This is a genomic window from Bradyrhizobium sp. S69 (genome assembly GCF_009766005.1).
In the GTDB taxonomy this organism is placed as follows: domain Bacteria; phylum Pseudomonadota; class Alphaproteobacteria; order Rhizobiales; family Xanthobacteraceae; genus Bradyrhizobium.
This window is the reverse complement of sequence record NZ_LMUK01000021.1, coordinates 64,003-105,355: the sequence shown is the minus strand read 5'-3', so window position 1 is coordinate 105,355 and position 41,353 is coordinate 64,003. Positions and strand designations below refer to the sequence as shown.

The window sequence follows — 41,353 nt, the reverse complement described above, 5'->3', positions numbered from 1 at the left end:
ATAATCTGGCTCACGGACGGCTCCCTTGTCTGAGATCTCAACAACCTCATTCTGGCACAACTGATGCCGTAGGGGGCCGTCCACACCATCACGCCGCGTCCTCTCATTTGAGCAAAGTGGCGGAGGCGTTCTCTAAACATCAACGCCAGGGTTATGGGTCCCGGCGTTCGCCGGGACGACGCAGATTTTGTTCGTCCGCCCCGACAGCCCGTTCAAGCCTCACGCATCGAACATGATCACGCTGCGCACGGTCTTGCCGGCCTTCATGTTGGCAAAACCTTCGTTGATCTCGGACAGCTTCAATTTGGCCGAGATCCAGTCCTCCAGATGCAGCTTGCCGCGCATGTAGAACTCGATCAGGCGGGGCATGTCGACGCGGAAATGGTTCGATCCCATCGACGAGCCCTGGATCCTGCGCTCGCGCAGGAAGTCAAAGCCGTGCAGTTCGATCTTCTGACCGAACGGGATCATGCCGACAATGGTCGCGGTGCCGCCGGCCGCCAGCATCGCGAAGGCCTGCTCCGCGGTTTCCTTGCGGCCGAGCACCTCGAACGAATGATGCACGCCGCCATTGGTGAGATCGCGCACCTGCTTCACCACGTCGCCATTGCTGGGATCGACGATGTCGGTCGCGCCTAATTTGGTGGCGAGTTGCAGCTTGGCCGGGTTGGTATCGATCGCGATGATGCGGGCCGCGCCCGCAATCTCGGCGCCATTGATCGCGGCCATGCCGACGCCGCCGCAGCCGATCACCGCCACGGTTTCACCGGCCCTGACGCCGGCCGTGTTCACCACCGCGCCGTAGCCGGTGATGACGCCGCAACCGATCAAGGCCGCCAGTTCCAACGGCATGTCCTTGCGGATTTTGACGATCGCATTTTCGTGCACCAGCATCTGCTCGGCGAACGACGACAGGTTGAGAAACTGGTTGAGTTTTTCGGAGCGCGCCCACGACAACCGGTTGGATTGGCCGGGCAGCATCTTCACGGTGGTATCGGTGCACAGTACGGTGCGGCCGGTGGTGCAGTTGTCGCAGGTGCCGCAAAACACCGACAGGCACGTCACGACGTGATCGCCGGGCTTCACATAGTGCACGTCGGAGCCGACCTTTTCGACGACGCCGGCGGATTCGTGACCGAGCACCGCGGGCAGCGGATGCGGATAAAGCCCTTCCATGAAGTGCAAATCAGAATGGCAGAGCCCGGCGACGCGGGTGCGGATCAGGACTTCGCGCGGACCGGGATTCGGCACGCTGACATCCTCGATCACCAGCGGCTTGTTGACTTCATGCAGGACGGCGGCCTTCATCGGGGTCTCCCTAAATGTCTGCTTTTTTTTGCGTGGGCCGCAGCCTACGCCGTCGAAAGCAATTCGCCAACCTCGGCCATGCCGACGTCGCGATCGCCAAGCAGATGGGCCGTGATCGCGCGCTGGGTATTATTTTCCGTGAGCCGGAATGGATCGCCTGTCGCCACGCGATGATCGACCACCATGCGCGACAACAACAGCCGCTTGGCGTCGCCGCGCATTTGGTGAATACGTCCGCCCTCCCAGGCAAGCTGCACGGCACTGGCGACATGATACAGCAGGCTGGTGGCGCGCCGCGCCTCGGCCTCATTGTCGGCGCGGCTTGCGACCTCGCGGGCAAAGCCGATGGCGCGGTCGGACAGACCACGCAGCCGGTCGCGCCAGGCCTGCGGCACATTGGCGCTGTCGTCGAGGCGGGCATGCAGGTCCGCAGCGAGTGCTGCATCCGCGCCGTGCCGGCCGACCGCGCGTTGCAGCGTATCGATCGCCACGATATTGCCGGTGCCTTCCCAGATCGAGCCGAGATGGGCATCGCGCAACAGCCGCGCGGTGGCGAATTCCTCGATATAGCCGATGCCGCCGCGCATCTCCAAGGCATCGCCGCAAACCTTGCGCGCATCGCGGGTGGCGCGGAATTTCAATGTCGGCGTCAGGATGCGCAACAACGCCGCGGCATCCTGGCTGCCGGCCTCGGCACGGTCGAGCGCGTCGGCGGTCATGAAACTCATCGACAGCGCCTGTTCGGTGGCAAGCATGATCTTCATCAATTGGCGCCGCGCCAGCGGCAGATCGATGATGCGCTGGCCGAACACCACACGATTTTTCGCCACCGTCATCGCGTCGTGATGCGCCCGGCGCATCAGCGCGGTGGATTTGACGCCGTTGGAAAGCCGCGATGAATTGACCATCTCGGCCATCTGCACGAAGCCGCGATCGAGCTTGCCGACCGCGTACGCGATCGCGCCCTCCAGCTTGATCTCGCCCGAGGCCATCGAGCGGGTGCCCAATTTGTCTTTCAGACGAACGATCCGGTAATGGTTTTGCGAACCGTCCTCGAGCCGCCGCGGCATCAGGAACAGGCCGACGCCACGCGTGCCCGGCCCCGCGCCCTCCGGCCGCGCCAGCAGCATCACCACTTCGGCGTCGGCATTGGAACAAAACCACTTCTCGCCGGTGAGCCGCCAGTAATCGCCATCCTGCACCGCGGTCGACGTCAGCGTGCCGACGTCGGAGCCGCCCTCTTTCTCGGTCATGAACTGGCCACCCTGGGTCAGCCTGTTCATGTCGGTCTGGGTCAGGCCGTCGAGATAACGGGCCTTCAATTCCTCGCTACCGAAATTGTTGAGCAGCTTGGCGCACCCATCGGTGACGTTGATCGGACAACCCAGGCCGAACTCGGCCTGGTTGAACAAAAACGTAAAGGCGTGCTTTGCGACGACAGGATATTTATCCGGCCAGCCCAGGATGCCCTTGCGCACCGACATCGCGTGAATGCCGAATTCGCCGAACGCGGCCTTCTCCAACTCGCGATAGGCCGGGTGATATTCGATGGTCTGGGAATCGCCGCCAAAACGGTCGCGCTGATGCAGCACCGGCGGGTGACGGTCAGCCAATCGCGCGCATTCGTCGAGATGGCCGCCGGCAAGGCCACCGAGGCGATCGAGATGCGGCTCGATATGGCGAAACAGCGCATCCGGCAGATGCAGGCGAAGCAGATCCGTCAGCGCTGGATCGGCGCGATAGAAGTTCATCCCCGTGGTGTCAGGCGCGAGCAATCCCGACTTATTGACAGGTTCGGTGGCGCGGTTGTGCTTGAGTGGCTGCATGATTAGCTCTTGTTCGTTTCCTCGTTGCCTGACTATCGCATATCGGGTGCCGGGGTGTCGCCCTGCCCACGCAGGGCACGACTGCTATTTTCGTCACCCAATCGAGGAAGACGCGCATGGAAATACCCAAATACAAGACCGCCCTCATCGTCGGCGCCGGCGAGGGCCTTAGCGCCTCGCTGGCGCGGCTGTTGGCCCGCCAAGGCATCAAGGTCGCACTGGCCGCGCGCCAGATCGAGAAGCTCGGCGCGCTCTGCACCGAGACCGGTGCCCGCGCCTTTGCCTGCAACGCCACCAACGCCGACGAGGTCGAGCGGCTGTTCGGCCTGGTCGAGCGCGAGATCGGAGCGCCGGACGTGGTGGTCTATAACGCCAGCGGGCGGGCACGCGGCGCATTCGCCGATCTCGTCCCGGCGGAGGTCGCTGACGCCATTGCCGTATCGGCCTTCGGCGGCTTCCTGGTGGCGCATCAGGCGGTAAAGCGGATGTTGCCCAACAAACACGGCGCCATCCTGCTCACCGGCGCGTCGGCCAGCGTCAAGGGCTATCCGCAATCGGCCGCGTTCGCGATGGGCAAGTTCGCGCTGCGCGGCATGGCGCAGAGCATGGCGCGCGAGTTGTCGCCGCAGGGCATTCACGTCGCGCATTTCGTCATCGACGGCGGGATTCGCAGCGCGGTTCGGACCGAGCCCGCCGACAGACCGGACTCGATGCTCGATCCCGACGCGATTGCGTTGAGCTACTGGAACGTGCTGCAACAGCCGCGCAGCGCCTGGACCTGGGAACTGGAGGTACGGCCGTGGGTGGAGAAGTTTTAAGGGGCAAAGCCCTTACAGCCCATCCATCAGCCGTCATTGCGAGGAGCGAAGCGACGAAGCAATCCAGCCCTTCCTTGCGGCCCTGGATTGCTTCGCTGCGCTCGCAATGACGAAACAAATACATTTGGGGGAGACAAACAATGACCACCGAAACCAAGATCGACACCGGCACCGATGAACTGCTGTGCGTGATCCGCGACCGCGTCGCCGTCATCACGCTGAACCGGCCGGAAGTCCGCAACGCGATGTCGGACAATCTCACGCCGGCCTTGCGCGGCATGATCAAGGCCTGCGGTGAAAACCCTGACGTCGGCGTGCTGCTGTTGACCGGGGCCGGCAGCGCGTTCTGCGCGGGTGGCAACGTCAAGGGCATGGGCGCCCATCGCGACAAGAAGAAACTGGAAATGTCCTATGACGAGAAGGTCGCCGATTTGCAGGAGCGGCAGCGCCTTTTGACTGGCGCGCTGATTTCGGTGCGCAAGCCGACCATTGCAGCACTTCCGGGCGCCGCGGTCGGCGCGGGCCTGGCACTGGCGATGGCCTGCGATATCCGCATCGCGGCGCAATCGGCCTTCATTTCCACCGGCTATCTGCGGGTCGGCCTCAGCGGCGACTACGGCATCGCATGGCTGTTGACGCGGCTGGTCGGGACCTCGCGGGCGCGCGAATTGATGTTCACCGCCGACAAGGTCGACGCGGCGAGATGCGAGGCCATCGGCCTCGTCAACCGCGTGGTGCCGGACGACAAGCTTCAGGCAGAGGCCTTTGCGCTGGCAAAGTCGATGGCCGAAGGCCCGACGCTCGCGCTGCGCTACATGAAGGACAATCTCGACGAAGCGCTGCTGTTCGATTTTTCGACCGCGAGGGATCACGAGGCTGAACGCCTGGTTCGCCTCACCACGACCGCCGATCACCGTGAGGCGGTGCAGGCCTTTATCGACAAGCGCAGGCCGGTATTCACCGGGAGGTAGCGCGATGGCGGCACTGAGGCCAAACGCTCAGGGCCTCAGTGCGCCGCGACAGCGCTCAGAGCAGCGTTCGCCGCTGCGATCCGCCAGCTGGCGCAAGGGATGTCCCGCGCCGCAATGTTGATGCGCTTTTCAAAACGCACCAGCTTCCAGTCGTCGGGGTTTGTTACAAAGGCGTAGCCCGACTTGCGGGCCAGCCCCTGCATCGCGTCGTTGGAGCGCAAGGTATCGCCGAACAGCCGCTCGGCGCCGAACGCCGCAGCACGGCATTCCAGATTCCGCAGCAGTGCCGCACCGATGCCCTGGCCCTGCCAGCGGTCGTCGATCGACAGGCCGAACTCCAGGCTTTCGGGTTCGGCATGAAACGCGTAGCGGGCCTCACCGACCAATGTTTCAAATCCATCGACCTTGATCGTTGCGACGACGCTGAATTCATCGCGCTCGCCGACATGGATGAAATGATCGAGCACGTTGTGCGGCAATTCGCTCATCGCGCCGAGAAAACGGTTGTAGCGGGAGCGGCTTGAGAGCGAGCGGAAATAATTTTGCAGTTCCTCGGCGTCGCGCGGCTCGACGAAACGCACCGTGACTACCCTTCCGTCGCGCGCACGCAGAACGTCCGAATATTGCTTTAAATCATCGAGCCGCAGAGCAGTCATGACACGTCCCTTCAGCCTCGAAAGAATCGCAGCCTCGAAAGAATCGGAACCCTGAAAAGAATTGGCCGGCGTCCCTCCTGAGAGGCGACGCCGGCCAGGCTGCATTTCATGCCCGCCAAAACGGCTTTTCAGTCTCGTGAATGACGTCGCTGCGCGAAACCCCGACATCATGCAGGTCGCGGTCGGTCCACTGAGCCAATTCCCGGCGCTGGCGCAGCCGCTCGCCCCAGACGTGGATGGTTTCCTCGACCTGGCTCCAAAACCCAGAACCATGATGATTTATCATCGGTTGATGCGAATAAATGGACATTTTTATCTCCTGAATCTAAGCTGTTGCCGCGAATGTGTGCCCGATTGGGGCCTTCCACAAACGACACTTTGTTCCACTTCAGATGAGATAAATTCATGTGTGGACCGGCCCTGAGATGACCGCCAGGCTGCCCTCGCTCAATGGATTGCGGGCCTTTGAAGCGGCCGCCCGGCACCTCAGCTTTACCAACGCGGCGACCGAGCTCAATGTCACGCAAACCGCGATCAGCCACCAGATCCGGCGGCTCGAGCAGGAACTGGGGATCCGGTTGTTCGTCCGGCAGAACCGTTCGCTGGTGCTGACGCCGGAAGCCAGGGATTACCTGCCGGGTGTTCGTGCCGCGTTCAACGATTTGCGGCTCGCGACCGACCGCTTGCTGCGCAAGGACAACGACCATGTGCTGACGATCTCGACGCTGGCCTCGATGGCGGCGAAATGGCTGCTGCCACGGCTTTCCGCCTTTCAGGAAGCCCATCCCGGGATCGATGTCCGCATCACCACCTCAAGCGCCCTGGTCGATTTCAAGGGCGGCGACGTCGATGCCGCGATCCGCTATGGCCGCGGGCGCTGGCCCGGGCTGCGCGCCGACTGGCTAACCGCCGATGAACTGTTTCCGGTGTGCAGCCCGGCGCTGCTCGGCGGCAACCGGCCGCTAAAGTGCCCGGAAGATCTGGCCCACTACACACTGCTGCACTCGAGCGGCAGCTATGACGACGACTGGCGGTTGTGGCTCACCGCCGCCGGGCTGCCGATCAACATCTCCGAGCAACCCGGGCTGACCTTCGACTTGATCCTGATGACGGTGCAGGCCGCGATCGACGGCATCGGGGTTGCGATGGGCCGGACCTCCTACGTTGAAGCCGACATCGCCAAGGGTCGCCTCGTGGTTCCCTTCAAAATCACGCTGCCGACGGACGCAGGCTTCTATCTGGTCTCACCCGAGGCGCGCGCCGATCCGCCAAAGCTGGCGGCCTTCCGGCAATGGCTCGGCGCATCGGCGCAGAACAAGCCCTGAGCGACCTCGCACTGCGGTATCCGATTTGACCGGTGTTTTCCGGTTGGTCGCGCCGCGCCGGCATGGCAGATTGAAGAAAACACAGTCGGCTGGCGAGAGACCTTCCGTACCGGCCACGTCCAGGGAGGACCGAAATTGCCAAACGCCAAGGGCATCGCGCCCGTTTTGCCGGGCGAGACTTTGCAGAACAACACGTCTTTGCAAGACAACACGACGGCATTCTGGCCCAAGGTCTGGTGGTCGATCGTCGATTACAAGATCGGCATCATTCCGCTGCCGATCTTCCTGATCCTGTTCGCGGTGATTGCCGGATTCGCGCTCACCGGAAAGGTGCCGTCCGACATCCTGATGTCGATCGTGCTGCTCTCGATGGGCGGCTTTACCTGCGCCGAATTGGGCAAGCGCATTCCGATCATCCGCAACATCGGAGCGGCCGCGATATTCGCCACCTTCATCCCGTCTTATCTCGCATTCCATCAATTTCTGCCCGCCTCCATTCTGGATTCGGTCAGAGAATTCACCAAGGATTCGAATTTTCTGTATCTGTTCATTGCCTGCATCATCGTCGGCAGCATCCTGGGGATGGACCGGGCCGTCCTGATCAAGGGCTTCCTCAAGATATTCATCCCACTGGCCGCGGGCTCGGTCGCCGGCGCCATCGTCGGAACGCTGGTCGGCGTCCTGCTCGGTCTTGGCGCCTACCACACGTTCTTCTTTGTCGTGGTCCCAATCATGGCCGGAGGCATCGGCGAGGGGGCGATCCCACTCTCGATCGGCTATGCGCAAATCCTTCACCAGCCGCAAGGCGATCTGTTCGCGCAAGTCTTGCCCCCGGTGATGCTCGGCAGCCTGACCGCGATCCTGCTGGCGGGCACGCTCAATTATGTCGGCAAGAAGTATCCGCATCTCACCGGCGAAGGGCGCCTGCAACCGGGCGAGAACGAAGAGCTTGAAGGTGAGGAGGAAGCAGCCGAGGCGCGCGTCGACACGGCGACCATCGGCGCAGCCGTCGTTACCGCGGTCACGCTGTATCTGATCGGCGCGCTGGCGCAGCGGCTGCTCGACTTTCCCGCGCCGGTGGTGATGCTGATGATCGCGGTGGCCCTGAAGCTGACGCGGGCGGTTTCGCCATCGCTCCAGGTCGGGGCCTTTCACGTCTACAAATTCTTTTCGACCGCGGTGACCTATCCGCTGCTGTTTGCGATCGGCGTTGCAATGACGCCGTGGGACAAGCTGGTGGCGGCTTTCACGTTGACGTACGTCATCACCATCGTCTCGGTCGTGGTGACGATCATGACCACGGCTTTTTTCGTCGGCGGCTGGCTGAAGATGTACCCGATCGATACCGCGATCGTCACCGCCTGCCACAGTGGGCAGGGCGGCACCGGCGACGTCGCCATCCTCACCGCGGCCAACCGGATGCAACTGATGCCGTTCGCGCAAATCGCAACCCGCATCGGTGGCGCGCTCACCGTGACCGTGGTGCTGATCGTGTTGACCCAGATCGGCTGATGCGCAAGGCCCACGGCGAGCCTTGGCGCCGGGCTACCGTCCAACCGGTGGGATCCCGTAGTATCCGATTTATCTAGTGTTTTCCGGTTGGTCGCGCCGCGCGGACGTGGCAGATTGACCCTCCAAAAAGCAGCCGGCGGCGGGCGAGAAGCCTTTCCGCACCGGCCATTTCGAACACGGGGGAGAATTCGCTTTGCAACCATCGACATCCCAGCCGCCGGCGATCAAGTCGCGCCTTGGCGCCATTCTGCGCGCCACCAGCGGCAATTTCCTCGAGCAGTTCGATTTTTTCCTGTTCGGCTTTTATGCCAGCGCGATCGCCAAGGCGTTCTTCCCGGCCCAGAATGACACGGCAGCCCTGCTGAACACCTTCGGCGTATTCTGGCTCGGCGCGTTGATGCGCCCGGTCGGCGCGATCGTACTCGGCGCCTATATCGACCGGATCGGCCGCCGCAAGGGATTGATCGTCACACTCGCGATCATGGCCGCCGGCACCGTCGTCATCACGTTCTGCCCGACCTACGCCACCATCGGCATCGCCGCGCCGATCATCGTGCTGGCGGGCCGGTTGTTGCAGGGATTCTCCGCAGGCGTCGAACTCGGCGGCGTGTCGGTCTACCTGTCCGAAATCGCGACCCCCGGCAATCGGGGCTTCTATACCTCGTTGCAGTCGGCAAGCCAGCAGGTCGCGATCGTCGTCGCCGCCATTATCGGCTTCGCACTCAGCGAAATGATGCCGGCCGATACGGTCGCGGCATGGGGCTGGCGCATTCCGTTCTTTATCGGTTGCCTGATCATTCCCGTCATCTTCGTGCTGCGCCGAACGCTGGAGGAAACGCCGGCGTTCCTGGCGATGAAGACGCACCCGACCACATCGGAGGTATTCTCCTCGGCAGCGGTGAACTGGCGCATCATCGCGCTCGGTATGATGCTGACGGCGATGACCACCGTGACGTTCTATTTCGTCACCGTCTATACCCCGACCTTCGGCAAGAACGTGCTGAAGCTCTCCGGCCAGGACGCCCTTCTCGTGACCATGCTGGTTGGCATCGCCAACTTCATCTGGAATCCGGTCGGAGGCGCGCTATCCGACCGGGTCGGCCGCAAGCCGGTGCTGCTGGCGATCTCGGGCCTGTCTTTCTTGACCGCCTATCCCGCGCTGCTCTGGCTGACGGCTGCCCCGACCTTCGGCAAATTGCTGTCGGTTGAGATGATGTTCTCGCTCTATTTCGGCGTTTACAGCGGCGCCATGCTGGGCGCGCTGGTGGAAGTCGTGCCGGCGCATGTCCGCACCACCTGCTTCTCGCTGGCCTTCGCGCTGGCGGCGGCCCTGTTCGGCACCTTCACGCCGTTCGCATCTACGATCTTGATCGACCGGACCGGCGACAAGGCATCCCCCGGCTTCTGGCTGATGTGTGCCGCGGCCAGTGGTTTTATTGCAGCGCTTGCGATTTATCGCGGCAGCGCCGTCGAAGCCCGCGAGGCCGTCACCGCATAGGCCTCTGTGCGTCACGCGTGCAGCAATCGGCTGCGGCCGATTGCTTCTTCGATGCAAAGAAGACAATAAGAACACATGGTTGACCTCGCCCAGAAGTTCGATGTGCTGGTGATCGGCGGCGGCAATGCCGCGTTATGCGCCGCGATCAGCGCGCGGCGATCCGGGGCATCGGTGCTGGTGCTGGAAGGCGCGCCGAAATTCTATCGCGGCGGCAACACCCGCCATACCCGCAACATGCGCTGCGCCCACGACGCCGCAACCGAAATCCTCACCGGGCCCTACACCGAGCAGGAATTCTGGGACGATCTGTTGCGCGTGACCGGCGGCCAGACCGACGAGGAACTGGCCAGACACATGATCCGGGAGTCCAAGGACATCCTGGGCTGGGTGGTCGAACAGGGCGTGCGCTGGCAGCCTTCGCTCGGCGGCACGCTCAGTCTCGGGCGCACCAATTCGTTCTTCCTCGGCGGCGGCCGGGCGATGCTCAACGCGCTATATCTCACCGCCGAGCAGATCGGCATCGCGATCGCCTACGATGCCGAAGTGACCGACCTCAGAATCGAAGACGGCATGTTCCTGTCGGCAACGCTGAAGCAGCCGATCGGCGGCGCCACCGAAATCCGCGCCGCGACCCTGGTCGCCGCGGCCGGCGGGTTCGAAGCCAACATCGAATGGCTGAAGCAATATTGGGGCGAGGCCGCCGACAATTTCCTGATCCGCGGCACGCCCTATAATCGCGGCTCGATCCTGAAGACGTTGCTCGCCAAGGGCGTGCAGGAAGTCGGCGATCCCACCCAATGTCACGCGGTCGCGATCGACGCGCGCGCGCCGAAATTCGACGGCGGCATCATCACGCGCCATGATTCCGTGGTGTTCGGCATTGTCGTCAACAAGCACGCGCAACGCTTCTATGACGAGGGCGAGGACATCTGGCCCAAGCGCTATGCGATCTGGGGCCGCCTGGTCGCGGCCCAGCCCGACCAGATCGCCTACATCATTTTTGATTCGACTGTGCTGAACAGCTTCATGCCGACGCTGTTTCCGCCGATCAAGGCGGATTCCATTGCCGAGTTGGCCGGCAAGTTCGAGCTTGATGCAGCCGTTTTGGAAAAGACCGTCACGGAATTCAATGCCGCGGTGCGACCTGGCACCTTCGACCACACCATTCTCGACGACTGCCGCACCGAAGGGCTGACGCCGCCGAAGACCCATTGGGCGCGGAAGATCGAGACGCCGCCTTATTACGCCTATCCGGTGCGGCCCGGCATCACCTTCACCTATCTCGGCACCCGCGTGAACAAGCAGGCCCGCATGGTAATGAAGGACGGCAAGCCTTCGGCGAACATGTTCGCGGCCGGCGAGATCATGGCCGGCAATGTGCTCGGCAAGGGCTATGCCGCCGGCATCGGAATGACCATCGGCAGCGTATTCGGACGAATCGCGGGACGGGAAGCGGCGCAAAATGCACGGAACTAGAATTCTCGAGGAAGCCGACCGGCTGATGACGGTCTGCAATTCCTGCCGCTATTGCGAAGGTCTCTGCGCGGTATTTCCGGCGATGGAAATGCGCCGCTCGTTTTCCGACGGCGATCTCAATTACCTCGCCAACCTCTGCCATAGCTGCGGCGCCTGCTACACCGACTGCCAGTTCTCGCCGCCGCATGAATACAACGTCAACGTTCCCCAAAATTTGGCGATCGCGCGCGCCGAATCCTATGCCGCTTATGCCTGGCCGCGCGCCTTCTCCGGACTGTTCGCGCGCAATGGACTGGCGATCAGCGTGATCGCGGCGTTGAGCGTGGCGGCCTTTATCTTCGGCTTTGCCGCGTTCAATGATCATCAGGTGCTCTACGGCATCCACACCGGGCCGGGCGCGTTCTATCGACTGATGCCGCACAATGCGATGGCGTTGCTGTTCGGCGCAGCCTTGCTCTACGCGATCATCGCACTCACCATGGGCGTCCGCGCCTTTTGGCGCGATATCGGCGAACCGGTCGGCGGACGCGTCGATGCTGGCTCGTTGTTCCAGGCGATGCGCGATGCCGGCGAGTTGCGCTATCTCGACGGCGGCGGCGTCGGTTGCTTCAACGAAGACGATCACCCGACCGACCGGCGTAAGATCTATCATCATCTGACCTTCTACGGTTTTGGGCTGTGCTTCGCCGCGACCGTGGTCGGAACGCTGTATCATTATCTGCTGGCACGAGAGGCGCCCTACGCCTGGTGGGATTTACCGGTGGTGCTTGGCACGCTCGGCGGCATCGGTCTCTTGATCGGGCCGGTCGGCTTGCTGACGGAGAAATGGAAGCGCGATCCGGTGCTGGTCGATCAGGCGCGCATGGGCATGGATGTCGCCTTCATCGCGATGCTGTTCCTGACCGCGCTCACCGGCATCGCCTTGTTGTTGCTCCGCGACAGCGCGGCGATGGGACCGCTATTGGCGTTGCATCTCGGCGTGGTGTTCGCGCTGTTCGTCACCATGCCCTATGGAAAATTCGTCCACGGCATCTACCGCTACGTCGCGTTGGTACGCTATGCGCGGGAACGGCAGATGATGGCGCATGGGGCGGCAGCCAAGTAGTTGACGTCATCCCCGGGATGAACGCAATTGCGTTCACCCGTGAGGTGCGAGCCTCGAAGAATGGCCGCAGGCACGATGCTGAACACCATCCTTCGAGACGCGGCGAAGACGCCGCTCCTCAGGATGACGTCGGGAGATAGCTTCACACGCTCTCGGGATGACGGCGCCGATAACTTCACAAATCCACCACCACGTAATCGCTTTCCACCGACACCGAGAGCGTCTCGGCGACATACGGGCCCTTCACGACGCTGGAGCCCGGTTCGACATGCGCGGGGTAGGCTTTGACGCGAAAGCGCTTGGGGTCGCAGTAGGACTGGCCGGTGCGGATGTCGAATTCCCAGCCGTGCCAGGGGCAGCGGATGATCTCGCCGAGCTTGGTGTATTCGATCTCGCCGGGATCGGAGGATTGTGCCAACCCGATCAGCGGCCCCTCGCACAACGCCGCACCCTGGTGCGGGCAGCGGTTCATCAGGCCGAAGAATTCGCCCTTGATGTTGAAGACCGCGATCGGCCGCTCATCGATGGTGAGGAATTTGCGTGTGCCCGGCGGTAGATCAGCCACCGGCGCGATGACATGACGGGCCATTTCAGTTCACGTCACCCCGTACAACTTGCGCGCATTGCCGAGATAGAACGCCTCGCGGTTGGCGTCGCTGACGCCCGGCGGCAGCACCCGCGACGGCTCGTCATAATCCCAGTGCGGGTAGTCGGTGGCGAACAATAATTTATCCCAGCCGACCCAATCGATCACGTCGAACAGATGATCGCGCCGCTCTGGATCCTCCATCGGCTGCGTGGTCCAGAAAATGTGATCGCGGATATATTCCGATGGCGGCCGCTTGACGTGCGGCACCTCGCTGCGCATCCGCTCCCAGCTCTTGTCGAGCCGCCACGACAGCGACGGCGCCCAGCCGAAGCCGGCTTCGATCATCACCATCTTGAGCGTCGGGTGGCGCTCGAACACGCCCTCCAGCACGAGGCTCGCCAATGCGGTCTGCTGGCACTGCGAATGGCCGACCATTTCCTCGATGTAGTAGCTCGGCCAGCCCGACGCCGTGATCGGATTGCCGCCGAAGCCGAAGGCATGGATGCCGATCGGAAGCCCCGCTTCCGCCGCGGCCTGATAGATCGGCCAATAGCGGCGCTGGCCCAACGGCTCGACGTTACGGCTCAGCAACAGCACCTGGACGAAATTCTTGTCGCCGGCGCGCTTGCGGATTTCGGCAGCCGCCGCCGGACCATCCTCGTTGGCTACCACCACCGAACCCTTGAGCCGGCTGTCCTTGCTGGTCCATTCCGCGATCTGCCAATCGTTGACCGCGGTCGCCAGTGCCGCGCTGAGATCCTGGTTGCGGATGCCTTGCCCGGTCTGCAGCGGGCACAATACGCCGAGCGCCACATTGTTCGGATCGAGGTGCTGCTGCTGCATGAACGACAGCGACGAGCCCTGTTGGCCGCCTTCCGGCGGATAGGCATCGCGGCGCGACGCATTGGGCTGCGCTTTCGGATAGGGCGGCCCTTCCATCATGCCCTGATAGGGATGCTTGCCATAGGTCTCGAGATGCTCGTGCCAGCGCTTTGCCATGTAAGGATAAAGATCCTTCAGGCTTTTGCGCGCCGGATGGATGTCGCAATCGGCGATCGCGGTCTTGACGGAGGTGCTCGGTGCAGAGCCGGGACGAAACTGGACGTTCATCGCGTGGTCTCCTTTTCTAGAGGCATGATCTTATCCGAAAACCGGATTCCACCCATCGGGTCGTGGCCCGAGGGCATGCTTTTCGGGATCATGCCGCTACCGATTGCTTCAGGCGCGGATAGGTCGCGTGCGGATTGTCGATCATGATCTTGCGCACGAGATCGGGTGAGATTCCTTCGGGCAGCGCCAAATCGCCGTCGAATTGCCAGTGCGGATAGTCGGTGGAAAATAATAGCAATTCGTCCGACTGCATATGGTCAAACAGCCGATTTAATGTTGCGGGGTCCGGCGGCGCGTCGACCGGCTGCAGCGAAAAGCGGATGTTGCTACGCACAATTTCCAGCGGCGCGCGATCCAGCCACGGCGTTTCCATCCGGGTGCCGCGCCAGAACTTGTGCAGCCGCCACAGATAAGACGGCAGCCAGGTGAAGCCGGATTCCAGCATCACCATTTTCAAGGCGGGATGCCGGGCGAACACGCCTTCGACGATCAGGCTTGTCATCTGGGTCTGGAACGCCTGCGCCTGGGCGACGTAATCCTCGATGTGATAGGAGCCCCAGCCAACTGAAGTCGGCGGGTTGTGATAGTTGCTGCCGGCGTGAATCCCGATCGGCAATCCCAGCCGCTCGGCCGCCGCATAGATCGGCCAGTAGGCGCGCTTGCCGAGCGGCATGTCGCCCATCACCAGCATCAGTACCTGAACGAAGCGCTTGTCCTGCGCGCAGCGTTCGATCTCCACCACCGACTTCTCGATGCTCTGCACCGGGATCACGATCGAGCCGCGCAGCCGTGCATCCTTGTCGAGCCATTCCTTGACCAGCCAGTCGTTCAAGGCGCGGCAGAACGCGTCCGCCATGTCCTCGCTGAACACCATCTGCACCCCGTATAAGGGATTGCAGATCGCGTAACTCACACCGAACGGATCCAGCGCCTGGGCCTGCATGTCCAGGAGGTTGGACCCCGGCTTGCCTTTGGATGGCCGCCAGTCCGGCCGCGAGGTGATGGGCGAATTCGCCGGATAGGATTGCGACACCAGATCGACCATGCCCCGGGTCGTGACCTGGTCGCGCCAGTAATCGCTAAGATAGGGCAACAGGCTGGTCAGATGAGGAACGGCCGGATGCAGATCGCAATCCACGCCTCCCGCGATTGGTGACGTCATGTTGTTTCCTCACAGGCGGCCCTGCCCACAGCAGTCACGGGCCGATCCCTCGATTGTTGGCGGTATTCAAGCAGGCCTGCCCGCCGGTCGCAACTTGCGTAATCGGTGTTCTCGTGTGTTAGGACAACATGGACCAGGGCACAGGAAACCTGAGGGAAGGAAAATCCATGAAGGAACTCGTCGCGATCGCCGAGAAAATAGCCGTGAAGTTGATCGAACGGCGCCAGACCATCGCGGTCGCGGAATCTTCCACCGGCGGCCTGATTTCGGCTTCCCTGCTCGCGGTGCCGGGCGCCTCGGCGTATTTCCTCGGCGGCGCGGTGGTCTATACCCGCGATGCGCGGCGGATCCTGATGGACATCCCGGACGATGCGATGAAAGGGATACGCTCGGCATCGGAGCCCTACGCCAAACTGCTGGCGAGCCAGATGCGCCAGCGCTTTGCCACCGATTGGGGATTGTCGGAGACCGGCGCGACCGGACCGACCGGCAACCGCTACGGCGACGCCGCCGGCCATAGCTGCATCGGCATCGCCGGCGCGGAGGCATCGGCGATGACGCTGGAGACAGGCAAGAGCGACCGGTTCGACAACATGCATGTGTTTGCGAGCACGGCGCTGAATTTCCTGTTGCAGAATTTGTCGCGATAGCGGCAGTCTCTCGTCGTCCCCGCGCAGGCGGGGACCCATAACCCCTGGCGTTGATGGAAGCGCGAGGCGCCTGCCACACTGCCGAAAACGAGACGACACGGCGTATGGGTCTCGGCGCGAGGCCGGGACGACGTAGACGGATAATCGGCATCCGATCAAACGCACACACCTCCACGTTCTCGCGACGCACTGCGCCCGAGGTTTGCAAATTCGTTTGCCCTCAAAAAGAGAAGAGGGCGCAGGGAAGACCGGGTGCGCGCTGCACCCGCGATCTCGTGTGCAAAGGTAGCAAACAAAAACGCACACGAGCATACAGGTTCAGCGGAAGCAGTCCGGCCTTCCCTGCGCAATGGTTTTACAGCTTATATCGTGCTCTCCCCGGCGAGACCTTGGCTTGTTTGTCACCGTCACTCCCAGGAAGCGCGAGCTTCCCAGGAATTTGACACCGGCCATTGGGGCGTCAGGACCACACGACTTTGCCGTCCGCATCAGCCACGCTCGTCAGTCGCAGCTTTCGCGTCCACCGCTCCCCGCCCCAACGTCAGTGACGATGGCCAACGCCCCCTCTCTCGGGACGGGATGGCAAGAAATAAGCATCTGATTTGGGTCACGAGTCAAGAACAATTTCGGAAAATCAGAAATGTCGAGCGCGGATGAACTAAATCGCGTTCATACCGGGGATGACGTCCGAGATGGCTTCACAGCTCCTCAGGATGACGGCGAAGCGGCGGCTGCGCCGGGAAGGCGGCCTCATCGCTCGCGGAACGCGCGCATCAGTTGGTCGCGCAGCGGCTTGATCAGATAGGCCAGCATGGTGCGATCGCCGGTCTGCACGAAGGCTTCGACCGGCATCCCCGGGATCAGCTTGACCTCGCCGAGACGCGCGACCTCGGCCGGCGGCATCGAGACGCGGATGGTGTAATAGGACTGCCCGGTGCGCTGGTCGGTGGTGACGTCAGGCGAAACGCGGATCACGACGCCATTCAGTTCCGGCGTGGTGCGCTGGTTGAAGGCCGATAGCCGCAGCAAGGTCTTTTCGCCGATCTGCAATTTGTCGATGTCCTGCGGATTGACCTTGGCCTCGACCTGGAGATCGTCGGCCTGCGGAACGATCATCATGATGGCGTCGCCGGCCGTGATCACCCCACCGACGGTGTGGACCGTCGATTGCTCGACCATACCGTCCTGCGGGGCGCGGATGTCGACCCGCCGCAATTGGTCTTCGGCGGTCACCTTGCGTTCGACATATTCACCGATCTTGTCGTTGGCCTCGCGCAGATCCTTGGAGACGTCGCTGACCATGTCCTTGTCGACCTGGATGATCTGCAACTCGGTTTCGGTGATCTTGCCCTTGGCCTGTGCCATCGTGGCGACGTATTGCGCCCGCTCGCCGGCCATCCGGGCGGCGTCGCGCTCGAGCGTCGTCAAGCGCGTCAACTGCACGAGGTGCTGATCATAGAGCGAGCGAACGCCGACCAGTTCCTTTTCCACCAACGCGATCTCCTGGTCCTTGGCCTGCTCCTGCGCCTGCGTGCCGGAGATTTCCTCGTTCAATTGCTTGATGCGTTCACGCAACTGCGCCTTTTGTCCGATCCTGCCGGTGGTGCGAACCTCGAACAATTTGGCCTCGCTCGCCATCACGTTCTTGACGTCGGGATCATTGGTGCGATCGAGCAGCGAAGCCGGAAATACGATTTTGTCGAGACCCTGCTGCTCGGCCTGAAGCCGCGCGGCCCGCGCCAGCGTGCCGTCGAGATTCTTGGTGACGATCGCCAGATTGGCCTTGGTCACGGTATCGTCGAGCCGCACCACGACATCGCCGGCCTTGACCAGATCGCCGTCATGCGCGCGCACTTCGCCGACGACGCCACCGGTCGGATGCTGGACCTTCTTGACGCTGGATTCGACCACGATCGATCCCGGCGCGATCAGCGCGCCCGAGATTTCAGCCGTCGACGCCCAGCCGCCAAGGCCGCCGGCCAGCAGGACCACCACCGTCAGTCCGACGATCAAATGCAACCGGATCGAGGCTTGCGCGCCTGCGGGTTTGTCGCCGCTCATGATTTGGCAACCCCACCTTCGGAAACGATCTTGATCGGGCTTGGCGGCGCGACCCGCTGCAACACCTGGCCCAGCACCGTCTCCTTGGGGCCGAACGCCTGCATGCGGCCGTCCTTCAACACCAGCAATTGGTCGACCGCCTCGATCCCGACCGGCCGGTGCGCCACGACCACCACGATAGCGCCGCGCTCACGCGCGCCGCGGACGGCCCGGGTCAGCGCCTCATCGCCCTCGGTATCGAGATTGGAATTCGGCTCGTCGAGCACGATGAGAAACGGATCGCCGTACAGCGCCCGCGCCAGTGCCACGCGCTGCGCCTGGCCGGCCGACAGCGCGGTGCCCTGCTCGCCGATCTGGGTATCGTAGCCGTCGCGCATCTTGATGATGAGCTGATGCACGCCGGCTTCCTTGGCCGCAGCAATGATGCCGCCCGAATTGGCATCGGGATCGAAACGGCTGATGTTCTGCGCCACGGTGCCGGCAAACAGCTCGACATCCTGCGGCAGATAGCCGATGTGGCGTCCGAGCACATCGCCCGCCCACTGGTCGAGCGCCGCACCGTCCAATCTTACTTTGCCGCGGAACGGCTGCCACACCCCCACCAGCGCACGCGCCAGCGACGACTTGCCCGAGCCGCTGGGCCCGATAATCCCCAGGCCATGTCCGGCCTCGAGCGCAAAGCTGACGTCCTGGACGATGAGCTTCTGATCGCCCGGCGGCACGATGCTGACCGCCTCGACGGCGAGCCGGCTCGACGGCGGCTGCAACAGCATCTGCTCGGCGCGTGGCGGCAATTGCTCCAGCAACCGGTTGAGGCGATGCCAGCTCTGGCGCGCGGCAACAAAACTTTTCCAGTGCGCGATCGCGAGGTCGACCGGAGCCAGCGCCCGTGCGCTCAGGATCGAGCTCGCGATGATGACGCCCGCGGTGGCTTGCTGGTTGATCACCAGATAGGCGCCGACTGCGAGCACCGCCGATTGCAAGGTCATGCGCAGCACCTTGGCAATCGCGCCGAGACCTCCGGTGATGTCGCTGGCGCGCTGATTGCCCGCCAAATAGTTCTGGTTGGCGTCGATCCAGCGGCTGGTGAGGCGCCCGGACATTCCCATCGCCACCACCACCTCGGCATTGCGCCGGCTGCTGGTGGCAAGATCGTTGCGCCGCGCGGCAAGCCCGGTCGCTTCGCGTGCGGGCTGGCGCGACATGTATTCGGTGACGACGGTGAGGCTGACCAGGATGATGGCGCCGATCAGCGCGGTGAGCCCGATCAGGACGTGAAAGACAAAACAGATGGCCAGATAGAACGGCAGCCAGGGCAGATCGAAGAACGCCCCGGGCCCGGCGCCGGACAGGAACGAGCGTACGTTATCGAGATCGCGCAGCGGCTGCAGGCCCTCGTTGCGATTGCCGACGATCAGCGGCAACCGCACCATGGTGTCGAACACCCGGCGGTTGAGGGCTTCGTCGAGCGCGGTCCCGATACGCCCCAGGATTCGTCCGCGAATCAGATCCAGGATGCCCTGAAAGAAGTACATGCCGGCAGCCAGGATCGCCAAGCCGATCAGCGTTGGGACGCTTCGGCTCGGCAGCACGCGGTCATACACTTCCAGCATGAACAACGAGCCCGTCAGATAGAGCACGTTGATCATGCAGCTGATGACGCCGAGACCGATGAACGCCTTGCGGCAGGTGCGCAGCGCATCGCCGAGTTCGGAACGCCGGACTAACGGAGCGGCTGGCATCGGTCTGGTCTCTTCATGTGCGGTCTAAAGTCCTGATTTTACTGTAATTTCTAGCGATGACCCATTTAAGTCACGTTAAGATCAAGTCAGGTTCAAATGAAACGCCGATAGCCCCGAACCGTGCGGCATGGGCCCGCTGTTTGGCGGAACCTAATGGGCGCCAAAGCGCTTGTATCATCACCTTAACAGACATCTTTGGGAGTTCGAATGATCCGCCATCTTATCGGAATTACCGCCGTGGTTGCCACATTGGCGCTGCCCGCCATGGCACAGGCCCAGGGCGTCCCCGGCGGCGTCGAGCATGGCTCCCGGGAGGGCGAACGCGCCGCCGGACCGCTCGGCGCGGTGGTCGGTGGCGTTGTCGGCGGGGTGGTCGGCGGCGTCAGCGGCGTGCTTGGCATCGACCAGCGTCCGCGTTTCCGCAGCTATGTCGTCGAGCAGCGCCGCCCGTCCTATCAATATAGCGGCGACGCCGGTGTTGGCGTGGTTCTGCCGGAATCCGGGGTCACCTATTATGACGTGCCGCAGGAATATGGCGTGCACGATTATCGCTACACGGTCGTCAACGGCCGCACGGTCCTGGTCGACCCGCGCACCCGTCGGATCGTCGAAGTCGTCGAATAATCGCACTCGAAGACGTCTTGAAAATCAAATGGGGCCATCTTCGCGGATGGCCCCATTCTCAATCGGACGAAAGCCGCAGCGTCAGAAGCGGCCTCGAAGCAGCCGCACGATCAGCAACAGCAAGACCGCGCCGATCGCCGAATAGATGATCTCGGATACGATACCCGACCCAAGATGAATGCCGAGCCTCGGAAACAGCAGGCTGACGATGAACGCGCCGGCGATACCGACGATGATGTCGCCAATGATCCCAAAGCCGGTGCCGCGTACGATCTTTCCGGCAAGCCAGCCTGCAACCAGGCCAACGAATAAAATGACGACGATGCCTTCGTTGGATAATACCATAACCATTCCCCCTGTTGGTACGCGCGATGCCGCGCGCTGGCGAGAACCTAACCATAATTGGGTGACGTGACGACCCCATGTGGGGGGGGGTTGGTGGGGAGTTTTGCAGCCCGGCCGGCATTCTTTCCCGCCGATGAGGCGGTTCACCATCACCGACGAAACTTTCGGTCGCGGCCGGCGTTATGCTGCCATGACTCAAATCGATATCTGGTACGTCGCCTTCGGGCCGGACAAAACAGTAAAAACGGACGTTCGCGTCATGGGCAGCGTCCGATCGACCCGTACCTTCAAAACCGAAGTCGACGCCAAGCTGTTCGCGATGCAGATCCTCGCAAAAGGATGGTCGGCCAGCGCCGGCACGCTCAACCCGCATCAGCCCAAAAAGATTGTTGGCCCCTCCGAGGTGGAGCAATGGGCTGAACGAACCGCGGCGATATGATTAGGTAATCGTCACGTCGTCCGCGCGACCGCCGTGACACACCGGAACCGTCATCCTGAGGTGCGCGCCGTCTTCGGCGCGCCTCGAAGGATGTTGTTCAGCGCAGTACGTGCGGCCATCCTTCGAGGCTCGCCCAAGAGGCTCGCACCTCACGGGTGAACGCAATTGCGTTCATCCCGGGGATGACGTCCGAGATAGATTCACAGGCTAGAACGCAGGGACGACGCGCTTCAGCGGCAGGCGCTTTACGTCGCTGCAGCGACACTCTCGACGCGCTCCGCCAGGATGCATCTGGCGCTGCGGTCAGGCCCGAGCTTCACCTCAGGCGGCAACTGCTCGGTGCAGCGGGCTTCCGCGAAACCGCAGCGCGGCGCGAACGCACAATTGACCGGCGCCTTGTCGAGCGACGGCGGCGTCCCCGGAATGGTTTCGAGCCGCTGGCCTTTTTTCGCGCCGTGGACGGTCGAAGCCAGCAAGCCGCGCGGATAGGGATGGATCGCCGAACGCACGATCTGGCTCAGCGTACCCTGCTCGACGATCTGACCGGCATACATCACCGCGACCCGGTCGCAGATTTCGATCGCCACACCGATATCGTGGGTGACGAAGATGACGGACATCCCGAATTCGCGTTGCAGTTCGCGCAGCAGCAGCAATATCTGGATTTGCACCGTGGCATCCAGCGCCGTGGTCGGCTCGTCCGCGAGCAGGATCTTCGGCTTGCAGGCCAGCGCCAGCGCGATCATGGCGCGCTGCCGCATGCCGCCGGACATCTCATGCGGATAGGCATCGAGCCGGCGTTTGGCGGAGGGAATACGCACCACTTCCAGCATTTCCAGCGCGCGGGCCGTGGCATCACGCTGGCTCTTGCCTTCGTGACGCATCACGCTTTCGGCGATCTGCTGGCCGATGGTGTAAACCGGATCGAGCGCCAGCGCCGGCTCCTGGAAGATCATCGAAACGGTCTGGCCGCGAAACGCCGAGAGCTCCTCGTCATCGAGCGCCAGCACGTCACGGCCGAGCACCTCGACCTTCCCGGAGATTTGCGTCCGCTTCTTCGGCAACAGCCGCATCAGCGCCCGCAAGGTCACGCTCTTGCCCGACCCGGACTCGCCGAGCAGGCCGAGCACTTCGCCCTCGCCGAGCGACAGGCTGAGATCGTTGACGGCATGAACCGTGCGATCGCCGGTGAAGCGAATGTTGAGGTTGCGGATGTCGACGAGCTGGGTCATGCGAGTTTGGGCACCCTGGCATGGAAATCGGTCGCGCGCTGGAATGCGGCGCCAATCCGCAACAACGTCGCTTCATCGAAGGAGCGGCCGATCAACTGCATCCCGACCGGCAGACCGCTGCGGGTGAACCCGGAAGGGATCGAGAGCGAGGGAACGCCGAGATAATTCACCGGCCGGGTGAAACGCGTCAGCCGCTGGATCAACGCTTCGGCGCCGGGGCCGCCGCCGACGTCGCTCTCGGCGATGGTAGGGGCCGGGATCGGCGACACCGGCGCGATCACCGCGTCGATACCGGCCACGGCGGCATTGTGCGCCGACAGAGCCGGGCCACGCCAGCGCATCGCTTCGAGATAGGTGACCGCGGGCACCGCAAGCCCGTTCTCCAGACGCATCCGCACCTGCGCGCCGTAATCCTCCAGCCGCTCGATCATCCAGCGCTTGTGAAACGCGGCGGCTTCGACCGCGAGCACGAGCTGGCTCGCCGACGAAAGCTGGCGCTGATCGGGCAATTCGACCTTGACGATTTCGGCGCCCTCGCGCTTGAGCGTGGCAACCGTCTCGTCCAGCACCCGGGCCACTTCAGCGTCGAGATCATCGACATAGAACGCGGTGGGAACGCCGATGCGCAATCCCTTGAGCGAGCCTTTGGTGGCCGCGATGTAGTCCGGCACCGGAAGCGTCACGGCGGTGGGATCCTGGGGATCAGCGCCCGCCATCAGCCCCATCAGCAGCGCGCAATCTTCGGCGGATTGCGCCAGCGGCCCCACGGTGTCGAGCGACTGCGACAACGGCATCGCGCCGGCGCGGCTGACCCGGCCCACGGTGGTCTTCAACCCGGTCACGCCGCAGAAATGCGCGGGCATCCGCACCGAACCGCCGGTGTCCGAGCCCAGTGCTGCGAACGTCAGCCTGGCCGCCACCGCCGAACCAGACCCCGACGACGAGCCGCCGGTGATATGATCGACATTCCACGGATTATGCACCGGACCATAATGCGCGTTGTGCCCGGTCGGCCCATAGGCGAACTCGGCCATGTGCAATGTGCCGAGCCTGATCGTGCCGGCATCCTTGATGCGCTGCAGGGCGGTCGAGGTCGTCGTCGCGACGAAATCGCGCCGGATTTTCGAACCACAAGTTACGACCTTGCCGGCTTCGTAATACATGTCCTTGTGCGCCAACGGCACGCCATGCAGCACGCCCCTCGCGTTGCCTTTCGCAAGTGCGGCGTCGGCCTCATCGGCCGCCTTCAGCGCCTGCTCGGCTTCGAGCGCCATGAACGCATTGAGACGCGGCTGCCATTGCGCGATCCGGTGCAGGCAGGATCGCGTCACCTCGTGCGACGATACGGTTTTATCGGCGATCGCCTTGGCGACCGCGGTCAGCGACATCAAAGCCGGTTCGGTGCTCATTTCGAAACCTTTGCGGTCTGCGCCAGAACAAAGCTCGCGGGCTCCAGATCGAACGGCAGCGTGCCGGCTATCGCTGCAAAGCCGTCAAAGGACGGGCCGATCGAATTGCCGATACGTTCGGCGGTCTCGGCGGTCACGGGCAGGCCCGCGACCTCTGCGATCACCTTGATCTCTTTTGCACTGGGTCTTGTCATATAGCGTTTGCTCCTTGTGCCGGCGCGCGGCTATGCCCCGAACCGGGAATCGCCATGTAGCACGCCGCCTGATGACCCATTGTATCGAGTGCCGTCAGTTTTGGTGTGGCATTTGCGCAGAGCGGCTCCGCAAATGGACAACGGGTGTGAAACCTGCAACCCGACGGCGGGTCGATCGGATTGGGCGGATCGCCGGAGATCGGCGGCGTTTCGGTGCGGTGGTCGGGATCGGATGACGGCATCGCCGCCAGCAACGCCCGCGTATACGGATGCGCCGGCGCGTCCCACACCCGATCGACCGGGCCGAGCTCGACGACTTCGCCGAGATACATCACCAGCACCCGGTCCGAGATGTAGCGCACGACGTTGAGGTCGTGGCTGATGAACAAATACGTCAGCCCGAACTCGCGCTTGAGATCGACCAGCAAATTAAGCACCTGTGCCTCGACCGACTTGTCCAGCGCCGAGACCGCTTCATCAAGGATCACCAGGCGCGGCGACAACGCCAGCGCGCGGGCGATGTTGACGCGCTGACGCTGGCCGCCCGAGACCTCGTGCGGATAACGATTGGCAAAGACTTCCGGCCGCAGGCCGACCTTGCCGAGCAGTTCGCGCGCCAGCGCACGCGCCGGGGCATCCGCCATGCCGTGGACCTTGGGGCCGAAGGCGATCGACTGCTCGATGGTCAGGCGCGGATTGAGCGAGGCATAGCTATCCTGGAACACCATCTGCATGCCGCGGCGCAGCTCACGCAGCGACAATGCGCGCCCGACCGTCATGCCGTCATAGATGATGTCGCCGGAATCGCGCTGCATCAGGTGCATCAAGAGCCGCGCGGTGGTCGACTTGCCGCAGCCGGATTCACCGACGATTCCGACGGTCTCGCCCTTGGCGATGGAGAACGAGACGTCGTCGACCGCGCGCACCGTCTTGCGCGCGCTGAACAGATCGCCGCGCACCGGAAAGTGCTTGGTCAGCCCGTTGACCTGCAACAGCGGCTGCGCGGCGCCGCCGACATCCTCGATCGGCGGCAGCATATCGGTGGGTGCGTCGGGTTGGTTCATCGCATCAGTTCCGGATATCCATGGCGCTGCGCATGCCGTCGCTGAGCAGGTTGAAGCAGATCGATACCGCAAAGATCATGCCGCCGGGCAGCGCTGCGACCCATGGATTGACGTAGATCGCGGTGCGCAGCGTATTGAGCATCAGGCCCCATTCCGGCTCCGGTGGCTTGGTGCCGAGGCCGAGGAACGACAGGCCCGCCGCCAGGATCATCGACACCGAGATCAGCCCGGTGGCGTAGACGAAGATCGACCCCAGCACATTGCCGAGCATGTGCACGCGCATGATGGTGAAGGGTCCGGCGCCGGAGGCGCGAGCGGCTTCGACGAAATCCATGTTGCGTACGCCGGTGGTGACGCTTTCGGCAACGCGGGTGATCTGCGGCACAAAGACGATGGTCAGCGACACGATGGAATTGACGATGCCGGCGCCGAGCGCGCCCGAAATCGCGATCGCCAGCAGCACCGACGGAAACGCGTAGAACACGTCCACCGTGCGCATGATCGCGGTGTTGACCTTGCCGCCGACGTAACCTGCGACAAGGCCGAGCGAGGTCCCGATCAGGAAGCCCAGGATCACGGGAAGAATTCCGATCACCAGCGACAGCCGTCCGCCATAGATCAGGCGTGCCAGCATGTCGCGGCCAAGTTCGTCGGTGCCGAGCGGATAGCCCGGCGTACCGATATGACGAAGCCTGCGGATCATCGAGCCCTGATAGGGGTCCGCCAGTCCGAGCCAGGGCGCCAGCACGGCGGCGATAAAAATCGCGACCAGGATGAAAGCGCAGGCCATGCTGACCTTGTCGCGCCTGATTCGGCGACCGACGGTCGCCCAATAGCCACGCGCCTTGTCGGCGGGGGCGGCTTGCAATGCGGCGTCTGTGATCGCGCTCATGGATTGATCCTCATCGGCCTTAGCTCCGCTTGATCCGTGGATCGATCGAGGCCTGCACGATGTCGACGATGAGATTGAGGAGGACGAAAAACAGCGCCAGCACCAGGATCGTGCCTTGCAGCAGCGGCAGATCGCGCTGGAAGATCGCCGAATTGAGCAACAACCCCGAGCCCGGCCAGGAGAACACGGTTTCGATCAGGATCGAGCCGCCCAGCATATAGCCCAATTGCAGGCCCATCACCGCCAGCGCGGTCGGCGCGGCATTCTTGATGACGTGACGGAAAACATGGGTCTCGTGCAGGCCCTTGGCGCGCAAGGCCTCGACGAAATCCTGGCTCAATATATCGCCGGTCAGCGCGCGGACGGTGCGGGTGATGATTCCCATCGGGATTACCGACGTGGTGATCGCGGGCAGGATCAGATAGCGGATGTGCTCCCAATCCCAGCCCCAGGCGCTGGAGCCGCCGGGGCCGGCGCCAACCGCCGGCAGCCAGTTGAGCTCCACCGAGAAGATGATCACGAGCACCATGCCGAGCCAGTAATGCGGCACCGAAACGCCGGCGATCGCGATCGAGGTCGCCACCTTGTCGATCCAGGTATCGCGGAAATAACCGGCGATCAGGCCGAAGAACAATCCAAGCGAAAACCCGATCATCGCCGCGGCAATTGCGAGCGTCACGGTATTGCCGACCGCGCGCATCACCTCGGATAGCACCGGACGTCCGGTGGCAATGGAATGACCGAGATCGCCATTGAGCGCCCTCCACAGCCACAGCCCGAACTGCACCGGCAGCGGACGATCGAAGCCGTAAGCGGCGCGCAACTGGTTTGCGAGTTCCTGCGAGGCGTCAGCGGGCAGGATCGCCACAAGCGGATCGCCGGGCGTGATGTGCACCAGCATAAAGCACACCAGCGCCACGCTGAGCACGATCGGGATCACATAGACAATGCGCCTGGCAACATAGACGAGCACGGATCACCTTCGGTTAGTTGCTCGCGGCGCACCCGCGAGCAATACTTGATCTCACAGATCCCTCGTTCGTCATGCCCGGCCTTGTGCCGGGCATCCACGTCTTTGCTGAACTTAAGCTGGAAAGACGTGGATGGCCGGGACAAGCCCGGCCATGACGGTGAGATGGAGCGCCTACGGCGTCATCGATACCGGCGAGAAATCGACGAACCAGCTCTTGGCCTGCACAAAGCCTTTGATCTTCGGGCTCAGCGCGCGCGGGCCGACGTCGTGGGCGACATAAAGGAACGCCGCATCGTCGACCGACGCCGCATGCAGTTCGGCCAGTAGCGCATCGCGCGCGACCGGATCGAAAGTCTGACGCGCCTTGGTCACCAGCTCGTCGAATTTCGGGTTATTGATGAAACCCCAATTATTCGACAGCGGCGGCGCCATCCCCGATTGCAGGAAGCGCACCATCGCGAAGAACGGATCCATCGCCGCATAGGTCACGTTGGTGGCGTTGGCGCCGTTGGCCGACTGATCCTTGGCGCCTTTGCGCCAGTTGGTGAGCAGCGTATTCCATTCGATGACGTCGAGCTGGACATCGAAATAACATTCCGCCAGCGCCTGCTGCAGATATTCGTTCATCGGCAAGGGCATCATCTGCCCGGAGCCCGAAGCCGAGGTCTGGATCTTGACCGACAGATGCTTGTTCGGGCCGAAGCCTGCTTCCTGCATCAGCTTCTGCGCCGCCGCCTTGTCATATTTGATCTCAAAGGTCGGCTTGCCGCGCCACGGATGGCCCGGCTCGAAGGTGCCGGTCGCCGGCACCATCAGGCCGGCGAGCAGGCCGTCCTTCAGCCCATCGCGATCGACGCAGAGATTGGCGGCCTTGCGAACACGGATGTCATTCCATGGCGAGCCTTCGATCCGCGAGAACTGCCACGGCCAGACGTGCGGCTCCTCATTGGCATAGATGATAAAGCCACGCTGCTTGATTTCGGCGACCGCATCCGGCGCCGGCGCCTCGGCCCAGTCGATCTGGCCGGAGAGCAACGCCGCGGTTCGGGCATTTGCCTCCGGCATCGGCAGCAGCAGCATCTTGTCGACCTTGGGAATGCGCGCCTTGTTCCAGTAATTCTCGTTCTTGACCAACTCCAGCCGTTCGCGTGGCGTGAAGGCCGACATTTTCCACGGACCCGTGCCCGATGCGTCGCGCGAGAAGGCGGTCCATGCGGCCTGCGATTTCGCCTTGGCATCCGCACCCTGGGCCGCGTCGAACAACTTCTGCCATTTCGCCGGGCTTGCCATGAACAGATTGGAGAGGTTGAACGGCAGGAAACTGTCCGGCTCGGTGGTGGTCAACTCCACCGTCATGTCGTCGATCTTGCGCGCCGAGGCCAATGTCGGCATCCGCGAGGCGGTCAGACCGACCTGGCTCGGATCGAATTGCGGCGCGTCCTGCTTCAGAACCTTTTCGACGTTCCAGACCACGGCGTCCGCATTGAACGGCGAGCCGTCGTGAAATGTGACACCGGGACGAAGCTTGAACGTCCATTTCTTCTTATCGGTAGCGTCGACCGCCCATTCCGTCGCAAGGCCGGGAATGAGGGCGCTCGCTTTGTCGGCGGATGACAGATCCCACATCGTCAGCGCGTCATACATGGTGAGGCCAGTGAAGCGGTTGCCCTCAAAACCCTGATCGGGCTGGCCCACCGTGCGCGGAATATCGGCCGCGGTCATCCCGATGCGCAGAATGGTTTCAGCGCCGGCGTTCCGTGGCAGCGCTGCCATGGCGGTAACCGCCAGCATGGCGAGCACGGCGGCCCGGCTTTTTCCAAATCTTGCAGCACGCATCGATCGAATTTCCTTATCGTTCTCGGTGACTAATTCTTATGCAAACATATGCAACGGGCGTGCCAATGGCGGTAATCATTCGCCCAATTGTGATTGATGGAGCAAATCCTTGCGCGTTGGCGTGACGAACGGACGCGGGTGCCTAATCTGGCATCAAGCTTGCAACAGTTTGAACGTGGCATACCGGATACGCCCAGTATCTGTTCAATGGAGCTTAGTGCATGCGCGTTCGAATTTCGATGCTTCTCGCCGTCCTGGCGGTGGCTCTGTCAGCCATTTCCGCGCATGCCGAGTCCGTCGTCCGCTACGGCATTTCGATGGCGGATATTCCGCTGACGACCGGTCAGCCGGATCGCGGCGCGGGCGCCTATCAGTTCACCGGGTACACCATTTACGATCCGCTGGTGTCCTGGGAAATGGACGTGTCGGACCGGCCAGGCAAACTGGTGCCGGGGCTCGCCACCGCATGGAAGGTCGACGACACCGACAAGACCAAATGGCGCTTCACGCTGCGCCGCAACGTCAAATTCCATGACGGCAGCGATTTTTCTGCCGATGCGGTGATCTGGAATCTCGACAAGGTCCTGAACGACAAGGCCCCGCAATTCGACAAGCGGCAGAGCGCGCAGGTGAAGACCCGCCTGCCCTCGGTCGCAAGCTACGCGAAGATCGACGACTTCACCGTCGAGATCACCACCAAGACCATCGATTCGTTCTTCCCTTATCAGATGCTGTGGTTCCTGGTTTCGAGCCCCGCGCAATATGAAAAGGTAGGCCGAGACTGGGACAAGTTCGCCAGCGATCCCTCCGGCACCGGGCCGTTCAAACTGACAAAACTGGTGCCGCATGAACTGGCCGAACTGTCGAAGAATGCGGATTACTGGGACAAGAAGCGGATTCCGAAGGTCGACAAGCTCGTCCTGATTCCGATGCCGGAAGCGTTGACGCGAACCAACGCGCTGTTGGCGGGACAGGTCGACCTGATCGAGACGCCGGCGCCCGATGCGGTGCCACAACTGAAATCCGCAGGCATGCGGATCGTCGACAACATCACGCCGCATGTGTGGAATTATCACCTGAGCGTTTTGCCGGGCTCGCCCTGGACCGATATCCGGCTGCGCAAGGCACTCAACCTCGCGATCGACCGCGACGGCGTGGTCGCGTTGATGAATGGGTTGGCAAAACCCGCCAAGGGCCAGGTCGATCCGTCGAGCCCCTGGTTCGGCAAGCCGACCTTCGACCTCACATACGATCCGGCGGAAGCCAAAAAACTGGTCGAGCAAGCCGGCTATTCCAAGGAAAAGCCGCTCAAGGCGACCTTTATCATCGCGCAAGGCGGCACCGGGCAGATGCTGTCGCTGCCGATGAACGAATTCCTGCAGCAAAGCTTCAAGGAAATCGGCATCGACATCGATTTCAAGGTCGTCGAACTCGAGACGCTGTACACCGCGTGGCGAAAAGGCGCCGCCGATCCAAGCAATGCCGGCATCACCGCCAACAACATCGCCTATGTGACGTCGGATCCGCTCTACGCCATCGTCCGGTTCTTCGCCTCCGATCAGATCGCGCCGGTCGGCGTCAACTGGGGCGGCTACAACAATCCGAAAGTGGATGCGCTGATCAACGAGGCCAAGCAGACCTTCGATCCCGCCAAACAGGACGATCTGATCGCCCAGGCCCATGCGCTGATCGTGGACGACGCCGCGCTGGTGTGGGTGGTACACGACACCAACCCGCACGCGCTCTCGCCGAGAATCAAGAAGTTCGTGCAGGCCCAGCACTGGTTCCAGGACCTGACCACGATCGGGGTGGAGTGAGGTGCGGGTAGAAAGGCGCTTGACCTAGAGCGCACTCTAGTTCGTACAAGACCGGCTGTCCCTCTTCCAAGGAGCAGCCATGAGCACCGCAGATAACAAGATACTCGTCCAGACCATCATGGAAGCGCGGTCGCGCCTCGACCCCGCGCCCTTCATCGCAGCCATGGCCGACGACTTCGTCTGGCGAATCATCGGGTCAACCGCATGGTCCGGCGAATATGTCGGCAAACGCGACGTGCGCGAGCGGCTGCTCAAGCCGCTGTACGAGCAGTTCGTCGCGCCAACGCACATCACGCCCACGCGTATCCTGGCCGACGGCGACCATGTCGTGGTCGAATGTCATGGCGACGCCACCACCGTCTCCGGCGAACGCTACGCCAACACCTATTGCATGGTCATGCGGTTGGCGGACGGACAATTGCGCGAGCTGACGGAATATATGGACACCGCCCTTGTCGAGCGCGTGCTGAAGCCACCGCGACTTCCTACATAACGACAGCTTTGCGAAGCACTTAGAGCGTTTTCGAGCGAAGTGGACACCGGTTCGCGTCAAGAAAGCGCGTCAAAACAAGAGTCTAGAGCCCGGTTCTGATTCCATCAGAACCGAAAAAGGCTCTAGAGCCGACCGGCGGCCTGAAGCGCCCGTACCGCGTTGGGCACACGCTGATGCGGCGTGACGACCGGCCTTGTGCCGTTAGCCATCCATTCGTCGTAAAACTCGACCTTGGCATCGACCAGGGTCAGGGCTTCGCTCCAGCGGGCAATGCTTTCCCGCACCCGGAGTTGGTGCTTTGCAAGCAGTGCGCGACGCCGAGGCAGCGCCGCGACTCCCTGCTTTGCGAGCGTGGTGTATTCGCGCATCTGCGTGATCGACATTCCGGTGCAACGAAGCCGTTCCATCAGATCGAGCCAGCCGATATGATGCTCGCCATAGACACGCCGACCGCCGGCGTCGCGGGCGACACCGGGTAACAATCCCTGCGCTTCATACCAGCGGATCGTATGGACGCTGCGCCCGGTCCGGTTCGCCACCTCTCCGATTCGCAAATCCTGTGGCATACTTCGCGCTCCCGCTTCGCCGCCATGCACGACGGACCAACGTCAGATAGGCGGCCCACTCGCGACGATCCAGACCGGTGCCGCCAACTATTTCGTCAGCAGCGCGAACGCCCCGTTCCAATCTTCCGGCGGTGGGTTCTTCTGATAATCGCGGATCCGCGCCTCGTAGAGCTGGTAGAGTAGTTCGAGCGAGTGGGCTTCTCCGGTGCCGCGGCCGCGCTCGATTACCGCGAGCGCGCCATCCCAGTCACGGCCGCGATAACAGGCCAGCATCTCGATGGTCAGGTTGCGCAAGCGTTGAAAGCGGCCGGACTGCGCGATGTCCTCGCGGCCCGCGACGGCATAGATGACCTCGGGCTCCTTCTTGCCTTTGACCATGATGAAATCGAGTTCGAGAATGGCGAACTTTTCCTTGACTGCGAGCGCGGTCGTTGAGCCGACGATGATCGGGAAGCCATATTCCTTGGATTGGCCTTCGAGCCGCGACGCCAGATTGACGCTATCGCCCAACACCGAATAATCGAACCGCAGGTCGGACCCCATATTGCCGACGACGCAAGTGCCGGTATTGAGGCCGACGCCGACGTTGAGCGGAATGTAAGCGTGACCGCCGTGCTGCGCCTCCGTCTCACGCTCCTTGTTGAGTTCTTCGATCCGCTCCAGCATGTCGACCGCGGCCTGGCATGCATTGAGCTGATGTTGCGCATCGTCGAGCGGCGCATTCCAGAACGCCATGATCGCGTCGCCCATGTATTTGTCGACCGTTCCCTTGTGCGCGAGGATCGCGTTGGTCAATGGCGTCAAGAACCGGTTCATCAGTGCGGTCAGGCCCTGCGGATCGTGTTTGTAGGACTCCGAGATCGCGGTGAAGCCGCGGACGTCGGAGAACATGATGGTCATCTCGCGCTCCTCGCCGCCAAGCACGAGCTTTTCCGGCGAAAGCGCGAGTTGTTCGACCAGCGCGGGCGATAGATATTGACCGAATGCCGAGCGGATCTGCCGCCGCTGCGCCTGCTCCCTGACAAAGCTGGAGAAGACCAGCGTCAGATAGATCGCCGTGGTCGACAGCAAAGGATAGGTGAAGTCGATCAGCAAACGCTGCTGCGCATAAAAATACCAGGAGGCCCCGATCAGCAACGAGGCAAACAAGCCACCGATAACGACAAGGACAACCGGCCCGAACATCGGCGCGAACGTGATCACCAGAAGTCCGAGCACCAGCGCCGCGGCGAATTCGAGGACGATACCGTAAGGCGGCTCCGACAGCAGCGCATTGGCCAGCGCGGCCTCGAGCACCTGGGCGTGAATTTCGACCCCCGGCATCGCCGCCGACACCGGCGTCGTCTTGATGTCGTTAAGTCCTACCGCTGATGTCCCGATCAGCACCAGTTTATGATCGATCATTTCGGGCGCGATGTTCCCGTCGAGCACGTCGGCGGCCGAGACATAAATCGAACGATCCTGTTTGGCGAAATGCACCCAGAGCTGGCCATTGCGATCGGTGGGGACTTCCAGGCCGTGGAGACCGACGCTCTTGATTCCGGCCTTTTCGGATTTGATGATGATCGTGGACGTGCCGGTCACCACCCGCAATATCTCAAAGCTGAGCGACGGCATCATCACGCCCTGGGCCCGCAGCATCATCGGCACCCGGCGGACAATGCCGTCGCGCTCATTCCTGATGGTAAACAGCCCGCGCCCCGCGGCCGCCGCTTCCAGCGTATCGACGTTGCGCAGCAGGCCCGCAAAATCGAACAGGAAACGCTGCGGATCCTCGCCAAGCGTGGCCACCCCGGTGACCGGAAGCGCCTTGTCGAATAGCGGATTGGCCCCGGCAAGGCCGGTTTCGCCCAACACCACGCGCGAGCGCTTGATCGCGTCGGCGAAGATCTGATCGTTGCTCGGCAATGTCCGCAGCCTGCTTTTGGTCTCCTCGTCGAGGTACCTCATGGTGTCGGCCACGGCGTTGGGATTGAGGCGGTCGGGCTCCGCGAACACGATGTCGAAGCCGATGGCAACGGCGCCGAGCCTGGTCAGGTTGACGATCATGTCGGCGATCCGCGTCCGCGGCCACGGCCATTGGCCGAACTTGGTCAGGCTCTTTTCGTCGATGTCGACGATGGTGACCGGCCTTGCGGTCTTCACGCGCGGCTCGAACCGCTGATAGGTATCGAAGGTTCGTACGCGCAATTCCTGGATCGGAGCGAAATCGGCGATGCGAAGCGCCGCGACCCCGACCAGGATCGCCAGGCAGATCAGCCTCGCATAGCCGAACTTTCGCCCGAACCAGCGTCGCAATACCCTCAATCGCTTCATGCTGTCCGGATATCAGGTTTTGGCAATTTGTTCACGCTCGCGACGGTGTTTTTCATGCCTGCGCCGGCCACCACAATGTCTGGTCCGGCGCCAAGCAAGTCGACCGGCTCCGGCTGGCGCGCGTGCTAAACGAAGTGGAAGTCTCGCTAAACGAAGTGGAAGTCATGGGCGTGCAGCTGCGCCTTGATGGCTGCGATCGTCGCCGGTTCCGGGCTATCGAACGCGGACGCCGCGTGGCCATGCCCGTCATCATGATGCTTGTTCAGGTCCGCTTCCGCGTTCACGAATGTCTGGCCGTCGAAGATGTGGGTGTCGCCGGCCGGATGAGCGCCGTTCGCGATGTTGCCATGCTCGGCAAAGTTGAACACGAAGCCATGGGTGGTCGCGGTCACGGTTTGGGTCTTCGCGGCCGAATGATCGGGGACCGGCGGATCGTAAACGATCGTGCCGCCGGCGTTGTCGGTGGTGAAGCTGAAATTCGCGGCTTGGTAGATGCCGTTGAAATGCAGCACGGCGCTGTTGGTGCCGTCGCTGACCGACAGCGTATCGTTGGTCGCGTTGTAGCTCTCGGTGAAGGAATGCGAATTGTAATCGATCCCCTTCAGATCGATATGATCCGAACCCGACAGCGTGCCATTGCCGGTGAAGCCGGAGACGACACCGGTGAAATTTGCGGGATGGTCGAGCGTCAGACTGCCGGTGGAACCCTGGAACGTGATGTTTTCCGTGGATGCCGCCGTTGAAATCTCCAGCGATGAGCCGGTTGCGATAGCGGCGGCAGCCGGCGCCGGCGGATCGGCAACATTGACGCCGCCATGGCCGTCGTCGGTCACTGTCCAGGTAGATCCAGAATAGTCTCCAACCAACGTGAGCCCCTGAATCCCGTGGGCCGTGTCGATAACACCTAAGCTCGTTGTATTGGTCGTGCTGTCGTAGCTGCCGCTGCCGGTGACCGCCGTCGTGGTCGATGCCGTGAATCCAGGTATCTCTATGACGTCGCCAGTCCCCGAAATCCCGGCGATTTCACCGCTAAAGGACGCATGCTGAACGAGGTCGAGCGTGCCGCTGCCAGTAGCAAACGCAATGGTATCGCCCGTGGCCGTGCTGACCGTGTAGGTCGCGCCGTCCGCGATCGAATCCGCGGGCGTAACGGCTATGCTGACTTCCTGGGTGGTCGACAGCGCTGTGCTGGTCGCATTGTGACCCTGGTCGTTGACGGTGATCATCAGCGTGTCGGAGCCGGTGTAGTTCGCAACCGGATCGTAAACCAGGCCATGGGCCAGCGCCGCATTGATCGCCGCTTGCGAGCCGAACAACTCGATCGAGCCCGTCCCGGCGCCGACGATCGAATCAAGACCGCTGCCGCTCTCCAGCACCAGCGAGCCATGGCCGAGCGCGAGCGTCACTTCGATTTGCGCCGAACCCGCCGCGGCCGCGGACACGGCAATGCTGCTAGTGCTGACCGTCCTGTCTTCGACGGTCGTCATCGCCGGGCCACCGATATCATATGTTACAAGAATCGCCTGATCCTGGCTGACGCTGCTGCCGTATACACCGGCGACGAACAGATGTTGGCCGTCGGACGCGATCGATGTGAAGGCGTTATATAGCCCGGGATCAGAAGTCAGAGTCGAGATCACAGCACCGTTCGACGCATTGATCTCCATCACCACGCCTTCGGTGACACCCCCAATGGACTCCGAGCCAGCGACAAACAGGCGGCCATTGATCTCCACGATTCCGTTCAACGTGCTGATGGCGCCGGCCGCACCGAACGTGTCACTCCAGGCCACCGAACCATCGTTATTGTACTCGGCAATCAGATAGTCCTGCCCACCGTCGACATAGGCAGTGCCGGCGGCGTAAAGCAGGCCGCCGATCGTGGTGACCCCGTTGAATATCCCCGCGCCACCGATGTTGTCCTCGTGAATGGAGACCTGGCTGAGGTCGTAACTGAAGGTCCACACCGTCGGACTGGCGTACGCTTCGCTGCCGTGCTGGGAACTGCCGACCGCCCAGATAGCGCCTTCCCAATCGACGGCGCCATTGGCCGAAGAGCTGCCCGGTACACCGCCCGGATCGGTGGCCGTCGCCAAAAGCGTGCCGCTGCTGTTGTATTCACCGATGATGTAGCCGCCGTAGCTATTTGGCTGGCCAAACCCGAAGGCATAGATCGACGTATTCTCACCGTGCGTGGTGACAATGGCGTTCTGAAAACTCTCGACGCCGCTGTAGGAATAAAAGGTGTGTGCGGTGTCGCCGAAGGGTTCATTGAAGGATGACGTGGCATTCGTGTCGAAGCGGACAAAGATCGATTTCGTCTCGACGCCGCCGATATCATCCGAGGTCAGGCCGTCACCAGGATTGCTTTCACCGACCGCGTAGATTTGGTTGCCATCCGCCGCCAGGCCGAAGAAGTCGCCGTAGTTCCAGTTAAAGGCGAAAGTAAATCCGGATATCCCGCTCGGCTCGGTGTTGAAGCCAACAACGGTTGCGGTGTCGCTCGTACCCTCCGTCTCCGGGCCGTTGTTGTAGCTCAGATAGAGATGCCCGTCGGCATAGGTGATGGCCGCGCCTTGATGTTCACCCTCGTCACCCCAAAGACTTGCAGCGGCCAGCGCGACGTTGGCCGTGGTGATCGTCGGCCCGTCATTGAAGTTTACCGTCGGCGCGATCGCCGAGCTGGCACTGATGCCGTCGCTGGCGAAGATCGAAAAACTCGGCGGCGTCGTGCTGCCGTCCTGGACGAATTCAACCTGGCCGGCTGCGATCTGCGCCGTGGTGAAACCACCGGTGGGAGCCGAGACCCAGTTGTTGCCGTTAAAGACCTCGAACTGGCCGCCGGTGACGTTGCCGACCGTATACAGGAAACTCGAGCTGTTGGGATCGGTGACGCTGAAGTCGGCGTTGGTCAGCACATCCGTGCCGCCTTGCGCGACGGTCAGCGTCATGCTGTGGAGCACCGGGGGGAGAGGTGTAACGGTGATGGCGGCGGTGGCGGTATTCGAGCCGAACGTTCCGTCGTTGACTTCGAAGGTCAACGTATCGGGGCCGTAATACCCGGTGGTCGGCGTGTAAACCAGGCCGCTGGTCAGCGCGGTGTCGATATCGGCGAGTGTGCCGGTCAGGATAAACGGCGACGCGCTGGTGCCGGCGCCGCTCTCGCTGACCCCCACCATACTGTCGAGCGCCAGCGTGCCGTGGATGACGTCGAGCGTCACGGTGAAGCTGTCGCTGCCGGCATCAGCAAACGATGCATGAAGCGTATTCAGCGTCAGCGATGCGTTCTCGTTAATGGTGGTATCGTCCGCATTGATAACGACTGAAGGCGGCGCGACTACCGCGCCGGCGAGCGCCGTGACGTGCTCGGCGCTGCCGTCGGTGAATCCCACGACGACATCGAGCGTCTGGCCGGCCGCAGTTGGCGTATAGATTGAGCCAGTCGCAATCTCCGTGCCGTTATCGAGCCACTGATAGGTGACACCGCTTGCGTTCAGGTCGGTCAGCGTTGCGTCAAGGGCAAAACCCTCGACCGCATTGCCGGCATGATCGAGACCGCTTACCGATGCCTGCGCCGGACTCAACACCACCTCGGTGTCACCGTTGCCATCATTGGTCAACGCGAAGCTGTTCTGGTCGTACGAACCCGAGAAGATGATGTTCGAGCTTTGCGTGCCTTCGGTGATCGTCAATGTGTGGGTGAGGCTGTTCCAGACGTCGGTCTCGCTGGAGGAGTAGGCAAGATCGGTCAGGTCGATCTTGTCACCCGTGACAAATCCGCTGACTGTGCCGCCATAATGCTGCGAATTGTCGAGTTCGAGCGTACCGGATCCGGAGAATGTCGCGTTCAGGGCAAGCGTCTGCGTCGCAGTGCCTACGAAATCGGCCAATCCGTTGCCGGTGATCGTAACCGTCGTAAACGCCGGGGAGCCGCTGATGCTGGCATCGGCGCCGACGACGAGGGTGCCTCCGTTGGCCTCGATCGTACCGCTGTTCGTGACGTTGCCGTCGATCTGCAACATGCCGCCGCTGGTCGCTTCAAGCAGGCCGGCATTTGTTACGCTACCATCGAGCGTGACCGCGGCCCCGGCGGTGCCGTGAACGACATCGAGGACGCCAAACTGGTCGATTGTCAGCGTGCCACTGGAGATCGTGACACCATCATCAAGCGTCAGCGTGGCGCCGCCGCCAATCGTCAAACGGCCATAATTCAGGCTCGCGCCACTAATCGCGCTGTCGGCCGTGACATCGATGTTGCCGCCGGTGCCGTCGGCCGTGCCGTCGTTGATGGTGCCACCGGTGATATGAACACCCGACAGCGTCAGCGTGGTGCTGTCATCGACCTGGATGACGCTGCCGCTGGTCGTGTCGGTAAAGCTGGTCCCGGTCACCGTGTCGTTGTCGAGCGTCAGCGTCACGCCACCGAGCGTCACGGCGCCATGATTCAGGTTGGCGCCACTGATCGCGCTGTCGGCCGTGACATCGATGTTGCCGCCGGTGCCGTCGGCCGTGCCATCGTTGATGGTGCCACTGGTGACATGAACACCCGACAGCGTCAGCGTGGTGCTGTCATCGACCTGGATAACGCTGCCGTCGGCCGTGTCGGTAAAGCTGGTGCCGGTCACCGTGTCGTTGTCGAGCGTCAGTTTCACGCCATTGAGCGTCACGGCGCCATGGTTCAGGTTGGCGCCACTGATCGCGCTGTCGGCCGTGACATCGATGTTGCCGCCAGCACCGTCGGCCGTGCCATCATTGACGGTGCCACCGGTGATATGAACACCGGACAGCGTCAGCGTCGTGCTGTCATCGACCTGGATGACGCTGCCGTCGGCCTTGTCGGTAAAACTGGTGCCCGTCACCGTGTCGTTGTCGAGCGTCAGCGTCACGCCGTTGAGCGTCACGGCGCCATGGTTCAGGTCCGCCTGGCTGATCGTGCTGTCGCCGGTAATGTCGATGCTGCCGGTGCCGTCGGCCGTGCCATCATTGACGGTGCCGCCGGTGACATGAACACCCGACAGCGTCAGCGTGGTGCTGTCATCGACCTGGATGACGCTGCCGCTGGTCGTGTCGGTAAAGCTGGTGCCGGTCACTGTGACATCGTCGAGCGTCAGCGTGACGCCTTGCGAAATCTTGACGCTGCCATGGTTCAGGTTGGCGTCGCTGATCGTGCTGTCGCCGGTAACGTCGATGGCGCCGCCAGCACCGTCGGCGGTGCCGTCGTTGATGGTGCCGCCGCTGATATGAACACCCGACAGCGTCAGTGTATCGTCGCTGTCGACCTGGATGATGCCGGCGCTGGTATTGGTCAGCGTGTCGTCGAGCAGCGTGGCAGGTCCTGCCACTTCCAGCGTGCCGTTGTTGGTGACGACACCCAGCGTCTCACTCAACGTACCCTGAATGCTGGCGCCGCCGCTCAGCTTGACCGTGCCGTCGAGTTCGATGCCGGCATTGTCGTTGATCGTCGTTCCCGACACCGTGACATTGTCCAGCGTCAGCACGGCATCGACCGTCACGATGCCGTTGTCGAGCGCCGCGTTGCCGTCGATCTTGCTGGCGCCGGTGACGTGGATGGTGCCGTTGTCGGTGATGGTACCGCCGATGATCTCGGTGCCGTCCAGCGTCAATGTCTGGCTGCTGTCGACGGTCAGTTGGTGATTGTTCAGCGCGTCGTTCTCGATACTGCTCGAACCGACGATTTCGATGCTGCCGGAATTGGCGATCTTGCCGCCGCTAATCGCGACGTTGGCCAGCCAAATCCCGTTGTTCGCATCGATCTTGATGGTGCCGTCGTCGGTGATCGTGCTTCCGGAGATGTAGACGCCGACTGGATCGACGGCCACGCCCGGGGGTTGCGTGATACCAACCGCACCTTCCGTGATCTCACCCGGCAGGACCACAAAGCTTCCCGTGAGGGAGGTGCCGTCGAGGGTCAGGGTCTGGCCGCTCTCCACGATCAGCGAACCACCAATCAGCGATGCGCCGGTAATGGTGCTGTCGCCGGTGACGTCGATCGTCCCGTTATCCGCCACCGCGCCACCGCTGATCGTGGCGCCATTCAGCGTGAGCGTGCCGGTGACGTCGATCGCATCGTTGAAGACAGTAGCAATTTCGAGGGTAAATATGCTGCCGCCCGGCCCCGGGTCATCGAAGAAGGCATTGTTCACGACTGGCTGCAAATTGTAGAACAGGGCAGGAATGGACAATGAGCCGTTATAGATGGTCTCGTTGACGAAGGCATTGCCCGTGCCGCTAACATTGACTTGATTGACGTTGTAGAGCGTGCCGTTCGTCACTACGGCATTGCCGGTCAGGTCGAGCATGCCTCGGTCGATAATGGCGCCACCATCGATGGTGGCATTGTTCAACTTCAGGGTTGCATTCGAATCGATCGCGACCTGGCCGGCATTGGCGATATCGACCCCGACGTTGAGCGTGCCGCCGCCTACCTCGATCAAGCCCTTGCTGGTGTTCGTGATCGTGCTGTGGCCGCTGAAGTCGCCACCTTGCCACAGCGCAATGCCGCCGGAGTTCAACAACACGCTGGTATTCAGCACCTCCATCAGGCCGCCGACGCTGACGGTGCCCGAATTATGCAAAATCGAATCGGCGCTCATGTCGAACGCGCCGCCGACGGCAAGCGAGCCCAGATTGATCAATTCCGGGGGCGAGGTCCCGTAATCGTTCATCGTGACGCTCTTGGCCGCGGCCGCGGTGTTGGCGTCGATCGTCACCGGATAAGACGGCGTCAGGCCGATCAGCTGATCGGTGATGATGATGGCGTCATCGGTGGCGGTCGGAACGGTGCCGGTTTCCCAGTCCAGCGCGTTGCTCCACAGCCCGCCCGGCGGCGAACCGGTGGTCGTGGTCGCGATCCAGACCACCGCGGGGGTATCGGTGCCGGTAATCGTCACCGTGATATCCTGGGTCGCGGTCGCGCCCTGCGAATCCGTCACGGTCACCGCATAAGTGAGCGTGATGGTTTCACCCTTCGGGATGAAATCGCCGAGATAAACCGGAAGGTCCGCAAGCTGCCACTTGATCGTACCTAGTCCGCTACCGGTGCTGTCGGTCGCAATCGACGCGGTCAATGCATGCTCGAAGATCTTCAACGGCGTCGGCGGCAGATCGAGCCCGTCCAGCAACAGTTTGACCGAAACCGTATGCGTATCGGTGAGATCGGGATCGTCGAACGCGATCGTTCCCGAGGTCGGCACATGGGCCGTCAGGTCGCCGCCAGGCACGCTGGTGCCGCCGGAGAACGCAATCGTTTGCGGCACGCTGGAGGTGATGACCGGAACGTCGTTGGTGCCGGTAATCGTGATGGTGAACGTCGCGGTGCCGGTC

Annotated in this window: 32 protein-coding genes; 12 read left to right on the top strand and 20 right to left on the bottom strand. The window is 62.4% G+C overall.

Annotated elements, in window-relative coordinates:
• Positions 1-219: 219 nt before the first annotated feature.
• Both GSQ88_RS07260 and GSQ88_RS07255 read right to left on the bottom strand, forming a co-directional pair.
• On the bottom strand, positions 220-1,308 hold the full coding sequence (locus GSQ88_RS07260) for a Zn-dependent alcohol dehydrogenase (protein ID WP_159006699.1): 1,089 nt from the start codon (positions 1,306-1,308) through the stop codon (positions 220-222).
• A 44-nt stretch (positions 1,309-1,352) separates the two neighbouring features.
• Positions 1,353-3,134, bottom strand: a complete 1,782-nt coding sequence (locus tag GSQ88_RS07255) for an acyl-CoA dehydrogenase family protein (RefSeq protein WP_159006698.1) — start codon at positions 3,132-3,134, stop codon at positions 1,353-1,355.
• A gap of 116 nt (positions 3,135-3,250) precedes the next feature.
• Here GSQ88_RS07255 and GSQ88_RS07250 point away from each other — a divergent pair, with 116 nt between their 5' ends.
• Together GSQ88_RS07250 and GSQ88_RS07245 are read left to right on the top strand one after the other, a co-directional pair.
• Positions 3,251-3,952: an SDR family NAD(P)-dependent oxidoreductase gene (locus GSQ88_RS07250; RefSeq protein ID WP_159006697.1), complete on the top strand. Its 702-nt coding sequence runs from the start codon at positions 3,251-3,253 to the stop codon at positions 3,950-3,952.
• 140 nt (positions 3,953-4,092) lie between these two features.
• Complete coding sequence (locus tag GSQ88_RS07245) at positions 4,093-4,923, top strand: enoyl-CoA hydratase (protein ID WP_159006696.1); 831 nt, start codon at positions 4,093-4,095, stop codon at positions 4,921-4,923.
• A 35-nt stretch (positions 4,924-4,958) separates the two neighbouring features.
• Here GSQ88_RS07245 and GSQ88_RS07240 read toward each other — a convergent pair whose 3' ends face one another.
• Positions 4,959-5,579, bottom strand: coding sequence for a GNAT family N-acetyltransferase (locus GSQ88_RS07240; RefSeq protein ID WP_159006695.1), 621 nt, complete (start codon positions 5,577-5,579; stop codon positions 4,959-4,961).
• A 106-nt stretch (positions 5,580-5,685) separates the two neighbouring features.
• Positions 5,686-5,889: a DUF1127 domain-containing protein gene (locus GSQ88_RS07235; RefSeq protein WP_174247947.1), complete on the bottom strand. Its 204-nt coding sequence runs from the start codon at positions 5,887-5,889 to the stop codon at positions 5,686-5,688.
• A gap of 115 nt (positions 5,890-6,004) precedes the next feature.
• On the opposite strand from GSQ88_RS07235, the gene GSQ88_RS07230 reads away from it, so the two are divergent.
• From GSQ88_RS07230 to tcuB, 5 genes are all read left to right on the top strand, one after another.
• Positions 6,005-6,904, top strand: coding sequence for a transcriptional regulator GcvA (locus GSQ88_RS07230; RefSeq protein ID WP_159006694.1), 900 nt, complete (start codon positions 6,005-6,007; stop codon positions 6,902-6,904).
• Between the two features lie 135 nt (positions 6,905-7,039).
• Positions 7,040-8,416 (top strand): 2-hydroxycarboxylate transporter family protein, encoded by a 1,377-nt coding sequence (locus GSQ88_RS07225; protein ID WP_502706704.1) that lies wholly within the window; start codon positions 7,040-7,042, stop codon positions 8,414-8,416.
• 193 nt (positions 8,417-8,609) lie between these two features.
• Positions 8,610-9,914 carry an MFS transporter gene (locus GSQ88_RS07220; protein ID WP_159006693.1) on the top strand — a complete coding sequence of 435 codons (1,305 nt, stop codon included), beginning with the start codon at positions 8,610-8,612 and terminating at the stop codon, positions 9,912-9,914.
• Positions 9,915-9,989: 75 nt separating this feature from the next.
• Positions 9,990-11,390 (top strand): FAD-dependent tricarballylate dehydrogenase TcuA, encoded by a 1,401-nt coding sequence (tcuA, locus tag GSQ88_RS07215; RefSeq protein ID WP_159006692.1) that lies wholly within the window; start codon positions 9,990-9,992, stop codon positions 11,388-11,390.
• Entirely contained in the window at positions 11,377-12,495 is a 1,119-nt protein-coding gene (gene tcuB / locus GSQ88_RS07210) for a tricarballylate utilization 4Fe-4S protein TcuB (protein ID WP_159006691.1), read from the top strand. The genes tcuA and tcuB overlap by 14 nt, the downstream gene beginning before the upstream one ends.
• Before the next feature lie 175 nt (positions 12,496-12,670).
• Here the strand turns inward: tcuB and GSQ88_RS07205 are convergent, their stop codons facing one another.
• The 3 genes from GSQ88_RS07205 to GSQ88_RS07195 form a co-directional block, all read right to left on the bottom strand.
• Positions 12,671-13,084: a Rieske (2Fe-2S) protein gene (locus tag GSQ88_RS07205; RefSeq protein WP_159006690.1), complete on the bottom strand. Its 414-nt coding sequence runs from the start codon at positions 13,082-13,084 to the stop codon at positions 12,671-12,673.
• A gap of 6 nt (positions 13,085-13,090) precedes the next feature.
• Positions 13,091-14,194 (bottom strand): amidohydrolase family protein, encoded by a 1,104-nt coding sequence (locus GSQ88_RS07200; RefSeq protein ID WP_159006689.1) that lies wholly within the window; start codon positions 14,192-14,194, stop codon positions 13,091-13,093.
• 88 nt (positions 14,195-14,282) lie between these two features.
• On the bottom strand, positions 14,283-15,356 hold the full coding sequence (locus GSQ88_RS07195) for an amidohydrolase family protein (protein ID WP_159006688.1): 1,074 nt from the start codon (positions 15,354-15,356) through the stop codon (positions 14,283-14,285).
• A 167-nt stretch (positions 15,357-15,523) separates the two neighbouring features.
• Between GSQ88_RS07195 and GSQ88_RS07190 the strand changes: the two genes are divergently transcribed.
• The gene (locus GSQ88_RS07190; protein ID WP_159006687.1) at positions 15,524-16,006 is read left to right on the top strand and encodes a CinA family protein; all 483 of its coding nucleotides are present in this window, start codon (positions 15,524-15,526) and stop codon (positions 16,004-16,006) included.
• A 750-nt stretch (positions 16,007-16,756) separates the two neighbouring features.
• On the opposite strand, the gene GSQ88_RS07185 is transcribed toward GSQ88_RS07190, so the two are convergent.
• Together GSQ88_RS07185 and GSQ88_RS07180 are read right to left on the bottom strand one after the other, a co-directional pair.
• Entirely contained in the window at positions 16,757-18,067 is a 1,311-nt protein-coding gene (locus GSQ88_RS07185) for an HlyD family type I secretion periplasmic adaptor subunit (protein ID WP_159006686.1), read from the bottom strand.
• Positions 18,064-19,809: a type I secretion system permease/ATPase gene (locus GSQ88_RS07180; protein ID WP_159006685.1), complete on the bottom strand. Its 1,746-nt coding sequence runs from the start codon at positions 19,807-19,809 to the stop codon at positions 18,064-18,066. The genes GSQ88_RS07185 and GSQ88_RS07180 overlap by 4 nt, the downstream gene beginning before the upstream one ends.
• Positions 19,810-20,016: 207 nt before the next feature.
• Between GSQ88_RS07180 and GSQ88_RS07175 the strand changes: the two genes are divergently transcribed.
• A complete protein-coding gene (locus GSQ88_RS07175; protein ID WP_159006684.1) occupies positions 20,017-20,433 on the top strand; it encodes a DUF1236 domain-containing protein in 417 nt (138 codons plus the stop codon).
• Between the two features lie 81 nt (positions 20,434-20,514).
• Here GSQ88_RS07175 and GSQ88_RS07170 read toward each other — a convergent pair whose 3' ends face one another.
• The gene (locus GSQ88_RS07170; RefSeq protein WP_159006683.1) at positions 20,515-20,778 is read right to left on the bottom strand and encodes a GlsB/YeaQ/YmgE family stress response membrane protein; all 264 of its coding nucleotides are present in this window, start codon (positions 20,776-20,778) and stop codon (positions 20,515-20,517) included.
• Positions 20,779-20,911: 133 nt separating this feature from the next.
• Between GSQ88_RS07170 and GSQ88_RS07165 the strand changes: the two genes are divergently transcribed.
• Positions 20,912-21,217 carry a hypothetical protein gene (locus GSQ88_RS07165; RefSeq protein WP_159006682.1) on the top strand — a complete coding sequence of 102 codons (306 nt, stop codon included), beginning with the start codon at positions 20,912-20,914 and terminating at the stop codon, positions 21,215-21,217.
• A gap of 245 nt (positions 21,218-21,462) precedes the next feature.
• Here the strand turns inward: GSQ88_RS07165 and GSQ88_RS07160 are convergent, their stop codons facing one another.
• From GSQ88_RS07160 to GSQ88_RS07130, 7 genes are all read right to left on the bottom strand, one after another.
• Positions 21,463-22,449 (bottom strand): ABC transporter ATP-binding protein, encoded by a 987-nt coding sequence (locus GSQ88_RS07160; protein WP_159006681.1) that lies wholly within the window; start codon positions 22,447-22,449, stop codon positions 21,463-21,465.
• A complete protein-coding gene (locus tag GSQ88_RS07155; RefSeq protein WP_159006680.1) occupies positions 22,446-23,858 on the bottom strand; it encodes an amidase in 1,413 nt (470 codons plus the stop codon). Before GSQ88_RS07155 ends, GSQ88_RS07160 begins: the two co-directional genes overlap by 4 nt.
• On the bottom strand, positions 23,855-24,052 hold the full coding sequence (locus GSQ88_RS07150) for a hypothetical protein (protein ID WP_159006679.1): 198 nt from the start codon (positions 24,050-24,052) through the stop codon (positions 23,855-23,857). The genes GSQ88_RS07155 and GSQ88_RS07150 overlap by 4 nt, the downstream gene beginning before the upstream one ends.
• A complete protein-coding gene (locus GSQ88_RS07145) occupies positions 24,049-25,116 on the bottom strand; it encodes an ABC transporter ATP-binding protein (RefSeq protein WP_174247946.1) in 1,068 nt (355 codons plus the stop codon). Before GSQ88_RS07145 ends, GSQ88_RS07150 begins: the two co-directional genes overlap by 4 nt.
• Positions 25,117-25,120: 4 nt before the next feature.
• Positions 25,121-26,008, bottom strand: a complete 888-nt coding sequence (locus GSQ88_RS07140; RefSeq protein WP_159006678.1) for an ABC transporter permease — start codon at positions 26,006-26,008, stop codon at positions 25,121-25,123.
• A 19-nt stretch (positions 26,009-26,027) separates the two neighbouring features.
• Positions 26,028-26,981: an ABC transporter permease gene (locus GSQ88_RS07135; RefSeq protein ID WP_159006677.1), complete on the bottom strand. Its 954-nt coding sequence runs from the start codon at positions 26,979-26,981 to the stop codon at positions 26,028-26,030.
• Between the two features lie 171 nt (positions 26,982-27,152).
• Positions 27,153-28,817 carry an ABC transporter substrate-binding protein gene (locus GSQ88_RS07130; protein ID WP_159006676.1) on the bottom strand — a complete coding sequence of 555 codons (1,665 nt, stop codon included), beginning with the start codon at positions 28,815-28,817 and terminating at the stop codon, positions 27,153-27,155.
• A 221-nt stretch (positions 28,818-29,038) separates the two neighbouring features.
• Between GSQ88_RS07130 and GSQ88_RS07125 the strand changes: the two genes are divergently transcribed.
• Both GSQ88_RS07125 and GSQ88_RS07120 read left to right on the top strand, forming a co-directional pair.
• Complete coding sequence (locus GSQ88_RS07125; RefSeq protein WP_159006675.1) at positions 29,039-30,634, top strand: ABC transporter substrate-binding protein; 1,596 nt, start codon at positions 29,039-29,041, stop codon at positions 30,632-30,634.
• A 79-nt stretch (positions 30,635-30,713) separates the two neighbouring features.
• A complete protein-coding gene (locus GSQ88_RS07120; protein WP_159006674.1) occupies positions 30,714-31,127 on the top strand; it encodes a nuclear transport factor 2 family protein in 414 nt (137 codons plus the stop codon).
• Positions 31,128-31,249: 122 nt separating this feature from the next.
• Here the strand turns inward: GSQ88_RS07120 and GSQ88_RS07115 are convergent, their stop codons facing one another.
• From GSQ88_RS07115 to GSQ88_RS07105, 3 genes are all read right to left on the bottom strand, one after another.
• Positions 31,250-31,693, bottom strand: a complete 444-nt coding sequence (locus tag GSQ88_RS07115) for a MerR family transcriptional regulator (protein WP_159006673.1) — start codon at positions 31,691-31,693, stop codon at positions 31,250-31,252.
• 87 nt (positions 31,694-31,780) lie between these two features.
• Positions 31,781-34,009: a CHASE2 domain-containing protein gene (locus GSQ88_RS07110; RefSeq protein ID WP_159006672.1), complete on the bottom strand. Its 2,229-nt coding sequence runs from the start codon at positions 34,007-34,009 to the stop codon at positions 31,781-31,783.
• 146 nt (positions 34,010-34,155) lie between these two features.
• A complete protein-coding gene (locus tag GSQ88_RS07105) occupies positions 34,156-41,250 on the bottom strand; it encodes a beta strand repeat-containing protein (protein WP_210253766.1) in 7,095 nt (2,364 codons plus the stop codon).
• Positions 41,251-41,353: the final 103 nt, after the last annotated feature.

Excerpts from the sequence above, each read along its gene's own strand:
- GSQ88_RS07260 (WP_159006699.1), bottom strand. The coding sequence starts at position 1,308 with ATGAAGGCCGCCGTCCTGCATGAAGTCAACAAGCCGCTGGTGATCGAG.
- GSQ88_RS07255 (WP_159006698.1), bottom strand. The coding sequence starts at position 3,134 with ATGCAGCCACTCAAGCACAACCGCGCCACCGAACCTGTCAATAAGTCG.
- GSQ88_RS07250 (WP_159006697.1), top strand. The coding sequence starts at position 3,251 with ATGGAAATACCCAAATACAAGACCGCCCTCATCGTCGGCGCCGGCGAG.
- GSQ88_RS07245 (WP_159006696.1), top strand. The coding sequence starts at position 4,093 with ATGACCACCGAAACCAAGATCGACACCGGCACCGATGAACTGCTGTGC.
- GSQ88_RS07240 (WP_159006695.1), bottom strand. The coding sequence starts at position 5,579 with ATGACTGCTCTGCGGCTCGATGATTTAAAGCAATATTCGGACGTTCTG.
- GSQ88_RS07235 (WP_174247947.1), bottom strand. The coding sequence starts at position 5,889 with ATGTCCATTTATTCGCATCAACCGATGATAAATCATCATGGTTCTGGG.
- GSQ88_RS07230 (WP_159006694.1), top strand. The coding sequence starts at position 6,005 with ATGACCGCCAGGCTGCCCTCGCTCAATGGATTGCGGGCCTTTGAAGCG.
- tcuA (WP_159006692.1), top strand. The coding sequence starts at position 9,990 with ATGGTTGACCTCGCCCAGAAGTTCGATGTGCTGGTGATCGGCGGCGGC.
- tcuB (WP_159006691.1), top strand. The coding sequence starts at position 11,377 with ATGCACGGAACTAGAATTCTCGAGGAAGCCGACCGGCTGATGACGGTC.
- GSQ88_RS07205 (WP_159006690.1), bottom strand. The coding sequence starts at position 13,084 with ATGGCCCGTCATGTCATCGCGCCGGTGGCTGATCTACCGCCGGGCACA.
- GSQ88_RS07200 (WP_159006689.1), bottom strand. The coding sequence starts at position 14,194 with ATGAACGTCCAGTTTCGTCCCGGCTCTGCACCGAGCACCTCCGTCAAG.
- GSQ88_RS07195 (WP_159006688.1), bottom strand. The coding sequence starts at position 15,356 with ATGACGTCACCAATCGCGGGAGGCGTGGATTGCGATCTGCATCCGGCC.
- GSQ88_RS07190 (WP_159006687.1), top strand. The coding sequence starts at position 15,524 with ATGAAGGAACTCGTCGCGATCGCCGAGAAAATAGCCGTGAAGTTGATC.
- GSQ88_RS07185 (WP_159006686.1), bottom strand. The coding sequence starts at position 18,067 with ATGAGCGGCGACAAACCCGCAGGCGCGCAAGCCTCGATCCGGTTGCAT.
- GSQ88_RS07180 (WP_159006685.1), bottom strand. The coding sequence starts at position 19,809 with ATGCCAGCCGCTCCGTTAGTCCGGCGTTCCGAACTCGGCGATGCGCTG.
- GSQ88_RS07175 (WP_159006684.1), top strand. The coding sequence starts at position 20,017 with ATGATCCGCCATCTTATCGGAATTACCGCCGTGGTTGCCACATTGGCG.
- GSQ88_RS07170 (WP_159006683.1), bottom strand. The coding sequence starts at position 20,778 with ATGGTATTATCCAACGAAGGCATCGTCGTCATTTTATTCGTTGGCCTG.
- GSQ88_RS07165 (WP_159006682.1), top strand. The coding sequence starts at position 20,912 with ATGAGGCGGTTCACCATCACCGACGAAACTTTCGGTCGCGGCCGGCGT.
- GSQ88_RS07160 (WP_159006681.1), bottom strand. The coding sequence starts at position 22,449 with ATGACCCAGCTCGTCGACATCCGCAACCTCAACATTCGCTTCACCGGC.
- GSQ88_RS07155 (WP_159006680.1), bottom strand. The coding sequence starts at position 23,858 with ATGAGCACCGAACCGGCTTTGATGTCGCTGACCGCGGTCGCCAAGGCG.
- GSQ88_RS07150 (WP_159006679.1), bottom strand. The coding sequence starts at position 24,052 with ATGACAAGACCCAGTGCAAAAGAGATCAAGGTGATCGCAGAGGTCGCG.
- GSQ88_RS07145 (WP_174247946.1), bottom strand. The coding sequence starts at position 25,116 with ATGAACCAACCCGACGCACCCACCGATATGCTGCCGCCGATCGAGGAT.
- GSQ88_RS07140 (WP_159006678.1), bottom strand. The coding sequence starts at position 26,008 with ATGAGCGCGATCACAGACGCCGCATTGCAAGCCGCCCCCGCCGACAAG.
- GSQ88_RS07130 (WP_159006676.1), bottom strand. The coding sequence starts at position 28,817 with ATGCGTGCTGCAAGATTTGGAAAAAGCCGGGCCGCCGTGCTCGCCATG.
- GSQ88_RS07125 (WP_159006675.1), top strand. The coding sequence starts at position 29,039 with ATGCGCGTTCGAATTTCGATGCTTCTCGCCGTCCTGGCGGTGGCTCTG.
- GSQ88_RS07120 (WP_159006674.1), top strand. The coding sequence starts at position 30,714 with ATGAGCACCGCAGATAACAAGATACTCGTCCAGACCATCATGGAAGCG.
- GSQ88_RS07115 (WP_159006673.1), bottom strand. The coding sequence starts at position 31,693 with ATGCCACAGGATTTGCGAATCGGAGAGGTGGCGAACCGGACCGGGCGC.
- GSQ88_RS07110 (WP_159006672.1), bottom strand. The coding sequence starts at position 34,009 with ATGAAGCGATTGAGGGTATTGCGACGCTGGTTCGGGCGAAAGTTCGGC.